Genomic DNA, 57,671 nt, shown 5'->3' on the forward strand with positions numbered 1-57,671 from the left:
ACCCCAGAAAGACTATCTGGTTGATAGGTCGAAGGTGTAAGTGCAGCAATGTATTTAGCTTATCGATACTAATAGGTCGAGGACTTGACCAATATTTATTTGATGTTCATTAATTAAAATATATATGTAGTTTTTAGAGTGTTAACTTTAAAAAACTAGTTTTACTAGTTATAAAAATTTAATGCGGGTGTAGCTCAATGGTAGAGTTCTGGCCTTCCAAGCCAGCTGTGAGGGTTCGATCCCCTTCACCCGCTCCAAAAGATTATGTGGTTACAATAGCAGAGAGGATACACCTGTTCCCATTCCGAACACAGAAGTTAAGCTCTCTAGCGCTGATGGTACTTGGTGGGAAACTGCCTGGGAGAGTAGGACGTAGCCACGTAATTTTTTTTTGCATAAAATTTTATAAAAATCTAATTATTATATGTTTTTATTTGTCTTTTATAGATTTTTTTGGCAATAAATGATATAGTGAATATAATTAAATATTTAAATATTTAATTTTTTTTGTTTTTTTGTAAGTTTATTTTTATAACTTTCTTTAAAATTTTTGGGAGATACACTTTGACATATGTTTTAAAAGTAATTTTAACAGTAAGTAGGATAAAAAATAAATAAAATAGAAATTTGTGTTAAATAAGGAGATTAATATGAAAAAAAATGCAAGATTGATAACAACAGGAATTCTTTCAATGGCAATTGTTGCACCTACAATGGCATTTGCTACTGAGTCTAATGCTATGGAAAATAATGCTAACTTAAATATAAATTTGGAGAAAAAAAGTATAGTTTTAGGAAGTACATCAAAAGTAAGTGTGAAGTTTAAAGAAAAGCCAGATGCTGATAGCATTACTTTAAAATATAAATGTTATGACATGCCACTAGATACAACTCTGAACTACAATCAATCAACTGGATTATATGAAGGAACAATCAACTACAATAAAGACCCAGAATATTTAAATGTATGGGAATTACAGGGTATAACAATAAATAGCACAACTAATCCTAAGACTTTAGATAAACAAGAATTAGAAGCTATGGGATTAAATTTAAAAGATTATGATGTAACACAGGAATGTATAATTGAAGACATAACTTCAAGAAAAGATGTAAGTAAATATATGAGAAAAACTTCTGCTCCTATAACAGAACTTACAGGAAGTGATAGATATGAAACAGCAGTTAAGATAAGTAAAGAAGGCTGGAAAAATGGTTCAGATAAAGTAATTATAATAAGTGGAGATGTAAGCATCGACGGTATTATATCAACTCCATTAGCTACTACATATAATGCACCAATACTTTTAGTTGAAAAAAACAGTGTACCAGCCAGTGTAAAAGCAGAATTAAAGCGTCTAAATCCTAAAGATATAATTATAATTGGAGATGATAATTCTATTTCTAAAACTACTGCTAATCAAATAAAATCAACTGTAAGTGCTAGTCAAACACGTTTGAATGGTTCTAATAGATATGAGACATCTTTATTGATAGCAAAAGAAATAGATAAAAATCATGATGTAGATAAAGTATATATAACAAATGCAAATGGTGGAGAAGTAGATGCACTTACTATTGCAGCAAAAGCAGGTCAAGATAAGCAACCAATTATATTAAGTGATAAAGACAGTCTTACAAATGATACATATAAGTGGCTACAAAGTGAGGATTTACAAAATGCTTACTTTATAGGTGGTCCTCAAATGTTATCAACAAATGTTATCAATAAAATAAATGATATAACTAAAGATAGTGTTACTAAAAATAGAGTATATGGAGCAGATAGACATGAAACAAATGCAAATGTAATAAAAACATTCTATACAGAGGATGAATTAGAAGCTGTTCTAGTTGCTAAGTCAGATGTACTTGTTGATGCTTTAGCAGCAGGGCCATTGGCTGCTAGTTTAAAATCTCCAATACTTATAACACCAAAAACATATGTATCTGCATATCATAAGGATAATTTAGAAGCTAAATCTGCTAATAAAGTGTATAAGATAGGAGGCGGATTAACTTCTAAGGTAATGAATTCTATAGCATCATCATTATCTAAGCATAATACAACACCGACAGACCCAGGAACTAGTAATGGAGCAAAGACAGTTATGATTGACCCAGGTCATGGTGGCTCGGATACTGGAACAACAGGTAAACCATTAGGTGGAATTAGAGAAAAAGATTATACTTTAAATACTTCACTTGCAACAACTGAATATTTACGTTCAAAAGGAATAAATGTAATTATGACAAGAGATACAGATAAGACTTTATCACTTGGAAATAGAACTGCCCTATCTAACTCTTTAAGACCAGATTTATTTACAAGTATACACTATAATGCATCTGATACAACTGGAAATGGAGTAGAAGTATTTTATAAACTTGCAGACAAAAATGGTGGAACTACTAAAACTGTAGCTACAAACATATTAAATAGAATTTTAGAGAAGTTTAATCTTAAAAATAGAGGTATAAAAACAAGAACACTATCAACTGACCCTACAAAGGATTACTTGTATGTTTTAAGAACTAATGATATGCCAGCTGTACTTGTAGAATGTGCATTTTTAGATAATGAGAAGGATATGAGTTTATTGAATTCATCATCAAAAGTAAAGGACATGGGTACACAAATAGGTAAAGGTATAGAAGAGTCATTAAAATAGTACATAATGAAAATACTTAAAAAACTCAGCATAAATTAATTTATGACTTTAGATTTAGTTTAAATCCATAAAATAAAAATATAATTCTGTTAGTAATAAAGACTATGTATAAGTTGTTGCAGATATAAGTGCAAATAGTGTATACATAGTCTTTTTGTGTTGAAGTTTTGGTTGCTAAGTCTCAGGTGTAATTATAGAGATGTATTTAACTTCTAGGTATTAATAGGTCGAGGACTTGAATAATATTTATATGATGTTTATTTATTAAAATATATATGTAACATTTAGAATTCAACTTTGAAAAATTAATTTTATTGACTTATAAAAATTTGATATAAAACTCTACAAAATATAATCATTATATGTTTTTATTTGTCATTTATAGATTTTTTTAGTAATAAATGATATAGTGGAAATGAGCAAATATATTTAATTATGTTTATTTTTTGTAATTGTTTATTTTTTGTAATTTAATTTTTAATAAATTTTTGCAAATTTAGATAAGCACACTTTGCTGTGTTTTAAAAAATTAAAAGATAAAAAAAGCAAGGTGAAAATCTATGTTAAGTAAGGAGATTAATATGAAAAAAAATACGAGATTAATAACAACAGGAGTTCTTTCAATGGCAATTGTTGCACCTACAATGGCATTTGCTACTGAGTCTAATGCTATGGAAAATAATGCTAACTTAAACATAAATTTGGAGAAAAAAAGTATAGTTTTAGGAAGTACATCAAAAGTAAGTATAAAATTTAAAGAAAAACCAGATGCTGATAGCATTACATTAAAATATAAATGTTATGATATGCCACTAGATACAACTCTGAACTACAATCAATCAACTGGGGTATATGAAGGAACTATAAATTATAATAAAGACCCAGAGTATCTAAATGTTTGGGAGTTACAAGGGATAACAATAAATAGCGCAACTAATCCTAAGACTTTAGACAGACAAGAATTAGAAGCTATGGGATTAAATCTAAAAGACTACAATGTAACACAGGAATGTATAATTGAAGATATAACTTCAAGAAAAGATGTAAATAAATATTTGAGAAAGACTTCTGCACCTATCACAGAACTTACAGGAAGTGATAGATATGAAACAGCTGTTAAAATAAGTAAAGAGGGATGGAAAAATGGTTCAGATAAAGTAGTTATAATAAATGGAGATGTAAGCATAGATGGTATTATATCAACTCCACTAGCAACTACATATAATGCACCAATACTTTTGGTTGAAAAAAATAATGTGTCTGATAGTGTAAAAGCAGAATTAAAGCGTCTAAATCCTAAAGATATAATTATAATTGGAGATGAGAATTCTATTTCTAAAACTACTGCTAATCAAATAAAATCAACTGTAAGTGCTAGTCAAACACGTTTGAATGGTTCTAATAGATATGAGACATCTTTATTGATAGCAAAAGAAATAGATAAAAATCATGATGTAGATAAAGTATATATAACAAATGCAAATGGTGGAGAAGTAGATGCACTTACTATTGCAGCAAAAGCAGGTCAAGATAAGCAACCAATTATATTAAGTGATAAAGACAGTCTTACAAACGATACGTATAAGTGGTTACAAAGTGAGGATTTACAAAATGCTTACTTTATAGGTGGTCCTCAAATGTTATCAACAAATGTTATCAATAAAATAAATGATATAACTAAAGATAGTGTTACTAAAAATAGAGTATATGGAGCAGATAGACATGAAACAAATGCAAATGTAATAAAAACATTCTATACAGAGGATGAATTAGAAGCTGTTCTAGTAGCTAAGTCAGATGTACTTGTTGATGCTTTAGCAGCAGGACCATTGGCTGCTAGTTTAAAATCTCCAATACTTATAACACCAAAAACATATGTATCTGCATATCATAAGGATAATTTAGAAGCTAAATCTGCTAATAAAGTGTATAAGATAGGAGGCGGATTAACTTCTAAGGTAATGAATTCTATAGCATCATCATTATCTAAGCATAATACAACACCGACAGACCCAGGAGCTAGTAATGGAGCAAAGACAGTTATGATTGACCCAGGACATGGTGGTTCAGCACCTGGAAATTCATTTGGAGGAATGATTGAAAAAGATTACAATTTAAATACTTCACTTGCAACTACTGAATATTTACGTTCAAAAGGAATAAATGTAATTATGACTAGAGATACAGATAAGACTTTATCACTTGGAAGTAGAACTGCTTTATCTAACTCACTTAAACCAGACTTATTTACAAGTATACATTACAATGGTGATAATAATAGAAAAGGTCATGGAGTAGAAGTGTTTTACAAGCTTAAAGATAAAAATGGAGGAACTTCTAAGACTGTGGCTACAAACATATTAAATCGAATTTTAGAGAAATTTGAACTTACAAATAGAGGTATAAAAACAAGAGTACTTACTAGTGACCCTACAAAAGATTATTTATACGTTTTAAGAACCAATGACATGCCAGCTGTACTTGTAGAATGTGCATTTTTGGATAATGAGAGTGATATGAAGTTAATAAATTCACCTGCAAAAGTAAAAGAAATGGGCACACAAATAGCTAAAGGAATAGAAGAATCATTAAAGTAATTAAAAATAGAGTGATTAAAGTTTAATATAAATTTATGATTGTGAGTTTATATTAAAGCTATAATTTGAAGTATGGGTGTGTAAATATATAAAGACTATATATACATTGTTGCATATACAAATGCATAACAGTGTATATATGGTCTTTTTTGTAGTTAAATGCAATAATTTGATTGTATTTTGAAAAATGCACAATATGATATAATTAGATAATATACACTTAATTTAATTAAGGAAGGTGATTATGTGGAATATTTATTAAAAAAAAGCAGTCTAAAAAAAGATGAAAATGAATCCTTAGGTAAATATAAGGAATTATTGAATAGAACTGAAAATAACTCAAGAAGTATTATTTTATTAGTACCAAATAACAATACTAGAATAAGATATGAGAGGTCATTAGAATTAGATTATAGTGAAGAATTAAAAATAACAACATATATAGGATTTGTAAAAAAAGAATTATTAAAATATTGGGCACTTATAATAGAGAAATGTGAAGGAATAAATAAAAAATCTATATCTCCAACATTTATATCAAATAGTTTAAGTGAATATTTAATAATTAAAAAAGTTAAGGAAAAAAGAGTGAAAGAAGGATATTTCGAAGATATCACAGGAACGAATAGATCAATCGCAAAAAGTATAATTACAAATATAAGTAAGTCCGCATTTAATTTAATTGACTTTGATTTTATTGGAGAAAAAATATATTCATCAAAGAAAAATAGAAATAGTATATATAGATTTTCATATACTCAGATGGATGAAATTATATCATATTATATAAATACACTGCTTTCAAATTCAATGTTAGATAATGCACTGAGTGTATATCTATATAATAATTACCTTCTTAATGATGAGTTTTATTTAAAAAATTTACTTAAAGAATTGAGATATATAGTAGTTGATAGTCTTGAAAATTCAAGTAATGCAGAAGTAGATTTTATTGAAAAGGTGTCAAGCAATGCATTAGAAAGCTATATATTCTTTGATTTTAGTAAAGATTATTCTGTATTTAATAATATTGACATGGGTTATATAAATGAAAAGATAATATCTAAAATTAAATTTAAAGAAGAAATTAACTTTGAAAAAAGTAATATAAAAATAGAAGATTTATATTTATTACCCTCAAGTATAGAATTAAATCAATCAAGTCAACTATATAATGAAATGTTAGATTTAGTGAGCGAAAAGGTTGTAACACTTATAGAAAGTGGAGTATCTCCAAAAGATATAGCAATTATATCACCTATAAACAATACAATATTGGAGTATCAAATTAGAGATTCTTTGAAAGAAAAAAATATAGATGTTTTTAACACTAAAAAAGATAAAAAAGCTATAGATTACCCATATGGAAATGCTTTAGTGGTTGCAACTTGCATATTTTATGGATATTTAGACTTTATAAAAGATGAAGAATATATAAGTTTTTTAGAGACTCTTTTAGACATAAACAGAATAAAAGCATTTAAGATTTTTAAAGAAACAAGGTATTTAGAAGTTGATAAAATAGGAGGATATAATCAATATCGTGATATTTTACAGTATATTGAAGAAAAAAAGAAAAGTGATATAAAAATACATGAATTTTTAATTCAATTTTATATAGATAAAATGTTAAATTTAAAAGATGGTAAAAAGAATGTTGGTCTATGTAAACAGATAATAACTGAAAGTGAATCATTTAGTGAAAGTGCAAACCTACTTGGATTGAAAGAAGAAAAGATTTTTATAGAAGCTTTAAAGACGACAATAAATGATTATTATTCTGTTATTGATATAGAAGAGTTAAAAAGCAAAGATAAAATAGTAATAACAACTCCTTATTCATATATATCATCAAATATAGATAGAAGTGTCCAGATATTGGTAGATATAGGAAGTAATTCTTGGAATATGAAAATAGAAAAAGATATAAGTAATTTAATTGTACTTAGAAAATCTTTTGAAGAGAAAAAAATTTATACAAATGAAATGGAAGAGTACTACAAGAAATATTATCTATATAATACAATATATAATTTATTGTTAAGTGCAAAGAAAGTTTATGCATATAAGAGTGAATACACAATTAATGGTTATATTCAAGAAAGTATGCTATATAGTATACTTTTGAAACTCTCACATAAAGGAGATAAAATTTATGATTAATATAAACTATAGAGAAGACCAAATACCAATAATAAATTATGAGGATGGAACTATGGCAGTTCCAGCAGTTCCTGGGGCTGGCAAGACATTTATAATAACCAATTTAGTAGCTAAACTACTCCTTGAACAGAAACATAAAGGTGGTAAAATATTAGTTCTTACATATATGAATAGTGCTGTAAATAATTTTAAAGGTAGAATAAAAAAAATACTTGAAGAAAACAAAATAGACGATATTAACTCATATGAAGTAATGACTATACATAGTCTAGCTGTAAAAATAATAAAGGAAAAACCCGAAATAGTAATGCTAAGTGAAGATTTTAATATAGCTGATGATTTACAAAAAAGTATTATATTAAATGAATGTATAAATAAATTTAGATTTGATGGAGGAGAAAGAGCATTTAGATGGTTTCTAAAGGAGCAAAAAGATGAGAGATGGAAAGAGATAACTCTTGAAGCTTGGGAGAGAGGTTTTTTTGAATTTGTAGGAAATGCTATAAGTGAACTTAAATACAAGGGAATTTCTCCAGATAAGCTTGAAGAGATACTATCAAGAGGGCACAAAGGCATGCTTAAAGTGATTTTGCCAATATACAAATTGTATGATAGAAAATTAAAGCAAAATGGCTTACTAGATTATGATGATATATTAATTCTAGCAGAAAAAACCTTATGCTTAGATGAAGGACTTAGAAAAAAATTCCAAACTAGATATAAATATATTTTTGAAGATGAATGTCAAGATTCAAATGAAATACAAGGGAATATAATAAAAATTATATCAAGTGAAAATAATAATTTAGTTAGAGTGGGAGATATAAATCAGAGTATAACAGGTACATTTTCATCATCAGACCCTAGGTTTTTTAAAGAATTTATAAAAAATGCAAAGTATTGTTATAGGATGGATATGTCAAATAGAAGTTCAAAAGATATACTAGATTTAGCAAATTCACTTGTAGAATATGTTACAAAAGAATTTAAACAAGAGGAATGCAGATATGCTCTTGAGGATATGCAAATAAAAACTGTTCCAACTGGAGTTGGATATAAAGAAAACCCTAAGCCAGAGCATTATAATATAAATGTAAAATGGTATAATAGTTGGAAAAATGAAATAGAACAAACTGCTAAATATGTTAAAGGTATAAAAAAGAAATATCCAGATAAGAGTATAGGAATACTAGTTCCATTTAATGAACAAGTTACACAAGTTGCTAAGGAACTTAGAGAGTATAGTCTAACCTTTGAAGAATTGGGTCCAAATTCTTTAAGTAAAAGAAAGGTTATAAATAGCATAGCTTCTATTATAGATTTTATGCTAAACTGCGATGATATAGAAAAGTTAATAATCGTACTTGATAAGGTTTTTATAAATACAGACAATGAGATAGAAGAAAAGAATTTTTTAGACAGATTAAAAAAATATACAACAGAAGAAATTATATATGATTTGAAATTTAATAAAGATAAATTTGAATCACTAGAAATTAATGAAGAAAGCGATATATATACAAGTTTTAAATATGGTATAGATATTATAAAACAGATATTAGAATACCCAATAATAAGGTTAGACCTGCTGATACTGTTCATTGGTAAAAAACTCAACTTAGAAAAAGAGGATAAAGCAGTATTAGATTATATATCTTTTTATATAAAGTATTTAGTTTCGGAAAATATATATATGGACTTAGAAGATGTTTACAATGTTCTATTTGATGTTAAAAATAAGGTGTTTAATCACATAATAGATGTAGTTTATGAGATAAATGGATATGAGCCAGAACCTGGTAGCATAACACTATGTAATTATCATAAATCAAAGGGGATGGAATGGGATTGTGTGTTTTTATTAGGTCTTGTTGAATATAATTTCCCTGACAATATTACTCAGAAATTTCAGAGTGATAAATGGTACTTAAAAGAAAAATACAAAAATCCAATGGCTATTATTAAGTCAGAAATTGAAGCTATATTAAAAGGTAGTATTTCAACTGATTACGCTTATCAAACTAAAATTGATTCTATAAATGAGAAGATTAGACTTTTATATGTAGGAATCACTAGGGCAAAGGAGATGTTAGTACTTTCAGGGAGTGCTTATAGAGATGAAAATGATATAGGTAATAAAAGAAAAGAACAGAATCCTTGTGTTTATTTAAGAAGGTTGAATCAATATATTATTGAGAAAAGGTCAAATTAACATATAGATGAGTTAAGTTGATATATTATTGAAAGAAATATAAGTTAATATATGATGAGTTTAGCTTATATACTATTAAAAGAATGCCAAATTAATATATAATAAATAGTTATTAAAAAATAAAGTTAAGAGAGAAGTGATATGATTGAATGATAAATTAAAATATTTTTCTTATAGTCAAAATTCAATTAACACATATAAATCGTGCCCACTAAAATTTAAATATAAGTATATTGATAAAATAAATTGGAAAAATGATGATATAGGTAGTAGAGAATATTATGATAGTTTAAAAACTGGAAGAGACTTTCATTTAATTTGTGAAAGATACTTTAGTAATATACCACTTGGAATCTATTTTAATGAAGATGATAAAAATAGTAAAAGATTTTCAAAATGGATTGAGAATATAAAAAAAATTGTTCCTATCGAAAAAGAAAAAATGTATTTACCAGAATATGAAGTAAGGATGAATTTAAATGGGGACATATTACAAGCAAAGTATGATTTAATTGTAGTTGGAAAAGGCAATATAGAGATATGGGACTGGAAAACTGAGTCTAAAAAGATTAACTATAAAAATGTGGAAAGTAGGATTCAAACAATAGTTTATATGTTTTTGGCAAAAGAAGTTATACCAAAAGTTTTAAAAATAGAAGTAAATGTTAAAGATATAAGTATGAAATATTACCAACCTGAATTTGATGATTTGCCAATTAATATCTCATATGATGAAGAAAAACATGAAGCAAATAGAAATAAGATTCAAAACTATATAAACATGATAAAAAGTACTAATTATGAAGAACATACATACGAACACAATCTATACAATGATATAGAAAAGGTATATAATAAAGAAGAACGTATGTGCTATAGAAATAAAAGTCATTGTAAGTATTGTGAGTTTAATAAATTATGCAATGACAAAGAAATAGATTATAGTATTTTGGAGGCGGAAATTTATGGGACTTAGGTTTATATTAGGTAGATGTGGAAGTGGAAAATCTACATATATATTAGATGAAATTAAAAAAGAATCTCAAAAAAATGAAATGACATCTGTTATACTTTTAGTTCCAGAACAGTATACATTTGAAGCTGAAAATAGAGTAAGCAAACTATTTTTAGGAAGAGAAAAGGACAAGTACTTAAGAGTTAGAGTGCTTAGTTTTAAAACACTGAGTAACATAGTTTTTTCTCAAACAGGAGGATTAACAGATGTAAATATAAATTCTAGTGGAAAAGCAATGATGGTGTATCGAGCGATAGAAGATGTAAGTGAAGAGTTAAATGTATTTTCAAAATCAAAGTCGCAATCTGGTTTTGTAAGTTCAATTACAGATATGATATCAGAAATGAAACAGTACAATATAAGTCCTGAAATGTTAGAAAATATATCTGGAGAATTAGAAAATGAGACATTAAGTTTAAAGTTAAAAGATATAAGTAAGATATATAATTCTTTTGAAGGAAAATTACATGAAAATTATATAGATGCTCAAGATATGTTGACTTCATTATCAGGCAAAATAGAATTGAGTAACTATTTAGAAGGAGCTTATGTTTATATAGATGAGTTTACAGGTTTTACACCAAATCAATACAATGTTATAAAAAGTATATTAAATAAAGCTAAAGATGTTAATATATCTTTGACTGTAGATAATGTTAATTATATTGGATATAGCAAAGCAGATGTATTTTCTAGAACTAAGTTTACTTATTCAAAATTAACTCAATTATGTAATGAAGAAGGAGTAAAAATATTACCACAAGTAAATTTAAATACAGGCACTATAAAAAGATTTGAAGGAATTCAAGAGTTACAACATTTAGAAAAGTTTTATAATGCTTATCCATATAAAACATATATAAATCCAACTAAAAATATAAAAATAAAAGAATTTAATAATCTATATTCAGAGGTAGAAGAAATAGCTAAAGAAATTGTACATTTGGTTAGAGACAAAAATGTTAGATATAGAGATATAACTCTTGCTACAAGAGACTTAAATAGATATGATTTTTTGGTACATTCTATATTTAATGAGTATAACATACCTAACTTTATAGATAAAAAGAGAGAAGCAAAAAGTAATCCAATAGTTATATTAATTATTTCGGCTCTAGAAATGAAAAACAGACGATATGGATATGAAACTATGTTTAGGTATTTAAAGAGTGGTCTTATAGGAATTGATAATGATGATATAAATTTACTAGAAAATTATGTACTAGCCAATGGGATTAAAGGTAAGAAATGGTTTGATGAAAAGTGGGATTATAGAATAACACAAAGTCTTACTAATGAAGAAAGTGAATTTGAGGTAGAATTAAAAGATAAAATAAATAAAATAAAAAATAGAGTATTAGAGCCAATAATAAATTTACAAGAAAAATTAAAGGGAAAAAACAGAGTAAAAGAAATTTGCAAGTATATATATGAGTTTTTACTAGATATAAATATGCCAGAAACTATAGAGAGTTTAATAGTAAATTTTAAGGATAAAGGAGAACTCGATGTTGCTAATCAGTATTCACAAGTTTGGGATATAGTAGTAGATGTTTTAGACCAAATGGTGGAACTTATGGGTGAAGAAATAATATCCTTAGAAAAATTTATAAAATTAATAACTCTTGGTTTTGATGAGTATGAGTTAGGGCTAGTTCCTCCTAGTATAGACCAAGTACTTGTAAGTAGTGTGGACAGAATGAAAAATCCAAATACAAAATACTTATACTTAATAGGAACTACAGATGGTGTATTTCCTTTAATTACAAAAGGTAGTGGAATATTAAGTGATAATGATAGGGAGAGTCTTGGAAATAAAGGTATTGAAGTTGACATAGATAGTAAAACTAGAAGTTTTGAAGAACAATTTTTAGTATATAAAGCCCTTACTTCAACATCTGAAAATCTAATTATAACATATCCTATATCTGACCATGAGGGTAAGACACTTAGACCTTCAATAATTATATCAAGATTGAAGAAAATATTCCCAAATGTAGAAAATAAAAGTTATTTGATAGAAGAAGATAAAAGAACTAATGAAGATATACTTAAAAAAATAACTGTAAAATCACCTACATTTAACGAGCTTATAAGTGTAATAAAAAACTACGATAGTGATGAGTATAGCAAAGAAGAAATGAATAGTATCTGGTTAGATATATATAGATACTATCTAAAGGATGAACTATATAGTTCTATAACAAAAAAAGTTATAAAAGGTCTTAGTTATACCAATCAAGTTCATAGGATTGAAGAGAAAAAAATAAGGTCATTATATAAAAGTAATTCTCTTAGTGTGTCTAGGCTTGAAAAATATGCAGAGTGTCCATTTGCTTATTTTATACAATATGGCCTTAAAGCCAGAAAGCGTAAAGAGTATTCATTTACACCACCAGATTTAGGAACCTTTGTTCATAATATTTTAGATAGATTTTCAAAAGAACTATCACAAGATAATTTATTGTGGAAAGATATTGATGAAGAATATATAGAATTAAAGGTAGGTATTATAGTTGATGAAATAATCTCAAAGATACCAGGATATATATTAAATAGTTCTGAAAGATATAAATATCTTGCGTATAGATTGAAGAATATGCTTACAACAGCTATAAATATAATTAGCCAACAGATAAAACAAGGTTCATTTGAACCTGTAGATTATGAAGTTAAATTTGGTAAAGACGGTAAATACCCTCCTATAAAAATAGTTTTGAATAATGGAGAAGAAGTAAATTTAATCGGTCAAATAGATAGAGTAGATGAGTTTGAAGAAGGTGAAAACAAATATATAAGAATAGTAGATTATAAATCAGGTAATAAAGCTATAAGTTTAACAGAGATATACTATGGCCTACAATTACAATTACTTGTATATCTTGATGCAATCCTTGAAAGTGTAAAAGAAGAAGAAGATATAAATTTAAATCCAGCAGCAATATTATATTGTAGAATAAATAACCCAATAGCAAAGTTTAATGAAGATAAAGATGACGCTGAAATTCAAGAAGCAATATTAAAAGAGCTTAGAATGAAAGGGCTTGTGGTAAAAGATTCTCATATAATAAAAGAGATGGATAAGTCATTGATAGATGGAAAAAGAAAAAATTCATTAGTAATACCAGTAGGTCTTACAAAGGATGGAAATGTAGGTAAAAGCACATCTACAGTAAGTTATGAAGATTTTAGGTTACTTAGAAAATATGTAAAACATTCGATAAAGGATTTATGTGAAGAAATGTTGAGTGGTGAAATAAAGATATCTCCATATAAACATAAAGAGGGAACATCATGTGATTTTTGTGATTATTCAGCTATATGTCAATTTGATTCAACTATGAAAGATAATAAATATAAAATTTTAAATAATAAGAGCAATGAAGAGATAATAAAAATGATGGAAGGAGATGTTGATTGATGAGTTCTCCTAAATGGACAAAAGAGCAAACAGAAGTTATAGAAAGTAGAGACTGTAACTTACTTGTTGCAGCTGCTGCTGGGTCGGGAAAAACAGCAGTACTGGTTGAACGTATAATTCAAATGATAACAAGTAGAGAAAATCCAATTGATATAGATAAATTATTAGTAGTTACATTTACTAATGCGGCTGCATCAGAAATGAGAGAGAGAATAGGTGATGCTATAGGAAAAGCATTAGATGAAAATCCAGAAAATAAACATTTACAAAATCAACTTGTCTTATTAAATAAGTCAAGTATTACAACAATACACTCATTTTGTTTAGATGTTATAAAATCAAACTTCCATAGAATAAACCTAGACCCTAATTTTAGAATAGGAGACCAAACTGAATGCGCTATTTTGAAACAAGAGGCAATAGAAGAAGTATTTGAAAAATTATATGAAGAAAGAGAAGAGGGTTTTTTAAATTTAGTTGAAAGTTATGCAGAAAGAGGCGGAGATAAAGAGGTTCAGGATATTATTTTAGGAATATATTCATTTGCAATGGCTTCTCCTGAGCCTAAAAAATGGCTTGTTGATTCAGCAGAGAGATTTAACATTGATGAGGACTTTGATTTTTCAGAATCTATTTGGGCTAGAGCTATATTAGACACTGTAAAAATAGAAATTGATGGAATTTGCTCAAATATGGAAAAGGCCTTAAAAGAAGTTAAGTCAATAGAAGAGCTAGAAACTTTTACAGAGAAGCTTTCGATTGAGTATAAGAGAGTGGTTGATATTTCAGAAGCATGTAATAAATCATGGAATGAGGCACATAAGAAGATGTCAAGTATGTCTTTTGAAAACTATGTAAAAGGTATAAAAAGGATACCAAAAGATGCTCCTTCATATATAAAAGAATCAAAAGAAAAAGCAAAAGCAATAAGAGATAAAATTAAAAAATCTTTAGAAAGTATAATAAATGCTACATTTAATAAAGATAGCGAATCTATTAAAGACGAAATTAAGTATCTTTATAATATAGTTAAACCAATATCCAATATTGTTCTAAGATTTGAAGAAGAATACAGCAATAAAAAAAGTGAAAAAGGAATAATAGATTTTAATGATATAGAGCATTTTGCCTTAAATATACTTACGAATATAGATGAGAATGGAAATATCGTACCTTCTGATATAGCTATGGGGTATAGAGATAATTTCTATGAAATATTTATAGATGAATATCAAGATAGCAATCTTGTACAAGAAGTACTGCTCAAAACTGTAGCAAACATAGATACTCCAAATAGATTTATGGTTGGTGACGTAAAGCAGAGTATCTATAGATTTAGACAAGCAAAACCAGAGTTGTTTTTACAAAAGTACAATAACTATAAAGATGAAAAAGGAAGTTCTCACAGAAAAATAATGCTTTATAAAAACTTTAGAAGTAGAGAAGAAGTTGTAGACTCTGTAAATTATATATTTGAAAATATAATGAATGAGAATATAGGAGAGATTGAATATACAGAAAAAGAAAGACTTAATTTGGGTGCAGATTTTAAATCAGATTTAGATGAGAACTCTATTGTTGGCGGAGCAACAGAAATACACCTTATACAAAAAAATACTAAACCTAGTAATGATATTATAAATAATAAAGATAATAATGTTAATAATGAAGAAAATGAAGTAGAAGAAGATGAAGAACTAGACAATATACAACTTGAAGCTAGAATGGTTGGAAAGATTATTAAGGATTTAATGAGAGCCAATGAAGATGGAAAGATTCAAAAAGTTTATGATAAAGGAATTGATGCCTATAGACCTGTGGAATTTAAGGATATAGTGATTCTTTTAAGAGCTACATCTGCATGGGCACCTGTGTTTGCAGATGAGTTGATGAATATGGATATACCTACTTATGCTGATGTTGGAGTTGGATATTTTGATACAATTGAAATAAAAACAATACTATCATTACTTCAGATAATAGATAATCCAATGCAAGATATACCACTTATAGCTGTGTTAAAGTCACCTATATTTGGATTTACACCAGAAGATTTAATTGATATTAGAATTCAAAATAAAGATAAAACTTTTTATGAAGTTTTAGAAAGTACATCAGAGTATGATGAATTTACAGAATCACAGAATGAAAATAAGTCGGATTTTGTACCAAGTGAAGAATGTATAAATAAAAGCAAAGACTTTCTGATTAAACTAAAAGAATTCAAAGAAAAATCAATGTACATGAGTACAGATGAATTTATATGGTATTTATATACAAAAACTGGATACTATGCTTATGTTGGAGCATTACCAGGTGGAAGTCAAAGACAAGCCAACTTGAAAGTACTTTTTGAGAGAGCAAAACAATTTGAAGAGACTAGCTTTAAGGGAATATTCAACTTTGTAAATTTTATAGAAAAATTAAAAAAATCTAGCTCTGATATGGGGAGTGCAAAAACACTTGGAGAAAATGCAAATGTTGTTAGAATAATGAGTATCCATAAGAGTAAAGGTCTAGAATTTCCAATAGTTATATGTTCTGCTATGGGAAAAAATTTCAATACTCAAGATTTTAAAAAGAGTATTTTATATCATCATAACTTAGGATATGGACCTCAGTTTGTGGATTATGAGAGACGAATTTCTTTTCCAAGTATAGCTAAAGAAGCACTAAAAAGCAAAATAAATATAGAAAATTTATCAGAAGAGATGAGAGTCTTATATGTTGCATTTACGAGGGCAAAAGAGAAACTGATTATAACAGGCTCTACTAGAAATGTACAAGATAGCATGAAAAAATGGTCCAATGGAATTGAAAATTTAGATACAATATCACAATATGAAATACTAAAAAGTAAGAATTTCTTAGATTGGATAATGCCTTGTGTATTAAAACATAAAGATTTATCTAATTTATTGGAAGATATGGGATTAGATGTGCCATTTAATGTTGAACATAATTCAAAATGGTATGGAAAGTTATGGAATAAGGATGATATTTTAATACAAAAGAAAAATGATGAAGAAAAAGAAAGTATTGAAAAAATTCTTGAAAAAATAGATGTAGATGAGCCTGATAGCGATTATTATGCTGAAATAGAAGAAAAGTTAAACTATATATATCCATATGAATTTAGTACAAAAAAACCTGCTAGTATATCAGTTACAGAAATAAAAAAGATACAAAATAATTATGAAGAAGAGTTGATAAATACTATATTCGAACAAAAAATAACCTTAAAAAAACCTCTATTTATTCAAAATGATGAAGAAAAAGAAAAAATAAATGGAGCAGAAAGAGGTACAATAATTCACTTAGTTATGGAAGTTTTAGATTTAAAGAAGGTAAACAACATAAGTGATATAAAGATGCAAATAAAAAGTTTTATTTCAAAGGGTATAATAACAGAAAAGCAAGCTAGTATAGTAAATCCTTATAAAATATATAAATTTTTTACATCTAATATAGGAAAAAGGATGTTAAATGCTGAACTTATAAATAGAGAAAAGTCAATTTATGCACAAGTAAATATGAAAGATATATATCTTTATGAAGAATTGATAAAAAATGATGATAAGAAAATTTATGACAAAGAAAGTGTCATGTTAAGAGGTATAGTTGATGCTTATTTTGAAGAAGATAATCAGATAGTTTTAGTAGATTATAAAACAGATTTTGTAAATGAAGAAAATATAAATCAGATAATAGAGAAATATAAGAGACAATTAGATTTATATGCAGATGTTATTGAAACTTTAACTGGAAAATCAGTAAAAGAAAAATGTATATATTTATTTGGAATTGATGAGGCTGTTTGTTATTAATTATTTTGATATAAATTAGACATAAATATAAATGGGGAGGGAAAAAATGAGATTCATTCATACATCAGATTGGCATTTAGGGAAATACCTAGAAGGCCACTCTAGAATTGAAGAGCAGGCAAAATTTTGTGAGGACTTCATACAAATAGTAGAATCAAATGAAGTTGATATGGTAATAATTGCTGGTGATATATATGATAATTCTAATCCACCAGCTCAAGCAGAAAAACTGTTTTATAGAACTGTTTCAAGACTTGCTAATAATGGACAAAGATGTGTAATAATAATTTCTGGGAATCATGATAATCCAGAGAGACTTTCTGCAATAACACCTTTAGCACATGAACAGGGTATACTTATATTTGGTTATCCATCAAGTTCTACAGAAAGAGCTAAGTATGAAAAGTTTGAAATAATAGAGGCTGTACAAGGATGCACAACACTAAATATAAATGGAGAAAGTATTGTAATTGCTACATTACCTTATCCAAGTGAAAAAAGATTAAATGAGGTTTTTTCAAGTGAAGATGATTTGGAAAAGCAAAAGACTTACTCTGAAAAAGTAGGTGATATATTTAGAAGTTTAGGAGAAAATTTTAGAAGCGATACTATAAATATAGCAGTATCACATATATTTGTAATAGGTGGAGAGAGTACAGAATCAGAGAGACCAATACAATTAGGGGGAAGCTTTCTGGTTGAAAAAAAAGACTTACCAGAAAAAGCTCAATATACTGCATTAGGACATTTGCACAAACAACAAAAAGCTTCTGAACGTTTAAATGCATATTATTCTGGTTCTCCGCTTCAATACAGCAAAGATGAAAGAGCATATACTAAAGGTGCGTATATAGTGGATATAAAAGCAGGAGAAAAACCAAATATCGAGGAAATTTATTTTAATAATTACAAGCCAATAGAAGTATTTAAATGTAATGGTATAGATGAAGCTTTAGATATATGTGAGAAAAATCAAGGTAGAGATATTTGGTCATACTTTGAAATAAATACTGATGAGATAATATCTCAAAGTGAAATTAAAAAAATGAAAGAATTATTAAAAGACATAATAGAGATAAAACCGATAATAACATCTTGTTATGAACAAGAAAGTGTAGATATAAAAGAAAAGTCTATGGCAGAATTATTCAAAGAATTTTATTCCTTTAGTAGAGGAGTAGAACCAAAAGGAGAACTTATGGATTTATTTCTAGATATAATAAGTGAAGAAGGTGAATCAACAGATGAGACCAATTAGATTAGAACTGACTGGACTTAATAGTTATATTGATAAACAAGTTATAGACTTTGAAAAGCTAATTGAAAGAGGTTTGTTTGGAATATTTGGGACTACTGGAAGTGGGAAATCTACAATTTTAGATGCCATAACCATTGCTATGTATGGAAATATATCTAGAAATACAAAAGAATATATAAACAGTGTATGTGACAAAGCAATTATATCATATGAATTTGAGATAGGAAGCAAAAATACAAGAAGAAGATACATTGTAGATAGAACTATTGTAAGAAGTAAAACAGGAACAAAAACTTCTGGCGCTAGATTAGTAGAGGTGTTAAATGATAATACAAAAAATGTTTTGGCTGATAAAGTTGTTGAAGTAAATGAAAAAGTGGCTCAAGTTGTAGGACTAACATCAAACGATTTTACGAGGTCAGTAGTTTTACCACAAGACAAATTCAATGAGTTTTTGAGATTATCACGTGCAGATAGAAGAGACATGTTAGAGAGAATTTTCAATCTTGAAAAGTATGGAAGAAGTCTTGGAGATAAGGTAAAAAAGAGAAAAAATTTACATTTGCAAAAGTTAAAAGACTTGAAATCAAAATTAAGTCAATACGATGGAATTACAGAAGAAGTGTATAATAATATCAATCAAGAACTAATAGAGTTAAAAAAACTAGAAAAAGATAAAAATAAAACTTTAGATTTAGCTCAAAAATCTTATGAAGAGAGTAAAGTAATATATGAGGAACAATTGAAACTAGAGAAAAATGAGCTTAGAAAAAATGAACTTAATCTAAAAAGCAATGAGATAAAAGAAAAAACTAATCTTGTAGAAAATGATAATAATGCAAGAAGAGTGGACCCATATATAGGCACAGTTCAAAATTTAGAAAAAAGAATAAAAGAGGACAGTTTCACAGTAGATAATTTAGATAAAAAATTAGTAATTTTAAATCAAGAACTTGAAGTTACAAAGCATAGATATGAAAAAATAAGTCGAATTAAAAATGAAGAAGTTCCTAAGTTAAGTGAGGAAAAAATAAAGTTACAACAAGCAATAAAACTAGAAGAAGAATTAGTTTTACTAGATAAGGAATTAAAAGAATTAAAAGAAAATGGCCTTGATTTAAGTAAAAACAAAATGGAGTTAGAAAAACTAAAAAAAGATTCTGAATCTAGAAAAGAAGCAGTTATTAAGTCTGTAAAAGAAGTTGAAGGAAAAATAGATAAAGTAAATATAAGTGCAGAATTAAAACAAAAAATATTTTTAGCATATGAATATGAGAAAGATTATAATAAAGTACTAGAAGAGAAAACTCAAAAAATAAATAAGCTAGGAGAAATATCTAAGGATACAGAAGATATAAATTTAAAAGTTAGATATATTGATAGAGATAAAAATGATATCAACCATAACCTAGAAAGTTTGTCTCTTCATTTAGATGTTCTTCTTAAGAAATGTCCTGGTAAAAGTGAAGATTTGCTTTTAAAATCTGAATATGTAACTGAATTAAGAAATAAGGCAAATAATACCAAAGAAAATGAAAGTAAGAAAAATAATATACAAGATGAATTAAAGGTAGTTTTAGAAAAGAAATTTAATATTGAGAGAGAGCTAAGTCTAGTAAATGAAAAGCTTGAGAATAATAGAAAAAATAGAGAAGACCTTGAGAAAGAGTTGGAAGAACTGAAATACTTGAATTTGGCTTCTGAACTTAGACGTGAATTAAAAGAAAATGTGCCATGCCCAGTTTGTGGTTCAAAGCACCATGAAAATCATAATATAACTAATTATGATGAAAATATAGTTTTTGTCAAAGACAAATTGGATAAATTGGAAAAAGAAAAAGTAAGCATAAGACACAATATTGAAGAATTAAATTCTAAAGTAAGTGGTTATGTGTCTGTAGAAAAAATGAAAACTAAAGAATTGGAAGATGTAAAAGGAAAGCTTGGGGAAATTCCATCAAGTCAATTATTTAAAAGACTTGATGATGAACAAAGAAAATTAGCTGTACTTAAGTCTAATATTCAAGAGTGGGAAAAAGAGAAGGAAAGCACCGAAAATAAAATAACATTGGCAAAAGAAGAAAAAAATAGAATTGAAAAAGAAGAATTAAAGATAAATGAAAGTCTGAATAACTATAAGAAATTAATAAAAGACTTAAATATCGAAATTGAAAACCTGGAACATAAATGTAAGAAATTAAAACAAGAGTATTTAGGATTAAAAACAATTACTAAAGTCTCAAATCTATCATCAAAAGTAGAAGAAATAAGAGAAAATGAAAAAAAATTAGAATTATTAAATACTGGATACTCAAACTTATTAAAAAACAGAGATTTATTAGATATTAAAATAAGAGAACAAGAAAGTAAGTTACATGAAATAGAATTAGAGTTAATAAAAGCTAGAGAGTTATATGTAGAAAAAAAAGTGCATAGAGACAGTAAGTATAAAGAAGTAATTAACATAACAAAAGGTGATTTAGCTGAAAATCTTTTACATAGTGTTGAAGAACGTATATGCAAGATACTAGAACAAGAAGAGTCTAGTAAAGTAAAGCTAGAAGAACAAAGGTCAGAATATGAAAAAAATCTTGCTGAAAAGCACAATATAGATGGAAGACTTAAAACTGCTAAAGAACAATATAAAGAACAAAAAATAATATTAAATAAACTGCTAGCAGAAAATAAGTTTGAAAGTATATACGCAGTAAAAAGAGCGTTATTAGAAAGTGAAGAAGTAAAAAAATTGATTGAAGAAATATTAGAATATGAAGAAGAACAAAAGTTATTATCATTTAAAATAAAATCATCAAAAGAAAAATTAAATGGAAGAATTATTAAAAAAGAATACTTTGAACAATTAAAAGATAATATTTATAATATGAAAGTAGAAATAGGAAATATATCCAAAGACATTGGAGCTAATCAAAATAGGTTGCTAACATTAAAAGATTCTTTAGATAAGATAAATGATTTTAATAAGGAACTTAGATTGGTTGAACATAAAGTAGATTTGTTAGAAGAATTAGATAAATGTATACAAGGAAATAAATTTGTAGAATATGTCTCTACAAATCAACTAAAGTATATAGCTTTAGAAGCATCAAAAAGACTAGAAGGAATAACTAAAGGAAGATATGCACTTGAAATTGACTCAACACTCAATTTTGTAATGAGAGATAATTTTAATGGAGGAGAAAGAAGAAGTATTGATACTCTATCTGGAGGAGAGACATTTTTAACTTCACTATCATTAGCACTTGCTCTTTCATCTCAAATACAATTAAAAGGAAGTGCACCGCTTGAATTCTTCTTCTTAGATGAAGGATTTGGTTCATTGGACAGTGAACTTTTGGAGATTGTTATAGAATCATTGGAAAGATTGCATAGTAATAATCTAAGTGTGGGTATAATAAGTCATGTCGAAGAACTTAAAAATAGGGTTCCTGTTAAGTTATTGGTTTCATCAAGTGAAGCTGGTGTAGGTTCAAAAGTAAAAATTGAATACAGTTAGAAACAATATGTTAATTGAATATATTATCTAACATTTCCAAAAAATATATAATTGTGATATAATTAAAACTAATATTAAATTTATTTATAATTAATGTCAATATAAAAAAACAAGTAAGTAGGAGTGTGGTAAGTGTTGGAATCGCCCAATAGTTTGGTCCAGATTATAATTTTAGTAGTATTACTTATGGGGTCTGCATTTTTCTCAGCATCAGAGACAGCTTTAATGTCTTTAAGTAAAATCAGAATAAGATATATGCAAGATGAAGGAGTCAAAGGAGCTAAGTTAGTAAGTTCATTAATAGAAAGCCCAAATAAACTTTTAAGTTCTATATTAGTTGGAAATAATGTTGTAAATATAGCAGCAACATCCATATCAACGTCACTGTTTATAGGGTTGATGGGAGAAAAAGGAGTAGCAATTGCTACAGCTGTTATGACAGTACTAGTGTTAATATTTGGTGAAATTACTCCAAAGACTATAGCAGCAAGTAACTCAGAAAAGGTTTCTCTTTTGGTATCTAAGCCTATAAGAGTAATTATATTTGTATTAAGACCAGTAGTATGGGTATTTAATATAATTACGAATGTTATATTTAAATTGTTTGGTATAACACATAAAGGAGCCAAGTCATTTATAACTGAAGAGGAATTAAAAACTATGGTAAATGTAAGCCATGAAGAAGGCGTCCTTGAAATGGAAGAAAGAGAAATCATAAATAATGTATTTGAATTTGGAGATATGCAAGCTAAAAATGCAATGATACAGAGAATAGATATGGTAGCTATAGATATGGAAGATAGTTACGATGAAATCATACAAGTATTTAAAGAAGAAAAACTAAGTAGAATGCCTGTATATGAAGAAACTGTAGATGATATTATAGGAATACTTAATATAAAAGATATTATATTTTTATCAGATGAGGAAATAGAGTCATTTGATATTAAAAATTATATGAGAGAACCATTTTTCACATATGAGTTTAAAAAGATAACACAGCTTCTTGAAGAGATGAAACTTGAAAAAAGTCAAATGGCTATAGTCGTAGATGAATATGGTGGGACATCTGGGCTTTTGACTATAGAAGATTTAGTAGAAGTAATTGTTGGTGATATAGAAGATGAATATGATGAAGAAGAAGATGAAATACAAGTTATAAAAGAAGATGAGTATATTGTAGATGGAAGTACTAAAATTGGTGATGTCAATGAACTTATAGGTGTAAACTTAGAATCTGAAGAATTTGATTCTATAGGTGGGTTTATAATTGGACATTTAAGCAGACTGCCAGAAGAAAATGAAGTAATTGAAGTTGATAATATAAGATTTTGTATAGAAAGTATAGAAAAAAACAGAATAAAAAAAATAAGAATATATACATGATGTAATAATGTTCTTAAATTTATTATAAGTGCATTGAATGTAGAATTTAAATTCTATATTTAATGCACTTATTTTTATTTTATATTCAAATAAAACTAGTATTAAATGGACAAAATAGAAATATAAATTAGAAGGAAGGAGATTTTTAAGATGAATATATTAGAAAATGATTTTTTATACAAATTAAAAAATAACACTATCTTTTTTTGTATATACACATTGTTGTTTATTTTTATTTATAAAGCGTTTCCATACATAGCTCCATTTTTTTTAGGTGGAATAATAGCTCTTATGATTAATCCTATATCCCAAAAATTAGAAAATAAGTTTAGCATCAATAAGGGTGTATCTACATTAGTTTTGAGTTTTCTTGCAGTAGCAGTAGTAAGTACAGTTACTACAATAATAGCAATAAATTCAGTGAAAGAATTAATGAGATTCCTAAATAATATATCTGCTAACCCTGAAGATATAAGCAATACAATTATGTATTTTTTAAATAAAGTAAATAACTATATGAAATCATTTCAAGAAATAGCTAACTTTGATATAGAACAATTAGTAAGTAAGTTTAGTAATGAAGTAATGCATATTACAAAAAATCTCCTTACAAGTATAATTGGACTGGCTACTTCTATTCCATATATTATAATATTTATAATTACTTTGTTTATTGCTACATATTTTATAGCAAAAGATTTAGATAAAATTGAAAATAATTTTTATAATATGTTTACTAGTGATGTAAGAAAAAAGGTAAAGAATGTAAAGAAGGAAGCAGGTCTTTCTCTTGTAGGGTATATAAGAGCTTATACAATACTTATGGCTATAACTTTTTTTACTATATGGGGAAGTTTTGCTATATTTGGATTGAAATATGGTCTTATAGTAGCTTTTGTAGGAGCTTTAATGGACTTAATTCCATTTTTAGGAATAATAACAATATACCTTCCAATAATCGTGTACTATTTTCTTATAAAAAATTATTTTATAGCTGTAAGTATGACTATAATATTTTTTGTTTTGTCTCTGATAAGAGAAATACTTGAACCTAAATTAGTATCAGTAAATGTTGGGTTAAATCCATTAGCAACACTGGCTGCAATTTTTATTGGAATTCAGGTAAAGGGAATAATAGGAGTAATTTTTTGTTTGGGTTTGGTATGTATGCATGATATACTTAAGAAGGTGGATATCTTTTAACTATAAATAATTAATATATTTTTGTAGTAAAATTTTATTCACTAATAAATAAAAATTCCATTAATATTGTAAGAAAGAAGGTATATGCATGAAGCAAAAAGTAGTAGAAAGATTTTTAAAGTATGTATCATTTGATACAACATCGAATTCTCAATGTGAAAATTGTCCATCTTCAGAAGGTCAAAGAGTTTTAGCTGAATATATAGTTGAAGAGTTAAAATCAATTGGTATTGATGAAGTAAGTTTAGATGAAAACAGTTATGTAATGGCTACTTTAAAAGGAAATGTTGAAGGTGTAGATACTATAGGGTTTATATCACACTTGGATACAATTGAAGATATAAGTGGAAAAGATATTAAACCAAGAATAATAAAAAATTATGATGGAAAAGATATAGTTTTAAATGAAGAATTAAATGTTGTTACCTATATAAAAGATTCTCCAGAATTAGTAGAATTTAAAGGAGATGATTTAATAGTTACTGATGGAACAACTTTGCTTGGTTCTGATGATAAAGCTGGAATAGCCGAAATAGTAACTGCAATAGAATACTTAATCAATCATCCTGAAATTAAGCATGGAGATATAAAAATAGGATTTACACCTGATGAGGAAATTGGAAGAGGTGCAAATCTATTTGATGTTAAAAAATTTGGAGCAAAATATGCATATACTTTAGACGGAGGAGTAGTTGGAGAACTTGAATGTGAAAACTTCAATGCAGCAAATGCAACTATTACTATACATGGTAGAAACGTTCATCCAGGTTCAGCTAAGAATAAAATGGTCAATGCTATACATATAGCAGCTGAAATATCAGAAATGTTCCCAGCGGATGAAAGACCAGAAACAACAGAAGGTTATGAAGGCTTTTGGCATCTAAATACTATAAATGGAAATGTTGAAACTGTAAGCATGGCTTATATTATTAGAGACCATTGTAGAGAAAAATTTGAACAAAGAAAATCTATATTGATAGAAAATATAGAAAAAATAAATAAGAAATATGATAATAGAGTGGAACTAGACTTAAAAGATTCTTATTATAATATGAAAGAAAAGATTGAGCCAGTTATGTTCATCGTTGATATAGCCAAAGAGGCAATGGAAGAAGTAGGCATAAAGCCACGTTTAGTTCCTGTAAGAGGTGGTACTGATGGTGCAAGACTATCATTTGAAGGACTACCTTGTCCAAATATATTTACGGGAGGATTAAACTTCCATGGTAAAAATGAATGTATTCCAGTTAGTTCTATGGAGAAAGCTACTAAATTAATTATAAGAATAGCTGAAAAATATGCTGAAAGAGTTTAGTTAAAAAGTATTCAAAAATTAAGAGTTTAAAGTTATAATAGCTATATCATTCTTTATGAAACAAATGGATTATAAGTTTGTTTTGTATTTAAGATGATGTAGCTATTTTATAATTATCTTGATAAAAGGTAATTATATTTACTTTGGGGTATAAATAAGTATTGCAGAGTGTCTATAAGTATTAATATTTTAAATAAGGGGGAATTATATTGAAAATTAAATCTAAAAAAATAATGGTATTTGCACTTGTATTAGGGCTTGTAATGCCTAGCTGTGTATATGCAGATACAACTAGCAAGAATCAAAATTCGCAGGAAAATATGAATAGCTATATTCAAAACAGAAAATCTCCAAAGGGAGAAAAGTTAATTGGGGAAGATAGATTTGATACAGCTATAAAAATATCTCAAAGTGGATGGAATAATGGCTCAGAGAGGGTTTTTCTAGTAAATTCAAATTCATTACCAGATGCACTAGCTTCAACTCCTTTGGCAAGCAAATTGGATGCTCCAATACTACTTACTAATAAAAATAATGTACCAGAAAATGTAGCAGATGAGATAACAAGACTTAATCCTGAAGAAATTATTTTAATTGGAAGTGAAGGAGCAATTTCATCAAATGTAAAAAAATATCTTGAAGATACAGGTGTTTTAGTAAGCAGAATTGGAGGAGCAGATAGAGAAGAAACTTCTTTGCTTCTTACTAAACAATTGGATGATACAGGAGATTTAGGCGTTTCAAAAATAGCAGTAGTTAATGGCTATAATGGTCTAGCAGATGCAACTTCTATATCAAGTCCAGCTGCAAGTGATAATATGGCTATAATATATGCAAGTAAAGATAGTATACGAAGTGAGGCTAAAAGTTTTATAACACAAAATTCAAATGAGACATACATAATAGGTGGAGAATATAATATAAGCAAAAAACTTGAGGGACAACTAGTAAATTCAGAAAGACTAGCTGGAACAGATAGAAAAGACACAAATGCTAAAGTTTTAGAAAAATTTTATGGAAAATTAAGTAAGGTTAGTAATATGTATTTTGCAAAGGATGGAAGTGGTAGAGAAGCTGATTTAGTTGATGGGCTTGCTGCTGGAGTATTGGCAGCAAAAACAAAATCGCCTGTCATTCTTGCAAGTGGAAGTTTAAGTAATGGGCAACAAAGTTTTATAAAGAAAGTAAAAGCAAATAAGTTTGTACAAGTTGGTGGAGGAAAAAATAGTAATCCTTATACAGAAGCATTAGGATTACAGTAGTTTTATCAATTAGCAATATTATATAATAGAGACAAGTAAACTAAGTTATGTTTAATTAGAAGTTTGAATTAATGTATTTGAAATTCTAATTAAGTTGCAAATAGCCTAGTTTACTTGTTTTTGTGCAAATATACACTTTATAATATTGTAGGTTATACAGATGAAGTTATTTAAAACATAATTAGTAGAAATTTTGTGATACTTTACAATATCGTATGTTGTTATACAGTTTTATGATGATATAGAATAGAAAAGACACTTTAGTGTAAAGTGTCTTTTTATAATATATTTTACTTTTGTAATTAAATTTACTCTATATGTTTTAAGTATTAGCCTTTAACGTTTTTAATACATTCTTATGGAATACTACATTTAGTTAATGTTGATTATATTTCCAGTATTAATATCGATTAAATTGATATCAAGTTCAAGTTCATCTTCATCATCAGTTTTTATAATATCTATAATTGCTACAGAATGGCTTCCATCTTTGGGGATAGAAGTACTTCCAGGGTTTATAACTATTAAATTGTCATCCATATATAGTTTCTTTACATGAGTATGTCCTAAAACTAATATGTCAGCACCCATTTTCTTTGATTTATCAATAATTTCTTCTTCTGTTTCTGTATAACCATGATTTAATATAATCCTAATTTCTCCAAATTGGCTCATGACATAAGGACTTTGAATAGGATGTTCTATTACCATCTGGTCGACATCTGCATCACAGTTACCTTTAACAATTATAATATTTTCTAATTTGTTTAATACTTCAATAAATTTTTTAGGGTTATATCCTTCTGGAATATCATTTCTAGGACCATGATATAATACATCTCCTCCATGTAAAAGAATATCACAATCAGATAATACATTTAATGCTTTTTCAAAGTAAAGTAAACTACCATGAGTATCACTCATTATTCCTATTTTCATATTAAAATCCTCCTAAGTGCAGTCTATAAAAATTTTTCAGATACTCTATGCCAAAATTCGTAATTTGACATCCTAAGTAATTTTATTTTTGCATCAGACATGCTAACTTTTATATTTTCAATTTGTCTAAATCTGTGTTCAACACCATCAACAACAATCAATAATGAATCTTCAAATCTGTATTCTGGTGCAATTTTTATAACAGATTCATTTGAACATATTATACTTGATGTAAAACATCTATATGCATTAGTGTTTATTGGATGTAAAGGTGTAATCTGCATAAGTTCAAGTTTTATATCAACAATACTACCACCAGCAGAATAGTTGTAGGCGGTTGAACCTGTGGAAGTAGAAATAATCATACCATCTCCACTAAAATTTTGTATATGTTTATCATCAAGGCTTAGATTAAGATGTATAGTTCTAGACTTGTCTCCTCTTATAACAACTTCATTTACAGCAAGCATGTTAGAGCCGCTAGTAGTTGTATATACTTCAGCATTAAGAAGTGACATTTCTTGAATAATATAATCCTTTTTTATATAAGCTTCAATAAAGCTATCAATCTTATCTGGTAAAATATCAGGAAAAAATCCCAGATGTCCTGTATTTATACCCATTATGGGAATTTCAGGAAAATCGAAATCTCTAACTGTTCTTAAAAAAGAGCCATCACCGCCAATTGATATAATAAGTTCTGTATCTGGATAAATATCTGAATACACCTCAAAGCCAGCGTTGACAAGTTTTCTAGTTAAGAGTTCTTTAGTCTCAAGGGACTTATTTAATTGGTTTGCATTTATAGTTATAATTCTTTTCATATATTCACCTCTTCATACTTTGTATTATAACATAGTTTTATAACTCTTAATTTATAAATTTATAAATGACCTAGCTTGTTGTGAATGTGTTAAAATATGTATAGGGGGTATAAAAAATTACATAAGAGGTGAAGACGTGTTTAAGGTAAAAAATATCACAAAAAAATTAGGTAAATTTAAATTAAATAATATAAACTTGGAATTAAAAGAAGGAGAGATTATTGGAGTTATAGGACCAAATGGTTCTGGAAAGACAACTTTAATAAAAATTATAATGGGGATTATTGATGCTGATGAAGGTGAAATTGAACTTTGTAATGAAACAATTGACAACTCTCCAGTAAGTTTTAAAAACAATATTGGTTTTGTATATGATTCTTTACAATTTTATCCGCATTTGAAGGTGAAAGAGTTTAGAAGAATAGTATCTTTATTTTATAGTAATTTTGATAGAGAAAGATTTGATGAATATCTTGAAAAATTTGAAATAGAAGAAAATATACATATTAAGAATTTATCCAAAGGACAATCTGAGAAGCTTATGCTAGCAAATGCACTTAGCCATAATGCAAAACTACTTATTTTGGATGAACCAACCGCTGGAATAGACCCAATTGTAAGAAAAGAAATAATGCAGTATCTAAAAGATTTTGTGAAAAATGGAAGTAGTAGTGTAATAATTTCAACTCACAATACTGATAATTTAATTAGGATTGCGGATTATCTTATTTTTGTAAATAAAGGAAATCAAATTTTTACAATAAAGAAAGATATGATAGAGCAGGAATATAAAATAATTAGGGCAAATAAAGCAGAATTAGACGAAATTAAAGAAAATATAGTGGGTGTAAAAGAGTATAAATATTATAGTGAAGCACTACTAAAAGTTGGAGATAGCTTAAAAGTAAAAAGCTTATTGATAGAAATTGATAAACATAAAGTTAAAAATCCTACTATAGAAGAACTAATGTATTATTATGTAAATGAGGTGAAATAATGTTCAATTTGATAAGAAAAGATTTAATAGTAGGAGTTAGTTCAGATGGGATTCGTAATTTGAAGTACATATTGCTATTTTTTATTTTTTATTTTTTCCTTAATTCAATTTCGTATTATACTGTAAGTGTTGTCATAAGTTATTTGATTTTTGTAAATACATTTGAATGTGATTATGAAAGTGATTCAAGAATATTTATAAGAAGTATGCCAGTTAGTATTGAAGATATAGTGTATTCAAAGTATTTATTAGGTGTGGGATTAATAATTTTTATAACAACAATTGCATCTTTAATAAGTAAATTGACATCATTAGTGTTTTTTAGAAGCATGGTTTTAAATGATGTGTTCTTTTCTATAAATATATTTTTAGCAATTTTATCAATAGTACTTCCTTTATTTTTTAAATTTGGATATGGCAAAATGAAAATTTGTGGATTAATAATAAGTATTTTAGTTTATTTTGTATATGGGAGTATTTTAAGAATGGTTAGTATGATAGTATATCAAGTAAAGCATGTTAATTATAGTAAGGTAGGAGGCGTATACCTTTCAAATTATATTACTGATATGACTAATACTAGATATATAAATCTATATAGTATTACATTTTTGACTATAATGATTTTTATAATATCTATGTATTTTTCTATTAAGATTTCAAAAAAAAATAAGTTTAATTATAAAAGTTTTTAATTAATATTATAGCGTAAAATATAAGGAGATTAGAAATGAATAAGTTTATAAAAGTTTCAATTTTTATTTTGGGAGTTTTTACACTATTCATAGCTATAAATAAATTAGCATATAGAGATATGGTAAGTGTCAAAGATTATGAAATAAATCATTTAGAGGAAATTGTTTTTGATTTTGATAGCAGAAGAAGCGAAGAAATTGGTACTGTTATAAGATTCAAAATAAGTAATAATAGTAAATACAGATATAGATTAAACAGTGCAAAAATGAGATTTGAGAATTGTATTGAGAGTAAAAAAGGAGAGAATAAATGCTCTTATTATGTAAATATAGATTTGTTTAATGAAAAAAATTCTATAACTGAAAAAACCTTAAACTATGGGATAAAGTCGAATAATCAAGGTTATGTCGATTTTGTGATTCCAAAGGGGTTAAACTTTGACTACAGGTATTTTAATGACTCTGGTATGAGTGTAGAATATAAGGGCGAATTTACTGTGGAAATGCCTATCGCAAAAGGTTTATATCTAGTAGTTAGAAAAAATAATGATGTATGGAATTCTAATGTTATGGAGTAATTTGAAAAAATTGAAAAATAAAGTTATTGCATATATAATTAAAATAGTATGAAATTTATAAATATTCAGGCTAGGAGGGTGTTCAATGTCAATAAGCAATGTAAGAGAGTATTTTAAAGAATTTGGAAGGGAAGATAGCATACTAGAGTTTGAACAATCTAGTGCTACTGTAGAACTTGCGGCAGAAGCAGCAGGAGTTATTCCAGCTAGAATCGCTAAGACTCTTTCATTTAAAATAGGAGAGGATGCAATTTTAATTGTTACAGCTGGAGATGCTAAGATTGATAATAAAAAATACAAGGATGAGTTTAGTTGTAAAGCTAAAATGTTAGCACCAGAAGAAGTTCTAGATTTTACTGGACATGCTATTGGTGGTGTTTGTCCATTTGGTTTAAAAAATCCTTTAAAAGTATATCTAGATGATTCAATGAAGAGATTTGATACAGTATTTCCTGCATGTGGTAGCAGTAATTCAGCAATAGAACTTACATGTGATGAAATGGAGAAATTTTCTAAGTGTGAGAAATGGGTAGATGTTTGTAAAAATTGGTAAAAAATATAATGAAAATTAGTAAAAAAATATCCCTGTATACAGTCTGTGTGGGGATATTTTTATGTGGAAAATATTTATAAATCTAAGAGAAAAATCTAATTTAAACTAATAATCCAAAAAAAAGTTAAAAAATTCTGATTTTTCTTCAAAATAATAAAAAAATGACAAAAAAATGGAAAAAATGTAGTAAATATTGTTAAAAAAATAATTAGAAATTATTGAAAAATTATCCTTTGAGTGATACTATTATAAATGTAAGATATTTAAAAAACAAAAATAATCACGAAAAAATATGATTATTTAGCTCTATTAAAATAATTTTGATATGATAGAAAAAATTTATATATGGGTTGAAATACTAATATACATAACATTTACTATTGATATACCCTAGAATGAACATCATAAACAAATTATTTTATCTATAACCATTGTGAGAGAAGTCTTATTCTAGCTTGAAATTTCACAAAATTCCAAAAAGCGAGATTTTTTTTAAGAACAGTTGACTTTAAATTAACAATTTATAATTAAATTAATGTCATAATCGGTTAATATAATTGCATATAAATATAGGGCGGACTTTAATTAAGGTTATAAATTTCTCGACGTATACTCAAATACTTTATTATAGATGTTGCCGAGATTTTAATTAATAAATGAAAATAAAATATTTATAAAATACTGAGGAGGCTATTATGGATTTAAATTCTAAAAAATATCAGATGCTTAAAGAGTTATATGTAAGCTTCGCTGAAAATGAAGTTAAACCTTTAGCAACAGAGCTTGATGAAGAAGAAAGATTTCCTTATGAAACAGTGGAAAAAATGGCAAAGGCAGGAATGATGGGTATACCGTATCCAAAAGAGTATGGTGGAGAAGGTGGAGACACTGTAGGTTATATAATGGCTGTTGAAGAATTGTCTAGAGTTTGTGGAACTACAGGAGTTATATTATCAGCTCATACATCTCTTGGTTCATGGCCTATATATCAATATGGTAATGAAGAACAAAAACAAAAATTCTTAAGACCATTAGCAAGTGGTGAAAAATTAGGAGCATTTGGTCTTACTGAACCTAATGCTGGTACAGATGCGTCTGGACAACAAACTACTGCTGTTTTAGATGGAGATGAATACATACTTAATGGCTCAAAAATATTTATAACAAATGCAATAGCTGGTGACATATATGTAGTAATGGCAATGACTGATAAATCTAAAGGTAATAGAGGAATTTCAGCATTTATAGTTGAAAAAGGAACTCCTGGATTTAGCTTTGGTGTTAAAGAAAAGAAAATGGGTATAAGAGGTTCAGCTACTAGTGAATTAATATTTGAAGATTGTAGAATACCTAAAGAAAATTTACTTGGAAAAGAAGGCCAAGGATTTAAGATAGCAATGTCTACTCTTGATGGTGGTAGAATTGGTATTGCAGCACAAGCTTTAGGTTTAGCACAAGGTGCTCTTGATGAAACAGTTAAATATGTAAAAGAAAGAGTACAGTTTGGTAGACCACTATCAAAATTCCAAAATACACAATTCCAATTAGCTGATATGGAAGTTAGAATACAAGCGGCTAGACATCTTGTATATCAAGCAGCTATAAATAAAGACTTAGGAAAACCTTATGGAGTAGAAGCAGCAATGGCAAAATTATTTGCAGCAGAAACAGCAATGGAAGTTACTACAAAAGCTGTACAACTTCATGGTGGATATGGATACACTCGTGATTATCCAGTAGAAAGAATGATGAGAGATGCTAAGATAACTGAAATATATGAAGGAACTAGTGAAGTTCAAAGAATGGTTATTTCAGGAAAATTATTAAAATAGAGATATTAAAATATACACAATAGGTCGATATTAAAATAGATATGGAGGAAGGATTTATGAAGATAGTCGTTTGTATAAAACAAGTTCCAGATACAACAGAAGTTAAACTAGATCCTAATACAGGTACTTTAATTAGAGATGGAGTACCAAGTATAATAAACCCTGATGATAAAGCAGGTTTAGAAGAAGCGATAAGATTAAAAGAAGAAATGGGAGCTCATGTAACTGTAATAACAATGGGACCTCCTCAAGCAGATATGGCTTTAAAAGAAGCTTTAGCAATGGGTGCAGATAGAGGAATATTATTAACAGATAGAGCCTTTGCAGGTGCTGATACTTGGGCAACTTCATCAGCATTAGCAGGAGCATTAAAAAATATAGATTTTGATATTATAATAGCTGGAAGACAGGCTATAGATGGTGATACTGCACAAGTTGGACCTCAAATAGCTGAACATTTAAAACTTCCATCAATAACATATGCTGAAGAAATAAAAACTGAAGGCGAATATGTTTTAGTAAAAAGACAATTTGAAGATTGTTGTCATGACTTAAAAGTTAAAATGCCATGCCTTATAACAACTCTTAAAGATATGAACACACCAAGATACATGAAGGTTGGAAGAATATATGATTCTTTTGAAAATGATGTAGTAGAAACTTGGACTGTAAAAGATATAGAAGTTGACCCTTCTAACTTAGGTCTAAAAGGTTCTCCAACTAGCGTATTTAAATCATTTACGAAATCAGTTAAACCAGCTGGTACAATATACAACGAAGATGCAAAAGCATCTGCTGGAATTATTATAGATAAATTAAAAGAAAAATATATCATATAATTAAGGGGGGATAAAGAATGGGTAATGTTTTAGTAGTAATAGAACAAAGAGAAAATGTAATTCAAACTGTTTCTTTAGAATTATTAGGAAAGGCAACAGAAATAGCCAAAGATTATGATACAAAAGTTTCTGCATTACTTTTAGGTAGTAAGGTAGAAGATTTAATAGATACATTAGCACATTATGGAGCTGATGAAGTAATAGTAGTAGATGATGAAGCTTTAGCAGTGTATACAACTGAACCATATACAAAGGCTGCATATGAAGCAATAAAAGCAGCGGACCCAATAGTTGTATTATTTGGAGCAACTTCAATAGGTAGAGATTTAGCACCTAGAGTATCTGCTAGAGTACATACAGGACTTACTGCTGACTGTACAGGACTTGCAGTAGCTGAAGATACAAAATTATTGTTAATGACAAGACCTGCTTTTGGTGGAAATATAATGGCAACAATAGTTTGTAAAGATTTCAGACCTCAAATGTCTACAGTTAGACCAGGCGTTATGAAGAAAAATGAAGTTGATGAAACTAGAGAAGCTGTAATTAATCGTTTTAAAGTAGAATTTACTGAGGCTGACAAATTAGTTCAAGTTGTAGAAATAATAAAAGAAGCTAAAAAACAAGTTAAAATAGAAGATGCTAAAATATTAGTTTCTGCTGGACGTGGAATGGGCGGAAAAGAAAATTTAGATATACTTTATGAATTAGCTGAAGTTATAGGTGGAGAAGTTTCTGGTTCTCGTGCAACTATAGATGCAGGATGGTTAGATAAAGCAAGACAAGTTGGTCAAACTGGTAAAACTGTAAGACCAGACCTTTATATAGCATGTGGTATATCTGGAGCAATACAACATATAGCTGGTATGGAAGATGCTGAGTTTATAGTTGCTATAAACAAAAATCCAGAAGCTCCAATATTTAAATATGCTGATGTTGGTATAGTTGGAGATGTTCACAAAGTACTTCCAGAACTTATAAGTCAATTAAGTGTTGCAAAAGAAAAAGGTGAAGTTTTAGCTAACTAATTTCTTGGGGAGGGTATTATGAGTACAAGCGATGTTAAAGTTTATGAGAATATAGCTGTTGAAGTAAATGAAAATATATGTACAGTGAAAATGAATAGACCTAAAGCCCTTAATGCAATAAATTCAAAAACTTTAGAAGAACTTTATGAAGTATTTGCTGATATTAATAATGATGAAACTATTGATGTAGTAATACTGACAGGGGAAGGAAAAGCATTTGTAGCTGGAGCAGATATTGCATATATGAAAGATTTAGATGCTGTAGCTGCTAAAGATTTTAGTCTTCTAGGAGCTAAAGCTTTTAGAGAAATAGAAGATAGTAAAAAAGTAATAATAGCAGCTGTAAATGGATTTGCTTTAGGTGGAGGATGCGAACTAGCAATGGCTTGTGATATAAGAATTGCATCTGCTAAAGCTAAATTTGGGCAACCAGAAGTAACTCTTGGAATAACTCCAGGGTATGGAGGAACTCAAAGACTTACAAGACTGGTTGGACTGGCAAAAGCAAAAGAATTAATCTTTACAGGTCAAGTTATAAAAGCTGATGAAGCTGAAAAAATAGGGCTAGTAAATAAAGTTGTCGAGCCAGAAGCTTTAATGGAAGAAGTTGAAAAACTAGCTAAAACAATAGCTAAAAATGCTCAACTTGCAGTTAGATACTCTAAAGAAGCTATACAACTTGGTGCTCAAACTGATATAGATACTGGAATAGATATAGAATCTAATTTCTTTGGACTTTGTTTTTCAACTAAAGACCAAAAAGAAGGAATGTCAGCTTTTATTGAAAAAAGAGAAGCTAACTTTATAAAAGGATAAACCAATCTAATTAAAAATATATTTGCTGTTAACTAGATTGAATAAATACTTTAATCTAGTTAACAGAATATAAATACTAAAATAACAGGAGGTTATAACTATGAAATTAGCTGTAATAGGTAGTGGAACTATGGGAAGTGGTATTGTACAAACTTTTGCAAGTTGTGGTCATGATGTATGTTTAAAGAGTAGAACTCAAGGTGCTATAGATAAATGTTTAGGCTTATTAGATAAAAATTTAACTAAATTGGTTACTAAAGGAAAAATGGACGAAGCTACAAAAGCAGAAATATTAAGTCATGTTAGTTCAACTACTAACTATGAAGATTTGAAAGACATGGACTTAATAATAGAAGCATCTGTAGAAGATATGAACATAAAGAAAGATGTTTTTAAATTATTAGATGAGTTATGTAAAGACGATACTATTTTAGCAACAAATACTTCATCATTATCTATAACAGAAATAGCTTCTTCTACTAATAGAGCAGATAAAGTTATAGGAATGCATTTCTTCAATCCAGTTCCTATGATGAAATTAGTTGAAGTTATAAGCGGTCAATTAACATCAAAAGTTACTTTTGATACAGTATTTGAATTATCTAAGAGTATCAATAAAGTACCAGTAGATGTATCTGAATCTCCTGGATTTGTAGTAAACAGAATACTTATACCTATGATAAATGAAGCTGTTGGTATATATGCAGATGGCGTTGCAAGTAAAGAAGAAATAGATGAAGCTATGAAACTAGGTGCAAACCATCCAATGGGACCTTTAGCATTAGGTGATTTAATAGGATTAGATGTTGTTTTAGCTATAATGAATGTTTTATACACTGAATTTGGAGACACTAAATATAGACCTCATCCACTTTTAGCTAAAATGGTTAGAGCTAATCAATTAGGAAGAAAAACTAAAATAGGATTCTATGATTATAATAAATAAGAACTGAAATCTAAAAAATTTAACTGATATTGTCTAAAAAAAAACAATCTCAAAAATCTGATAAAAATCTAATTTAATGGGGGTAATGAATATGAGAGAAGTAGTAATTGCCAGTGCAGCTAGAACAGCAGTAGGAAGTTTTGGAGGAGCATTTAAATCAGTTTCAGCAGTAGACTTAGGTATAACAGCAGCTAAAGAAGCTATAAAAAGAGCTAATATAACTCCAGATATGATAGATGAATCACTTTTAGGAGGAGTACTTACAGCAGGTCTTGGTCAAAATATAGCAAGACAAATAGCATTAGGTGCAGGAATACCAGTAGAAAAACCAGCTATGACTATAAATATAGTTTGTGGTTCTGGATTAAGATCTGTTTCAATGGCATCTCAACTTATAGCATTAGGGGACGCTGATATAATGCTAGTTGGTGGAGCTGAAAACATGAGTATGTCTCCTTATTTAGTACCAAGTGCTAGATATGGTGCAAGAATGGGTGATACTGCTTTTGTTGATTCAATGATAAAAGATGGATTATCAGACATATTCAATAACTATCACATGGGTATAACTGCTGAAAATATAGCAGAGCAATGGAATATAACTAGAGAAGAACAAGATGAATTAGCCCTTGCAAGTCAAAATAAAGCTGAAAAAGCTCAAGCTGAAGGAAAATTTGACGAAGAAATAGTTCCAGTGGTTATAAAAGGAAGAAAAGGTGACACTGTAGTAGACAAAGATGAGTATATTAAACCTGGTACTACAATAGAAAAACTTGCTAAATTAAGACCTGCATTTAAAAAAGATGGAACAGTTACTGCTGGTAATGCATCAGGAATCAATGATGGTGCTGCTATGTTAGTAGTAATGGCTAAAGAAAAAGCTGAAGAATTAGGAATAGAACCTCTTGCAACTATAGTTTCTTATGGAACAGCTGGTGTTGACCCTACAATAATGGGTTATGGACCAGTTCCAGCAACTAAAAAAGCTTTAGAAGCTGCTAATATGACTATTGAAGATATAGATTTAGTTGAAGCTAATGAAGCATTTGCTGCTCAATCTATAGCCGTAGTAAAAGATTTAAACATAGATATGGCTAAAGTTAATGTTAACGGTGGAGCAATAGCTATAGGACATCCAATAGGATGCTCAGGAGCAAGAATACTTACTACACTTTTATATGAAATGAAGAGAAGAGATGCTAAAACTGGTTTAGCTACACTTTGTATAGGTGGTGGAATGGGAACTACTTTAATAGTTAAAAGATAGTTTTAGATTATAATTTTTAAAAATTAAACATTTAACCATGAACTTAACCTGTAAGAGTAACTATTTGTTATTCTTACAGGTTTTTATGGTTAAAAAATAATTATTATCTATTAAACAAAAATAGTGTAAAATATATAATATCATGGTTTTGAAGATATAAAAGAAAGTAGGTAAAAGTTTGTTTAAAAAAGAAAATCAAAAATATAATCTTATATCCTATACAAATGAAGAAGAAATGACTCTAAAAGAAGTTTTGCTGGACAAGCTAAATTTTTCGGTTAGGTCACTATCAAAAATGAAAAGAGAAAAAAGTGTATTAGTAAATGGTGTATATAAAAAGCCAAGTTTAAAAGTGTCTCGTGGGGATTTAATAGAGGTAAAAATAGAAGAAGAAAAAGCAAATTTTGAGCCACAAGATTTAAATTTACAAATAATATATGATGATTTTGATATAATTATGGTAAATAAGCCACCATTTATGGTAGTTCATCCAACTAAAAGTCACTATGATAATACAATAGCAAATGGTATTAGTTATTATATAGAGAAGCATAAAGAAAATGTAAAAATACGATTTGTAAATAGACTTGATATGAACACTTCAGGACTTGTTATAGTAGCAAAAAATGCTTATGCCCACCATACTTTGTCTACATCAATGAGTGAAAACAAAGTTGAAAAAACATATATAACAGTAGTGAATGGGATTATAGATGAAGATGAGGGAACTATAAATGAACCAATTTATAGACCTGAAGAGGATTCAATAAAGAGAGTAATAGATGAAAGAGGGCAAGCATCTGTTACTCATTATAAAGTAGTAGAAAGATTAAAAAATGCAACTGTACTAGAAGTAAAGCTAGAAACTGGTAGAACACATCAAATAAGGGTTCATATGGATCATATAGGTCATGGAATAATAGGTGATGAGTTATATGGTTATATAGATGGAAATCTTATAAATAGGCAAGCTCTTCATGCATATAGCTTAGAGTTTGAACAACCAAGAACAAAAGAAATTTTAAAATTTAAAACAGATGTACCAAAGGATATGCAAGAGTTAATATCGAAATTAAGATAGATGGGGTGATATATATGATAATACATAAATTTATAATACATGTTTTGGATAAGAATAGTGATGTTCCAATATTAAATGATTTTGAAGGTAAAGTTAATCAAGAAGTAGATGGATTTTTTCAAAAAGCAATAAAGAGAATTTCAAAGGATGAAGATTTAAGAAAAGGGATTTTTAAAGATTATAATGACAATTTAATTAAAAATTGTTGTGAACAAATAATATATGATGAAAGTTCATTTTTAAAAAACTCTAAAGAAATAGCATCTTATCTGTTTGATGTTATGAAGATTAATGCAGCATTAGAATCTTGTGATTTGGCAATTTGCTTGTATACTGTAAAAGATGAAAAGAGTGTTGCTATATTGAAATTAGATTATAAAAAATTGTATACTCATTCAATTGAGTTTGTAGATGATAAATTTAATATTCAAATGGTATCAAATGAAATTGGTATTCCAGAAACTTTAAGACAAAAACAAGGAGCTTTAATTGGATTAAGTGGAATGAATGATGAGTTTCATCTAAGACTCTTAGACAAAGATGCAGAAAAAGAGGGTTCAGAATCAAAGTTTGTAACAGAATTTTTGCATGCTAAAAAAATAGATGATGATAAGTATAAGACAAAAGTATTTAAAAATACAGCCGAAAATTGGATAACTAATGCTCTTAGTAATGATATAAAACAAGCAGAAGATGTAAGAAGTATATTAAATTATACATTAAAAGAAAAACATGAAATTGATATAAATGATTTTGTTGATAATTCAATTAAGGATGAAGAATTAAAAGGTAGTTTTAAAGAGCATATGGAAGAAAAAGGTCTTGATGAAGGTTTTAGCATAGATAAAAAATGGGTTGAGAAAAAGCTCAAAAAGAGAAGTATAAAAACTGATAATGGCTTTGATATAAAAGGGAACCTAACTGATTTTGAAGACCCAATGAAATATACTGTAAAGCAAAATCAAGATGGAACTATAGATATAGTAATAAAGAATGTAACATTTTATGAAGAAAAGTAATCTTAATTTGAGTAATTTATAGGATTGGATATAAATTAAGTTAGAAGAAATGTATAGTTAATATAGTTATAAATAAAATGTAGATTAGTCTGTGTAAACTTCTAATAGAAATATTAAGTAGAAGTAGACACAGACTATTTATATTTGTAGACAAAATGATGTTATTTATTTTCTTCGATATATTTACATATATCACCAATACATTTAAAGTTTTCAGCTTCCTCATCTGGTATTTCTATACCAAATTCATCTTCAAGAGCCATTATAATCTCAACAGCATCTAATGAATCAGCTTCTAAATCTTCCATTAAAGATGCTTCCATAGTTATTTCATCTAAATTGTCTAACCCTAATTGTTCTGCTATTATTTCTTTTATTTTTTCAAACATTTTAAGCCTCCTACAGCAGTTTTAATTAATTTTAATGTTAGTTTAATATAATATCAAAAATTTTTCAATATGCAATTAGTAAAAAAAAATAAAATTTTATAAAGGTAGTAATAAAGTCTTATTTGATGAATAAACTTTATTGATAACAAATATAACTTAGGAGGAAATGCTATGAAATATGTAGGCTTATTACTAACATCTGTAGGAATATTTTTACTTATAGCAGTAAATTTTTATTATAATTCAATAACTTTAGATATGCAACGAATAGAGGACTATGTAATGGAAACCAATTTAATTCTTGAAGATGTAGCAGAGAAGGAAAGCTATGTATCTAATGAAAAGGACGATTATATATCAAGATTAATGCATGTAAAGAAAGGCATAGAAAATTCAAAAACATCCTTCTTGATAGAAAGATATAAAGAATACAAAGTAAAATCAATAGAAAGTTTAATTTATACTATATCAGAAGAAAAAAAGGATTATTTAGATGAAGTTGATAGATATAATAAACTGGGAGAAAAAGAAATAAATAAATTAATCAATAAAAACTTTTTAGAAGTAACTTATCTGTCTATTACTACATATATTTAATTAAAGAGACAAAAGTTAGTCTCTTAATGATTCAAGGAGGATTAGTTATGACAAAATTAGAAGACAATATGGAACGTTTCTTTGGAGGATGCGAAGGATTTTTTAGTAATAAAATGTTGATAATAATAGTTATAGTATTCTTATTATTATGTACAGACATTTTAGAAGACTTATTATGCGATGACAATATATGGATATGGGTTATATTAATAGTATTGTTGTTATTTAACTTCGATGATGGTTGTTGTTGCTAAAAAATATTGATTATTAAATAGGCAGAGCCAGTAACTTATACAAGTTATGGTTTTGCCTTTTTTAGTTAAGATAAAAAAATTTTAAAAAAATAATAAAAATACATTAGCAAAATGGAAACCAAATGCATAGTATATGTTAGGAGCGAAAAGCTCAACAAAATATCAACAGGAGGTAACGTGGAATGTTAGATAGATTCTTTGGAGAAGATGGATGTTTTGGTGGAGGAGGATGGTGGATAATCGTACTATTCTTCCTATTTTTAGCTTTTGGAGAGAGCTGGGCAGAATTTGACATAATGGCATGGATTCCATTCCTAATAGTTTTATTAATACTTTGCTGCTGTAGTGGATGCTTAGAATAAGAGTAGTAATTATTAAAAAAGGAGGAGTTTATTATGTTAGATAGATTTTTTGGAAACGATGGATGTTTTGGTGGGGGAGGATGGTGGATAATCGTATTATTCTTCCTATTCTTAGCTTTTGAAGATTGTTGGAGAGATATCGATATAATGTCATGGATACCATTCTTAATACTATTATTAATAACTTGTTCATGTGGTGGATTCTTTGATGGTGATGATGGTTGTGGCTGCGGCTGCTAAAACTAAACTGTTAAAGTGAAAAAATGCTGGTATGTTTTATACCAGCATTTTTTTATTTTATTTTTTAATGTAATTTAAATTAAGAATGAATATTATTAAAATTGTTGAATATAGGGTATAATATAAAATATAATGTATTTAAATGTACTTGCTTTTATGGTAAAATAAGAACTTATATAAATATAGTTAAAATAAGAACCTGTATAAATTTGGTTCAGATTTAGATAAATTTAGCAAAATTAGGAGGATGAAAATGAAAAGTAATATAACGATAAAAGATGTTGCTAAACAAGCAGGCGTGTCAATATCTACAGTATCTAGAGTTATAAATGATTCAAAACCTGTGACTGATGAAGTCAAACAAAAAGTTTTAGAGGTTATAAAAGAAACTGGATATATCCCAAATCCACTTGCAAGAAGCTTAGTAACTAAAAAGAGTCAATTAATAGGGGTAATAGTTCCAGAAGTTTCAGATTCTTTTGTTAATGAGATATTAAATGGAATAGAAGAAGTTGCTAAAATGTATGATTATGATATTCTTTTAGCTAATACATACTCTGATAAAGAACAAGAGTTAAAGAGTATAAATCTATTAAGAGCAAAACAAGTAGAAGGTATAGTTATGATTTCATGGGTAGTTGAACAAGAGCATATCAACTATATACAAAATTGTGGTATACCAGCAACATATATAAGTAAAACTGCTAGAAATTATGATATATACACAGTGAGCACTAGTAATAAAGAAGCTACTTTTGATATGACAGAACATCTTATAAAGAAAGGTCATGAAAAGATAGCTTTTATAATGACAAGTAAAGATGATACTGTTTTAGAAATGGAAAGACTTTCAGGCTACGAAGAAGCACTTTCAAGTAATAATATAGAGTTGGACAAGAGTTTAATCAAATATGGTGGAACTGATTATGAAAGTGGATACCATAGTATGAAAGAATTATTAGATGAAGAAATAATACCTCATGCAGCCTTTGTTACGGGTGATGAGGCTGCTATAGGAGCTATAAATGCTATCTGTGATGCTGGATATAAGGTTCCAGAAGACATATCAGTTGCAGGATTTAATGATGTTAAGATAGCTAAGATGTATAGGCCTAAGCTTACTACAGTTTATCAGCCTTTATATGATATGGGAGCAGTAGCAATAAGAATGGTTATTAAATTAATCAATAAAGAATTAATTGAAAACAAGAAAATAGAATTACCTTATCAAATTGTTGATAGAGAAAGTGTTATAGAGAGAAAGAAATAAAGTTATTAAAGTCAATCAGGTAGTGTTTAAAACACTACCTGATTTTTAGTTTAAATAATATGCAATTAAAATATTTTAGTTAAAAATAATAACTTTAAGCCTTAAAAGTAGTTTATTTTTGTTTATTCATGAGGGTTGGATTTTTTAGTTTTCTTAAATATACTCTTAGATTTTTTTTGTTGATTATTTGGTGTATTTTTTGGTGCAGGTGTATTTGATTTACCTTTAGTTGGTTGCTTAGTCTTTTTAGTTTTAGCAGGTTTAGTATCTCTTTGAGTCTCTGCATCTGATATTTTATCCATTATAGTATCTAATTTTTTACGTTGATTGTCATCTAAAAATGCTTTGAATTTTGATACTACTTCCTCTCTTCCATCTAGGTTCTTACCTATCTTTATAAGTTCCTCCATAAGTTCACTTTCTGATTTCCCTTTGTAATTATCAGCAATCTTTTCTATCTTATCCTTGTCAATATTTTTTTGCTTAGCCATCTTTTCTAATGAATCTGTATCTATTTTTTTCATAAAAAAACCCCTTTCTATAAATATATATTGAATTATATTCATACTATTTATATATAGAAATAATATTGAAGTGGTGAATTGTGAGTGATATATAATATAAATAAAAATTCTTATAGATAATATATATGCACTGAGCTTTAAAAATGGAACATTAAAATATGAAAAACATACTTTAATATAGGGCAATTATATAATATAAGGGGGAATTGTCTTGAATAACTTACTATTTTTGATTGGAGTGATTGCATTGAGTAATGGTAATATCTCTATATTTGATGATAAAGATAAATCAAAGAAAAATAATAGAGCCAGAAAAAACAAAAAAAATTCAAATGAGAAATTATCAAAAGCTATACATGAAACTTTAAGGTTTGATGCAAATGATATAAAAAGAGGTCTAAGACTTATGGATTTGAGTGAAGAAGACCTAGAAATGGGAATGGAAATAATAACAAGAACTAAAAAATACATGTCAAGAGATGAAAGGAAAATACTAGTAAAAATAGAAAGTATTTTAGACTTAGTTAGAGGCATAAAGAAACTTAACAATATAGATGTGGTAGATGTTGAAGAGGAAACAGATTTTTTTAGAAAAATGGATAGTGAAGACAAAAAAAATATGATGATAAAAGAAATTATAGATGTATTTCCAGAAAAGAGAAAAAATTCTGTTGAAAAGGCTATAGGAATGAAAAAAAAGATAGATTTATTTGCAGAATTGTTTTTGCCTGATGATTTTGGTGAAGGTGGATTTAGTTTAAGTTCTTTGGCAAATATAAATAATCTAGGTAGCATGAATAATCTTAAACTGCTAGGAAATCTTTTAAGAGGTGATGATAGTAATAATGATGATGAGGATGAATATGAAGATAGTAATGAAGAAGATGAAGAGTCAACATATGAAGATGAAGAATTAAATTATGAAGATGAGATAGATGATAATGAAGAAGAATTAACAGAAGATGAAGAAACAGACCATGAGTATGCAGAAAATGATGAAAATATAGTATATGATGAAGAATTGTATGATGTTAATGAACAAAAGCATGAACATAATCGTAATGAAAAAAATACTAGAAGTAAAGCTAAGAGAAAGTAATAATTAACTAAATACATAAAGAGAAAAGGAAGAAAAAGTAATACTAGAATAAGATTATCTTAATTACTATATAAAACCACTTTAAAAAATTCAAAATTTATTATATAATAATAATATGAAATCCTGAAACATACGATAAGGCTTTTTTAAATTCAACCTACAAATGAAATACGGGAGACCGTGTCTAGTAAATTATAACATGCCTGTTTAGTTTGGACGTTAAAGGTTACTGGCAAGTCACCCACCTGGGAGTGCCTAGGGTGTGAATTTACTTAGCCACCGGTGTTTCGGGACAAAAAAAGTGCTACTATTTTAAATAGTAGTACTTTTTTTTATTAAAATGCATTTTTCTACCAAATATACCTAATTATTGAGAAATTTAAAAAGCTAAGTAACAATTAGGATTATAAGTGCATAGTATTAATTAGGCTATAAAAAGCCGAAGACTTAATAAGAATCGCTTACAGGGAGGGCAATGAAAAATGCAAGATTACAAAAAAAATAAAAGAAGAATGCTAAATCAGCCAATGTCTACAATGAATGAAGAAGAAGTGTATACAGATGAAATAAGTTCAGATGAGATGAGAGGATTCAAAAAATCACATCATCATAATGGATGTAACAATGATAATAATTGTGATTGTCATGATGATTGTAAACCTAATCCATGCAATCCATGTAAACCTAATCCATGCAAACCTAATCCATGTGATGACAATTGTGGATGCCATGATAATTGTAAATGTGATTGTGAACCATGCCAAATGGATTCAGATGAATGTTTTGAAAACAAATGTGGACCAAACTGCTGTAATCCTATATCTCCAAGAAACTTTTCTGTAGCAAATGCAGTTCCATTTGCAATAGAAGCTAATAGAATTTTTGATACTATGCAATTCCAAACATTTACAGATGCAACTGGACCAAATGGAGAACCATTAACTTTTGAAACAGAAGTAGTAGAAGTATTTGGTTCAGTTCCAAGTGCAGGTAGAGCAAGTGTAACTATAGATAAAATATGCTTAAGTAATGATGGAATAGTTATAGACACAGGAATGACAACTTTAGAAGATTTCGATTTAGATCCATTAGGAGATATAATAGGAAGAAACTGTGAAACAACTTTTGAATATGCAGTATGTGGAGAAAGAAACGCTGAATGTTGTAGACAAGGAAAAGGCAAATCAGTAGCTTATAAACAAAGAGGCTTAACTGTAGCAGTTCGTAATCTAGTATTAGAACTAAGAGGTAGATGTGGATGTACAGAATTCGTTGCATTAGCTTTCCCAGCAGTTAGAGCAGGAGGTGGATGTAAGAGAAGAGTTGATTTTGTAGAATTTACTTTTAACACACTTTCAGCACCAATATGCTTGCCAGCTGACGGAAGAGCTGTCACTTTAAGACAAGAATACCAAACTAACTTAACTGTAGATTGTATAGGAAAATCTATATTAAAATTAGAATGTAATGAATGTTGTGAACCTATGTATGAATTAATTATACCAAATGATATAGATTTAGTACTTTGCTTACAAGAAACAGTTAGCACATTAATAAGTGAACAAATAGTAGTTTTAGCATCACCAAACCCAATCCAACCAAGACTTGTTGATACTTTCTCTAAAGTATGTGATTTTTCGCAATGTGGACCTAATCATGGAAGTGGAAATTCAGGTTGCCACAGATAGATAGGTAGATATATAGACAGTTTAAATTATAAATAAAAATCATTTAAGGAAGGCTACCAATAGTAGATGATTTACATTGGTAGCCTTCACGTTATTTATAACTAATGTATAGATTTTATAGATTTAAAAAGTACTATAGTATGTAATAAACAAGTAAATATTGATACTATTGTCATTGTGTATATGTATGCATAAATATTAAGTCCTGGAATAGGAAGAAATACATATAGAGCTACTAGCTGAATTAACATACCAATGATAGTGTTTATACTTGAAGCTAATTCTTTTCTTATTGAATGTAAAATACCAGATAGCGTTTGATTTAGTGACATAAATAGTGGTACTAAAAACATAGCTTTTAAATATTCTCCAGCAAGTTTATTTTTAAATACTAGTATACATAAATCTTTTCCAAAGAAATAAAAAAACACTGATGATAGTATACCTACAAATAAAGTTAGGATTACAGAATACTTTATTTTTTTTAGGACACTTTTACGTTTTCTTAAGGCCATTTCTTGTGATATAGTAGGTATCAAATTTACAATAAGTGCTGAGCCAACAGTAAATGGTAAAAATATAAATGGCATTACCATCCCGCTGACGACACCATACATACTTAATGATTGTTGATAAGTCATGCCTGATAATGCTAATCTTGATGGTATCATCATAGAGCTAATAGATTGTAAAAGTATATTTGACATTCTATTGCAAGTTATAGGTATGGACATTTTCAATGTTTCCATAGAGGAAGTATAAAAATCTTTTATACTTATAATATATTTATTGTCAAATGAAGAATCTCGACATAAACATATGAGCATAAATATGATATTACTCAATTCACCAATAGATATACCTAAAAGAGCAATATAACAATTCATAGACTTATCATTTACATACATAACGAGTAAAAAAACAAATAGAATTTTACCCATCTGTTCAATAATTTGTCCAATAGCAGGAACTTTTACGTTCTTTATGCCGTAGTAATACCCCCTAAGTACATTTGAAAGTGTTATTATAACTATGGCAGGACAAACTGCTAGTATAAATAAGTTCAATTTAGGGTCTTTTAGAAACTTAAGTGATAAAAAAGAACTATTGAAAGATGCAACTATAGATATAATTAATGCTACAAAAAATGATATGTATAAAGTTGATATAAACAAAGCATTAGTGTTGTGCTTATCATTTAAAGCTTTTCTTTTTGCAACTAGACAACTAAGTGCAGTAGGTATTCCAGTTGTTGTAACAGCTAAACAAATCATTAAAAAGTTAAAAATCATATGATATATACCTAGACCTGTTTCGCCTAAAGCTCTTGATAAGAATATTTTATATAAAAATCCAAATATTCTTACGACAAAGTTAGACATAAATAAAATAACTGTTGATAGTACTAAATAAGGTACTTTCAAAAAAAATCACCTCCTTATCTTTTAAATATATTCATAAGGAGGTGTAAAAATTTATAATTTTATAAATTCTGGTTTCATTTTATTAAATTTAGATACATACTTAAATCCCATGTTTTTTAGTAATGAATATATGTAATCAAATTCATATGCAACTTGACTTACATGATGTGAATCTGAGCCTGTAGTTATGATTTCTCCTCCTAAATCTTTATACATCTGAAGGATATATCTAGATGGAGTTAAATCTGGCAGGTTGTATCTGTAGCAAGATGTGTTTATTTCGATACCTTTACCATCATAGATAGCTTGCTTGAGAGTTTCTTCAATTATATCTGAAAATAGTCTGTCATCTAGGATGGTATCATAAGGTGCATATCTTTTAATTAAATCTAAATGACCTAAAACAGAGTAATCCTTGTAGTTTTTAACAATATTATACAAATAAAGGTAGTAGTTCTCATAGACCTCATGTTGAGTCTTACCTTCAAAATAGCTACCAAGGTATAAATCCATTGTATCTATAGCATGAATAGAGCATATTATAAAATCTAATGGATATTGATGAGCTTCTTTTCTATATGTATCTATTAATTGAGTTTGAACTCCAAATTCAATCCCTTTTTTTATTGATATTTTATCTTTATATCTATTTTTAAGAGTTTCTAGACTTTTAAAATAATCTTCGTAAACAATCGAAAAAGAATCATCCGCATAAACATCATAATCGACATGGTCTGTGAAACAAATTTTATTTATACCAAGGTCTATAGATTTTTTTATCATTTCTTCCATTGTAGATTTTCCATCAGTAGAGAAACTTGAGTGCATGTGATAGTCGTAAAACATAAATATTTCCCCTTTTTATAAAAATTTTGGTATTATATATACATACTAAATAATATCAAATATATGCTAAGGCATCAATAAAATATAAAAACAATAAGCGGTGATAAATGTGGAAAAATACAAAATAGATTTAAGTGAAAGGAAGTCAACTAAATATATACAAATATTTAATCATATAAAGCAGTTAATAATAAACAAAGAACTAGTTGAGCATGAAAAACTTCCACCAATAAGAAAGTTATCAGATTATTTACATGTAAATAATACTACTATAGTTAAAGTATATGAGCTTTTGGAAAATGAAGGATATGTATATAAAATTATAGGAAGTGGAACTTTTGTATCAAATTCAAATTCTTATAAAAATGGTATAGATAAAGGGAAAAACAAGAATATTAGACAAAGAGATGATTTAATTCATTTCGATAATGGAAATCCATCTAATGATATGTTTCCTATAGATTCATTTAAAAATGCTGTAAACATGGCATTATCTAAAGATGGAAGTTCAATATTTGATTACGATGAAGGGCTAGGCTCTGAGGAGTTAAGAGAAAAGATGGTAGAGTATTTAAGTGATGAAAATATAAATACTACTAAAGAAAACATTCAAATAATCTCAGGAGCACAGCAAGGTATAGATATAGTTTGTAAAGGGCTTATAAGTTATTCTGATGTTGTTTTTATGGAAGAACCCTCTTACAATGGAGCAATTGAAGTATTTAAAAGTAGAGGTGCAAAAATAATATCTATACCTATGTTAGATGATGGAATTGATATAGGTATTTTAAAATTAAAATTGGAAAAAATAAAACCAAGACTTATATATATTATGCCTAATTTTCAAAATCCAACAGGTATATCTTATTCTACATATAAAAAAAAGAAGCTAATAGAATTGGCAGAAGAGCATGATTTTTATATAATTGAAGATGATTTTATCAGTGATTTTATATTTGATTCAGAGGATAATAGGACAGTCAGGAGCTATGATGATAAAAATAGGGTAGTATATATAAAGAGTTTTTCAAAAATACTTATGCCAGGCTTAAGAATAGGAATTGTAGAAATGCCAAATGAATTATTAAAAAAAGTTTTGTGGGCTAAATATTCATCAGACATATCAACACCAGGTCTTATTCAAAAATCAATGTATTACTATATGGAGAATTTCAATTGGAAGAATTATCTAAGTCATATAGAGAAGATATATACTGATAAGTACAAGTTAGCAAAAAACTTGATTAATGATAAATTGAGTGGTAAATTAAAAGTTAGAAAATCTTGTGGAGGTATAAACTTTTTTTTAGAATTGCCAAGAGGGTATACATCACAAAGCTTTACAAGTTTTATGTTAAATAAAGGAGTATCCATGCTTCCAGGGACTTATTTTTTTGATAATCTAGTGGATGATAGATTTTTTAGAATAAATATAGCTCGTCCAAGTATGGAAGAGTTAGAAAAGGGAATATCTATAATAAGTGATAATATAGAAGAGTTTTTCTGTGAATATAAAAATAAGTTAGATATAAAAAGTAATAAATTATTTTATTAATAAATAGAAGTTTTTTAGGAGGAAAAAATGTTTGACAAGAAGAAATTAGATAGGATTAATGAATTAGCAAAGAAAAATAAAGAGGGAGCTCTTTCTGATGATGAAATCAAAGAAAGGGAGATTTTAAGAAAGGAATATTTAGAAAATTTTAGAGCTCATTTTAAATCAAGACTTGATAGTGTTAAAGTAGTCTCACCAGAAGAATATGAACAATATATGAAAAATAATAAAAATTAAAACTTAATAGGAGGAAAACATGGACTTAAAGCATAAATTTAAGAATGCATGGGAAATTGAAAAAAAAGAGAATGCTATTAAACAGGTTATGGAATATGCTCGCAATTATATGGATTTTTTAAGTAAATCAAAAACTGAAAGACTTTCAGTAAAAGAAATTATAAAATTGGCTAAAGAAAATGGTTATATTTCAATAGATGAAGCTATGGAAAATGGAAGTGTAAGTCATGGGGACAAGATTTATGCTATAAATAAAGAAAAAGCAGTGGCACTTTTTGTAATAGGTAAAAACTATATAGAAAAAGGTATGAAGATTATAGGTAGTCATATAGATTCTCCAAGATTAGATTTAAAACCAAACCCATTGTATCAAGAAGCTAATCTAGGTTTTTTTAAGACTCACTACTATGGAGGAATTAAAAAATATCAATGGACAGCTATTCCTCTTGCTTTACATGGAGTAGTTATATTAAATGATGGTACAAAGGTGGATGTATCTATTGGTGAAGAAGACAGTGACCCAGTGTTTTGTGTAACTGACCTATTAGTTCATTTAGCTGGAAACCAAATGCAAAAGAAATTGTCAGAAGGAATCAGTGGTGAAGCTTTAAATGTATTAATTGGAAATATGCCTTTGGATGGCGAAGAAAAAGAACCTATAACAGCAAATATATTAAAAATTTTAAATGAAAAATATAGTATAGTTGAAGAAGATTTATTAAGCGCTGAGATTGAAGTAGTTCCAGCTGGGAAGGCAAGAGATTTGGGGTTTGATAGGTCAATGGTATTAGGATATGGTCATGATGATAGAGTATGTTCATATGCTGCTGTAAAAGCTATACTAGAGACTAGACAACCAGAATTTACTTCAGTTACATTATGTGTAGACAAAGAAGAAGTTGGCTCCCAAGGAAATACAGGTATGCATTCAAAGTTTTTTGAAAATACTGTGGCTGAGTTAATAGCTTTAGAAGGCGATTACTGTGATATTAAGGTAAGAAGAGCTTTAGCAAATAGTAAAGTATTATCAGCTGATGTTGCAGCTGGATATGACCCAAATTTTGATGAGGCATATGAAAAAAGAAACTCTGCATATATGGGAAATGGAATAGTTTTAAATAAGTATACTGGTTCGAGAGGTAAGAGTGGATGTAATGATGCTAATGCTGAGTTTATATCAGAAGTAAAAAGAATTTTTAACGAGGGTAATGTAGTATGGCAAACTGCTGAACTTGGTAAAGTGGACCAAGGTGGAGGTGGAACAATAGCCTATATCTTAGCAAATCAAGGTGCAGAGGTTATAGATTGTGGTGTTGGTGTTTTAAATATGCATGCACCGCATGAGATTGTTTCTAAAGTAGATATATATGAAATGTACAAAGGATATAAATCGTTTTTTAATATAAATTTATAAGTTTAATATACAATAGTATAAGTAATAAGTAATAAGTAATAAGTAATAAGTAATAAGTAATAAGCAAATAGAGTAGTATTATACTATGCTCATTAATTAAATGAACATAGTATAATACTACTCTATTTATTATTTAACAGCTTATAATTTAAATTTGAGTGTCGTGTATTAAAATTATTATATTATGATTTCAAAGTACTCACATAGTCTGTTTAGAAATTTATCTTCCAATGGAGAAAAAGTTTTCTTTTTAGAATAAATAAAGAAAAATTTTCTTGTAAAATCAACATCTTTTACTTTGTAGCATTTTATTTTGCCTGCATTTAGATAATCAATAGCTGAAATATATGATATAAAAGATACACCAAGGCCTAATCTAACCATTTCTTTAATGGCTTCATTTGATTCTACATGAGCTATTACATTTAATTTGTTTACCGGAAAGTTATTTTTGCTAAGGGTGTTTAGTATTAAGTTTCTAGTACCAGAGCCTTCTTTTCTCATAATAAAATTGACAGAAGCCAATTCTTCTATATCAATGTAATTGTTATTGTTATCAATTTTAAAATCTGAAGAAGTAATAAGTACAAGTTCATCATCTAATAAGTCTAGATATTCGATTTGAGGATTGTTAATTTTAGAACCAACTAATCCAAAGCTTATCCGTTCATTTAAAATTTCTGATATAGCATATTGAGAATCATAATGGCTTATGGAAAATTTTACATCTGGATAACTCATAGAAAAATTCTTCATAAAATCAGGTAGAATATAAGTTTCAGGTATAGAACTACATGCTATATCTATAATACCTTCTATTTTACCTGAATATTCTTTTATATCATAAATTGCACGCTTGCAGTTATTTAATATATATATGGCATGCTCATAAAGAATTTCACCAGATTTTGTGAGTGTAATAACTTTGTTGCTTCTGTTTATAAGTACAGTTTCTAACTCTCTTTCTAAATTTTGTATGTGTGCACTTACAGTAGGTTGAGTTAAAAAAAGTTCTCTTGCAGCTTTTGAAAAACTTTGATGTTTTGCAACAGCAACAAATACTTCAAGTTGTTTAAAATCCATTATTTAATCCTCCTTAAATTATCTAAAACTATTATAACATATTTGATAAATTAATAGTTAAAGGTGATTTTTTGAAATAGAAAACCTTAAAATGTTTATGGAGTTTTTGATTGTTTAGGAATAATTTGGTATAATGTTATAAGGATATTTACCACAAGTATCTTGTAAATTGAATTTTCAAAATTCAACTTTAAAATGTGTTTTGTTACAAAAAAATTACAGATAGCTTCTTAATCTTATTAAATTTAAATAAATATTATATAATTATTTTATAAAATAATAAACGTAATTATTGAAAAAAAAGATAATCACACAATGAGATATAGATAAATATTATAAAATTTAAGAAAGGAGGATTGATTTATGAAGTTAAAAAGGTCATTAGTTTGTGTAACTATTTTAGGGATTGTACTTGTTGGATGTCATAAAGAAACTACTAAAGAGAAAAATCAAGTAGCAAGTAAAGCAACACAGCAAAAAACTATGACAAAAGTTCAAAATGATGTTAATGAAATGATGGATAAAGATTATAAATATGTTATAAAAAATATGGGAATACCTTATAACACAATTTATTATATAAAAAATAAGAATTTAAAAAAATCAAATACAATGCAAGATATAAATACATCAAGTTATATGACATTAGTTTACCCTAAATATACTGGAAACAATGAATTAGATGGAAGTGCTTTATACATTAACATTAATAAAAATAAAGTTGTTAATGTTGAAACAAATTCCTTTTCATCACAAAGTATAACAGCTATAGATGAAAGTTATGGTATTATGATTGAAACAAATGATAATGAAAAATCAGCTGTATCCTTGGAGGAATATAAAAACATTGACTTGGGAGAGTATATTGGAGTTGAAGAATCTAGGATAAATGAAATCGTGGGTAATGCCAATTATAATTTAACAGCATATAACCATGAAGGAAATAGGGTAGTGAAGAGTTATAGATTAAAAGAAGATAATAAATTATTAGACAAAGAAATACTTACAATAAGTATAGTAGATAATAAAATAAAGTCTATAAAAACTATTGAGAGTGATAAAGTTGTAAAAATAATAAAAGGAGCTTTATTAGAATAATGAATTTTAAAGCATACAAGTCTGTTTTAAGGTAGAAGTAAATTTCTAACTTGAAGCAGTTTTTTTTTATAAAATGTATAAAATTGAAATTAATACAATTAATGATAATTTTATAAGATTTATTAAATTTAAACTGCAATTATAGATAACAATTAGTTATAATTAAATATAAGCTAAAATGATTTATTGCAATTTACAATTATACTACATTAAGAATGTTTTTAAATAAAAAATATATTGGGGTGTATTTAAAATGATAGGATTAGCAGATGCCATAAAAATTATTGAAGAAAATGTTATACCAATAAGTAGGATTAAGAGAGTTAATCTTATAGAAGCAGTAAATAAAGTGGTTGCAGAAGATATATATTCAACAATTGATAGTCCTCCATTTGACAGGTCACCATATGATGGTTATGTATATGATGCAAATTCTGAAAATAAAAATTTAAAGGTTATAGGAACATTATATGCAGGAGAAGTGTTTGATGGTATATTAAATAAAAATGAAGCAGTGAAGATAATGACTGGTGGAAAAATTCCAAAGGGAGCAAACTGTGTAGTAAAGAAAGAAGATGTGACAACTAGAGAAGACATGATAACTTTAAATATAAAACTAAAGGAATATGACAATTATATATTTAAAGGTGAGGATATAAAAAAAGGTCAATTAATTATTAGTAAAAATCAAAATATAGGGTATGATGGTATAGGAGTATTAGCGAGTCTTGGAATATCTAAATTAACTGTATATGATGATTTAAAAGTTGGTATTTTAAATACAGGAACAGAATTACAAGATATAAATGAAACTTTGGAGGATGGCAAAATATATGATAGCAATAGATATACATTATATTCAAAGCTTTTAAAGCTTGGAATACAAGCAGATACAATATGTAATTGTACTGATGATATACAAGAATTAGAAAAAAAAGTAAAGGATATGCTAGAAACTGTAGATTTTTTAATTACTACAGGTGGTGTATCTGTTGGAGATAAAGATTTAATACCAGATGTATTTAGAAACATAGGAGCAAAAGAATTGTTTTGGAAGATAAATATTAAACCTGGAGGAGCTTGTTATGTAGCTACATTGGGAGAAAAAATATTGTTTGGGCTTTCTGGCAATCCACATGCGGCAATTGTGGTATTTGATAATGTAGTTGTTCCTGTGATTGAGTATTTAACATATAAAGACAGCAATCATTATATAAAAGCTATATTTAAAGGAGAATTTAACAAAGTCTCAAATAACGATAGATTTGTAAGTGGAAAATTATATACAGATGAAGGTAAATTATATGTTACATTAAATGATAAAAAAGATGCCAAGGCTAGATTATCTGCAACATTGAGAAGCAATTGCATGATTAAGATAAAAAAGAGAGAAATAATAAAAGAAAATCAATTAGTAGATGTTGTTGTTATATAGTTTTATGAAGGGGATATGGTTTTATGTATAATGTATTATCAATTGTCTCTTATTCAGGAGTAGGTAAAACTACGTTGATTGAAGGTATAGTAAGAGAATTAAGTAAAGAAGGGTATAATGTTGGAGTTATCAAACACACATGCCATGATTTTGAGATAGATGAGGAAGGGAAAGATACTTATAAACATAGAAAATCAGGTGCGAGGAAAGTTTGTATAATATCAAATAAGAGGTTAGCATATATTGAAGAATTAAAAGATAAAAATCCACTATATAAAATGATTAAGTTTTATGAAGATATGGACTTGATTATTATAGAAGGATATAAAAATTATAGATTTAAAAGATTAGAGGTAACTAGAAAGGATAAGTATAAGGATATTTTATCAAATAAATCTGATTTGATAGGTATTATAAGTGACATAGAATATGATTTAAATATTAAGCAGTTTAGTTTGAATGACTATAAAAATGTATCAAAGTACATAGAATATTGTATAAAAAATAATACTTTAAAATTAAATGATAGTGAAATAAAAAACATATTAAAAGAATAATTTTAAGATATTATTTTGATATAAAATGGTATAATTATTTATATATAAACAAAGATATGAGAAATTTATTTAATTATAAAAATCGTATTTTGAATTATAAAATATTATAGAAATCGTAGGAGGATAATATGAAAAAAATATTAGTAGCATGTGGAGCAGGAATTGCAACATCAACAGTAGTTTGCGACAAAGTAGAAAGATTGGTTAAAGAAAATAACATACAAGCAGAAGTTATACAATGTAAAATTGCTGAATGTGCAACAAAACAAGAAGGTGCTGATTTGATAGTATCTACTACTATATTGCCAACAACTTATGATATACCTGCAATAAAAGCAAC

46 protein-coding genes, 1 tRNA gene, 2 rRNA genes and 1 other RNA gene (1 of these 50 running past the window's edge) are annotated in these 57,671 nt (G+C 27.7%); 43 read left to right on the forward strand and 7 right to left on the reverse strand.

All coding sequences use genetic code 11. The features are described from left to right. The 16 genes from IC218_RS00005 to IC218_RS00080 all read left to right on the forward strand — a co-directional run. Positions 1–92: ribosomal RNA gene (locus IC218_RS00005) — 23S ribosomal RNA — on the forward strand; the annotation flags it as partial. A 91-nt stretch (positions 93–183) separates the two neighbouring features. Then, a tRNA-Gly gene (locus tag IC218_RS00010) sits at positions 184–257 on the forward strand. 8 nt (positions 258–265) lie between these two features. Beyond that, positions 266–382, forward strand: a 5S ribosomal RNA gene (rrf, locus tag IC218_RS00015). Between the two features lie 268 nt (positions 383–650). Continuing rightward, a complete protein-coding gene (locus IC218_RS00020) occupies positions 651–2,672 on the forward strand; it encodes an N-acetylmuramoyl-L-alanine amidase (protein ID WP_227823609.1) in 2,022 nt (673 codons plus the stop codon). 581 nt (positions 2,673–3,253) lie between these two features. Then, positions 3,254–5,269 (forward strand): N-acetylmuramoyl-L-alanine amidase, encoded by a 2,016-nt coding sequence (locus IC218_RS00025; protein ID WP_227823610.1) that lies wholly within the window; start codon positions 3,254–3,256, stop codon positions 5,267–5,269. Positions 5,270–5,515: 246 nt separating this feature from the next. Then, on the forward strand, positions 5,516–7,432 hold the full coding sequence (locus tag IC218_RS00030) for a hypothetical protein (RefSeq protein ID WP_227823611.1): 1,917 nt from the start codon (positions 5,516–5,518) through the stop codon (positions 7,430–7,432). Beyond that, positions 7,425–9,644 carry an ATP-dependent helicase gene (locus tag IC218_RS00035; RefSeq protein ID WP_227823612.1) on the forward strand — a complete coding sequence of 740 codons (2,220 nt, stop codon included), beginning with the start codon at positions 7,425–7,427 and terminating at the stop codon, positions 9,642–9,644. The genes IC218_RS00030 and IC218_RS00035 overlap by 8 nt, the downstream gene beginning before the upstream one ends. A 145-nt stretch (positions 9,645–9,789) precedes the next feature. Continuing rightward, positions 9,790–10,620: a PD-(D/E)XK nuclease family protein gene (locus IC218_RS00040; RefSeq protein ID WP_227434002.1), complete on the forward strand. Its 831-nt coding sequence runs from the start codon at positions 9,790–9,792 to the stop codon at positions 10,618–10,620. Beyond that, positions 10,610–14,080 (forward strand): helicase-exonuclease AddAB subunit AddB, encoded by a 3,471-nt coding sequence (gene addB / locus IC218_RS00045; protein WP_227823613.1) that lies wholly within the window; start codon positions 10,610–10,612, stop codon positions 14,078–14,080. Before IC218_RS00040 ends, addB begins: the two co-directional genes overlap by 11 nt. After that, positions 14,080–17,907: a helicase-exonuclease AddAB subunit AddA gene (gene addA, locus IC218_RS00050; protein WP_227823614.1), complete on the forward strand. Its 3,828-nt coding sequence runs from the start codon at positions 14,080–14,082 to the stop codon at positions 17,905–17,907. The genes addB and addA overlap by 1 nt, the downstream gene beginning before the upstream one ends. A gap of 46 nt (positions 17,908–17,953) precedes the next feature. After that, the gene (locus tag IC218_RS00055; RefSeq protein WP_227434005.1) at positions 17,954–19,165 is read left to right on the forward strand and encodes an exonuclease SbcCD subunit D; all 1,212 of its coding nucleotides are present in this window, start codon (positions 17,954–17,956) and stop codon (positions 19,163–19,165) included. Beyond that, the gene (locus IC218_RS00060) at positions 19,152–22,679 is read left to right on the forward strand and encodes an AAA family ATPase (protein WP_227482157.1); all 3,528 of its coding nucleotides are present in this window, start codon (positions 19,152–19,154) and stop codon (positions 22,677–22,679) included. The genes IC218_RS00055 and IC218_RS00060 overlap by 14 nt, the downstream gene beginning before the upstream one ends. 132 nt (positions 22,680–22,811) lie before the next feature. After that, entirely contained in the window at positions 22,812–24,065 is a 1,254-nt protein-coding gene (locus IC218_RS00065) for an HlyC/CorC family transporter (RefSeq protein WP_227482158.1), read from the forward strand. A 150-nt stretch (positions 24,066–24,215) separates the two neighbouring features. Further along, positions 24,216–25,268, forward strand: coding sequence for a sporulation integral membrane protein YtvI (ytvI, locus tag IC218_RS00070; protein WP_227434008.1), 1,053 nt, complete (start codon positions 24,216–24,218; stop codon positions 25,266–25,268). Positions 25,269–25,356: 88 nt separating this feature from the next. Continuing rightward, positions 25,357–26,583 carry a peptidase T gene (gene pepT, locus IC218_RS00075; protein ID WP_227434009.1) on the forward strand — a complete coding sequence of 409 codons (1,227 nt, stop codon included), beginning with the start codon at positions 25,357–25,359 and terminating at the stop codon, positions 26,581–26,583. 209 nt (positions 26,584–26,792) lie between these two features. Beyond that, positions 26,793–27,845 (forward strand): cell wall-binding repeat-containing protein, encoded by a 1,053-nt coding sequence (locus IC218_RS00080; protein ID WP_227482159.1) that lies wholly within the window; start codon positions 26,793–26,795, stop codon positions 27,843–27,845. Between the two features lie 372 nt (positions 27,846–28,217). Here the strand turns inward: IC218_RS00080 and yfcE are convergent, their stop codons facing one another. Next, the gene (gene yfcE / locus IC218_RS00085) at positions 28,218–28,784 is read right to left on the reverse strand and encodes a phosphodiesterase (protein WP_227434011.1); all 567 of its coding nucleotides are present in this window, start codon (positions 28,782–28,784) and stop codon (positions 28,218–28,220) included. Between the two features lie 23 nt (positions 28,785–28,807). Further along, a complete protein-coding gene (locus IC218_RS00090) occupies positions 28,808–29,608 on the reverse strand; it encodes an NAD(+)/NADH kinase (RefSeq protein WP_227434012.1) in 801 nt (266 codons plus the stop codon). Between the two features lie 136 nt (positions 29,609–29,744). Between IC218_RS00090 and IC218_RS00095 the strand changes: the two genes are divergently transcribed. The 12 genes from IC218_RS00095 to IC218_RS00150 all read left to right on the forward strand — a co-directional run bounded on the left by IC218_RS00095 (position 29,745) and on the right by IC218_RS00150 (position 41,259). Then, positions 29,745–30,605, forward strand: a complete 861-nt coding sequence (locus IC218_RS00095; protein ID WP_227434013.1) for an ABC transporter ATP-binding protein — start codon at positions 29,745–29,747, stop codon at positions 30,603–30,605. Continuing rightward, the gene (locus tag IC218_RS00100; protein ID WP_227434014.1) at positions 30,605–31,300 is read left to right on the forward strand and encodes an ABC-2 transporter permease; all 696 of its coding nucleotides are present in this window, start codon (positions 30,605–30,607) and stop codon (positions 31,298–31,300) included. Before IC218_RS00095 ends, IC218_RS00100 begins: the two co-directional genes overlap by 1 nt. 35 nt (positions 31,301–31,335) lie before the next feature. Then, a complete protein-coding gene (locus IC218_RS00105; RefSeq protein WP_227434015.1) occupies positions 31,336–31,878 on the forward strand; it encodes a hypothetical protein in 543 nt (180 codons plus the stop codon). A gap of 85 nt (positions 31,879–31,963) precedes the next feature. Then, positions 31,964–32,431 carry a YbaK/EbsC family protein gene (locus tag IC218_RS00110; RefSeq protein WP_227434016.1) on the forward strand — a complete coding sequence of 156 codons (468 nt, stop codon included), beginning with the start codon at positions 31,964–31,966 and terminating at the stop codon, positions 32,429–32,431. A gap of 695 nt (positions 32,432–33,126) precedes the next feature. Then, positions 33,127–34,263, forward strand: coding sequence for an acyl-CoA dehydrogenase (locus IC218_RS00115; protein WP_227434017.1), 1,137 nt, complete (start codon positions 33,127–33,129; stop codon positions 34,261–34,263). A gap of 56 nt (positions 34,264–34,319) precedes the next feature. Further along, positions 34,320–35,102 carry an electron transfer flavoprotein subunit beta/FixA family protein gene (locus IC218_RS00120; protein WP_227434018.1) on the forward strand — a complete coding sequence of 261 codons (783 nt, stop codon included), beginning with the start codon at positions 34,320–34,322 and terminating at the stop codon, positions 35,100–35,102. Positions 35,103–35,119: 17 nt separating this feature from the next. Then, on the forward strand, positions 35,120–36,130 hold the full coding sequence (locus IC218_RS00125) for an electron transfer flavoprotein subunit alpha/FixB family protein (protein ID WP_227434019.1): 1,011 nt from the start codon (positions 35,120–35,122) through the stop codon (positions 36,128–36,130). An 18-nt stretch (positions 36,131–36,148) separates the two neighbouring features. Continuing rightward, positions 36,149–36,946 carry an enoyl-CoA hydratase-related protein gene (locus IC218_RS00130; protein WP_227434020.1) on the forward strand — a complete coding sequence of 266 codons (798 nt, stop codon included), beginning with the start codon at positions 36,149–36,151 and terminating at the stop codon, positions 36,944–36,946. 100 nt (positions 36,947–37,046) lie between these two features. Beyond that, positions 37,047–37,892 (forward strand): 3-hydroxybutyryl-CoA dehydrogenase, encoded by an 846-nt coding sequence (locus tag IC218_RS00135; protein ID WP_227482163.1) that lies wholly within the window; start codon positions 37,047–37,049, stop codon positions 37,890–37,892. Positions 37,893–37,983: 91 nt separating this feature from the next. Beyond that, complete coding sequence (locus tag IC218_RS00140; protein ID WP_227434022.1) at positions 37,984–39,159, forward strand: acetyl-CoA C-acetyltransferase; 1,176 nt, start codon at positions 37,984–37,986, stop codon at positions 39,157–39,159. 178 nt (positions 39,160–39,337) lie between these two features. Further along, positions 39,338–40,240, forward strand: a complete 903-nt coding sequence (locus IC218_RS00145; protein ID WP_227823615.1) for an RluA family pseudouridine synthase — start codon at positions 39,338–39,340, stop codon at positions 40,238–40,240. 14 nt (positions 40,241–40,254) lie between these two features. Then, positions 40,255–41,259 (forward strand): nucleoid-associated protein, encoded by a 1,005-nt coding sequence (locus IC218_RS00150; protein ID WP_227434024.1) that lies wholly within the window; start codon positions 40,255–40,257, stop codon positions 41,257–41,259. A 161-nt stretch (positions 41,260–41,420) separates the two neighbouring features. Here the strand turns inward: IC218_RS00150 and acpP are convergent, their stop codons facing one another. Then, the gene (gene acpP, locus IC218_RS00155; RefSeq protein WP_227434025.1) at positions 41,421–41,648 is read right to left on the reverse strand and encodes an acyl carrier protein; all 228 of its coding nucleotides are present in this window, start codon (positions 41,646–41,648) and stop codon (positions 41,421–41,423) included. 171 nt (positions 41,649–41,819) lie between these two features. On the opposite strand from acpP, the gene IC218_RS00160 reads away from it, so the two are divergent. The 5 genes from IC218_RS00160 to ccpA all read left to right on the forward strand — a co-directional run bounded on the left by IC218_RS00160 (position 41,820) and on the right by ccpA (position 44,371). Then, positions 41,820–42,245: a hypothetical protein gene (locus tag IC218_RS00160; protein WP_227434026.1), complete on the forward strand. Its 426-nt coding sequence runs from the start codon at positions 41,820–41,822 to the stop codon at positions 42,243–42,245. 47 nt (positions 42,246–42,292) lie between these two features. Continuing rightward, complete coding sequence (locus IC218_RS00165; RefSeq protein ID WP_227434027.1) at positions 42,293–42,499, forward strand: hypothetical protein; 207 nt, start codon at positions 42,293–42,295, stop codon at positions 42,497–42,499. Positions 42,500–42,681: 182 nt separating this feature from the next. Next, entirely contained in the window at positions 42,682–42,861 is a 180-nt protein-coding gene (locus IC218_RS00170; RefSeq protein WP_227434028.1) for a hypothetical protein, read from the forward strand. 33 nt (positions 42,862–42,894) lie between these two features. Beyond that, a complete protein-coding gene (locus IC218_RS00175) occupies positions 42,895–43,101 on the forward strand; it encodes a hypothetical protein (RefSeq protein WP_227434029.1) in 207 nt (68 codons plus the stop codon). 247 nt (positions 43,102–43,348) lie between these two features. After that, on the forward strand, positions 43,349–44,371 hold the full coding sequence (gene ccpA, locus IC218_RS00180; RefSeq protein ID WP_413927175.1) for a LacI family transcriptional regulator CcpA: 1,023 nt from the start codon (positions 43,349–43,351) through the stop codon (positions 44,369–44,371). A gap of 122 nt (positions 44,372–44,493) precedes the next feature. Here the strand turns inward: ccpA and IC218_RS00185 are convergent, their stop codons facing one another. Further along, the gene (locus IC218_RS00185) at positions 44,494–44,895 is read right to left on the reverse strand and encodes a hypothetical protein (protein ID WP_227434031.1); all 402 of its coding nucleotides are present in this window, start codon (positions 44,893–44,895) and stop codon (positions 44,494–44,496) included. A 211-nt stretch (positions 44,896–45,106) separates the two neighbouring features. Between IC218_RS00185 and IC218_RS00190 the strand changes: the two genes are divergently transcribed. The 3 genes from IC218_RS00190 to IC218_RS00200 all read left to right on the forward strand — a co-directional run bounded on the left by IC218_RS00190 (position 45,107) and on the right by IC218_RS00200 (position 47,682). Beyond that, positions 45,107–45,994, forward strand: coding sequence for a hypothetical protein (locus IC218_RS00190; RefSeq protein WP_227823616.1), 888 nt, complete (start codon positions 45,107–45,109; stop codon positions 45,992–45,994). 117 nt (positions 45,995–46,111) lie between these two features. Continuing rightward, positions 46,112–46,292: non-coding RNA, 6S RNA (gene ssrS, locus IC218_RS00195), on the forward strand. A gap of 184 nt (positions 46,293–46,476) precedes the next feature. Further along, entirely contained in the window at positions 46,477–47,682 is a 1,206-nt protein-coding gene (locus IC218_RS00200; protein ID WP_227482168.1) for a hypothetical protein, read from the forward strand. 101 nt (positions 47,683–47,783) lie between these two features. On the opposite strand, the gene IC218_RS00205 is transcribed toward IC218_RS00200, so the two are convergent. Continuing rightward, positions 47,784–49,106 carry a polysaccharide biosynthesis protein gene (locus IC218_RS00205; RefSeq protein WP_227823617.1) on the reverse strand — a complete coding sequence of 441 codons (1,323 nt, stop codon included), beginning with the start codon at positions 49,104–49,106 and terminating at the stop codon, positions 47,784–47,786. A gap of 51 nt (positions 49,107–49,157) precedes the next feature. Then, positions 49,158–49,952: a histidinol-phosphatase HisJ family protein gene (locus tag IC218_RS00210; RefSeq protein WP_227823618.1), complete on the reverse strand. Its 795-nt coding sequence runs from the start codon at positions 49,950–49,952 to the stop codon at positions 49,158–49,160. Between the two features lie 109 nt (positions 49,953–50,061). Between IC218_RS00210 and IC218_RS00215 the strand changes: the two genes are divergently transcribed. The 3 genes from IC218_RS00215 to IC218_RS00225 are packed head-to-tail and all read left to right on the forward strand — an operon-like array spanning position 50,062 to position 53,158. Continuing rightward, complete coding sequence (locus tag IC218_RS00215; RefSeq protein WP_227434036.1) at positions 50,062–51,507, forward strand: PLP-dependent aminotransferase family protein; 1,446 nt, start codon at positions 50,062–50,064, stop codon at positions 51,505–51,507. A 27-nt stretch (positions 51,508–51,534) separates the two neighbouring features. Continuing rightward, the gene (locus IC218_RS00220; RefSeq protein ID WP_227482170.1) at positions 51,535–51,744 is read left to right on the forward strand and encodes a DUF896 domain-containing protein; all 210 of its coding nucleotides are present in this window, start codon (positions 51,535–51,537) and stop codon (positions 51,742–51,744) included. 19 nt (positions 51,745–51,763) lie between these two features. Continuing rightward, positions 51,764–53,158 carry an aminopeptidase gene (locus IC218_RS00225; RefSeq protein ID WP_227823619.1) on the forward strand — a complete coding sequence of 465 codons (1,395 nt, stop codon included), beginning with the start codon at positions 51,764–51,766 and terminating at the stop codon, positions 53,156–53,158. A gap of 177 nt (positions 53,159–53,335) precedes the next feature. On the opposite strand, the gene IC218_RS00230 is transcribed toward IC218_RS00225, so the two are convergent. Further along, complete coding sequence (locus tag IC218_RS00230) at positions 53,336–54,241, reverse strand: selenium metabolism-associated LysR family transcriptional regulator (protein ID WP_227823620.1); 906 nt, start codon at positions 54,239–54,241, stop codon at positions 53,336–53,338. 363 nt (positions 54,242–54,604) lie between these two features. Here IC218_RS00230 and IC218_RS00235 point away from each other — a divergent pair, with 363 nt between their 5' ends. The 4 genes from IC218_RS00235 to IC218_RS00250 form a co-directional block, all read left to right on the forward strand. After that, positions 54,605–55,339, forward strand: a complete 735-nt coding sequence (locus IC218_RS00235; protein WP_227434039.1) for a hypothetical protein — start codon at positions 54,605–54,607, stop codon at positions 55,337–55,339. 253 nt (positions 55,340–55,592) lie between these two features. Then, the gene (locus tag IC218_RS00240) at positions 55,593–56,774 is read left to right on the forward strand and encodes a molybdopterin molybdotransferase MoeA (RefSeq protein ID WP_227823621.1); all 1,182 of its coding nucleotides are present in this window, start codon (positions 55,593–55,595) and stop codon (positions 56,772–56,774) included. Between the two features lie 23 nt (positions 56,775–56,797). Further along, positions 56,798–57,331 (forward strand): molybdopterin-guanine dinucleotide biosynthesis protein B, encoded by a 534-nt coding sequence (gene mobB, locus IC218_RS00245; protein ID WP_227434041.1) that lies wholly within the window; start codon positions 56,798–56,800, stop codon positions 57,329–57,331. Between the two features lie 128 nt (positions 57,332–57,459). After that, positions 57,460–57,671, forward strand: partial view of a PTS sugar transporter subunit IIB gene (locus IC218_RS00250; RefSeq protein WP_227434042.1) — the 5' portion only. The gene runs 64 nt beyond the window's last position; 212 of the gene's 276 nt are visible here — the first part of the coding sequence; the start codon lies at positions 57,460–57,462; its stop codon lies beyond the right edge, outside the window.

Origin of the sequence: Clostridioides sp. ES-S-0005-03, from assembly GCF_020658455.1 — a bacterium.
Classification (GTDB): domain Bacteria; phylum Bacillota; class Clostridia; order Peptostreptococcales; family Peptostreptococcaceae; genus Clostridioides.

Coding starts and splice junctions, on each gene's coding strand:
- IC218_RS00200 (WP_227482168.1), top strand. CDS start 46,477: ATGCAAGATTACAAAAAAAATAAAAGAAGAATGCTAAATCAGCCAATG.
- addB (WP_227823613.1), top strand. CDS start 10,610: ATGGGACTTAGGTTTATATTAGGTAGATGTGGAAGTGGAAAATCTACA.
- IC218_RS00090 (WP_227434012.1), bottom strand. CDS start 29,608: ATGAAAAGAATTATAACTATAAATGCAAACCAATTAAATAAGTCCCTT.
- IC218_RS00185 (WP_227434031.1), bottom strand. CDS start 44,895: ATGAAAAAAATAGATACAGATTCATTAGAAAAGATGGCTAAGCAAAAA.
- IC218_RS00125 (WP_227434019.1), top strand. CDS start 35,120: ATGGGTAATGTTTTAGTAGTAATAGAACAAAGAGAAAATGTAATTCAA.
- IC218_RS00150 (WP_227434024.1), top strand. CDS start 40,255: ATGATAATACATAAATTTATAATACATGTTTTGGATAAGAATAGTGAT.
- addA (WP_227823614.1), top strand. CDS start 14,080: ATGAGTTCTCCTAAATGGACAAAAGAGCAAACAGAAGTTATAGAAAGT.
- IC218_RS00170 (WP_227434028.1), top strand. CDS start 42,682: ATGTTAGATAGATTCTTTGGAGAAGATGGATGTTTTGGTGGAGGAGGA.
- IC218_RS00160 (WP_227434026.1), top strand. CDS start 41,820: ATGAAATATGTAGGCTTATTACTAACATCTGTAGGAATATTTTTACTT.
- IC218_RS00225 (WP_227823619.1), top strand. CDS start 51,764: ATGGACTTAAAGCATAAATTTAAGAATGCATGGGAAATTGAAAAAAAA.
- IC218_RS00220 (WP_227482170.1), top strand. CDS start 51,535: ATGTTTGACAAGAAGAAATTAGATAGGATTAATGAATTAGCAAAGAAA.
- yfcE (WP_227434011.1), bottom strand. CDS start 28,784: ATGAAAATAGGAATAATGAGTGATACTCATGGTAGTTTACTTTACTTT.
- IC218_RS00230 (WP_227823620.1), bottom strand. CDS start 54,241: ATGGATTTTAAACAACTTGAAGTATTTGTTGCTGTTGCAAAACATCAA.
- IC218_RS00140 (WP_227434022.1), top strand. CDS start 37,984: ATGAGAGAAGTAGTAATTGCCAGTGCAGCTAGAACAGCAGTAGGAAGT.
- IC218_RS00235 (WP_227434039.1), top strand. CDS start 54,605: ATGAAGTTAAAAAGGTCATTAGTTTGTGTAACTATTTTAGGGATTGTA.
- acpP (WP_227434025.1), bottom strand. CDS start 41,648: ATGTTTGAAAAAATAAAAGAAATAATAGCAGAACAATTAGGGTTAGAC.
- IC218_RS00025 (WP_227823610.1), top strand. CDS start 3,254: ATGAAAAAAAATACGAGATTAATAACAACAGGAGTTCTTTCAATGGCA.
- IC218_RS00175 (WP_227434029.1), top strand. CDS start 42,895: ATGTTAGATAGATTTTTTGGAAACGATGGATGTTTTGGTGGGGGAGGA.
- ccpA (WP_413927175.1), top strand. CDS start 43,349: ATGAAAATGAAAAGTAATATAACGATAAAAGATGTTGCTAAACAAGCA.
- IC218_RS00060 (WP_227482157.1), top strand. CDS start 19,152: ATGAGACCAATTAGATTAGAACTGACTGGACTTAATAGTTATATTGAT.
- IC218_RS00100 (WP_227434014.1), top strand. CDS start 30,605: ATGTTCAATTTGATAAGAAAAGATTTAATAGTAGGAGTTAGTTCAGAT.
- IC218_RS00035 (WP_227823612.1), top strand. CDS start 7,425: ATGATTAATATAAACTATAGAGAAGACCAAATACCAATAATAAATTAT.
- IC218_RS00135 (WP_227482163.1), top strand. CDS start 37,047: ATGAAATTAGCTGTAATAGGTAGTGGAACTATGGGAAGTGGTATTGTA.
- IC218_RS00115 (WP_227434017.1), top strand. CDS start 33,127: ATGGATTTAAATTCTAAAAAATATCAGATGCTTAAAGAGTTATATGTA.
- IC218_RS00120 (WP_227434018.1), top strand. CDS start 34,320: ATGAAGATAGTCGTTTGTATAAAACAAGTTCCAGATACAACAGAAGTT.
- IC218_RS00110 (WP_227434016.1), top strand. CDS start 31,964: ATGTCAATAAGCAATGTAAGAGAGTATTTTAAAGAATTTGGAAGGGAA.
- IC218_RS00210 (WP_227823618.1), bottom strand. CDS start 49,952: ATGTTTTACGACTATCACATGCACTCAAGTTTCTCTACTGATGGAAAA.
- ytvI (WP_227434008.1), top strand. CDS start 24,216: ATGAATATATTAGAAAATGATTTTTTATACAAATTAAAAAATAACACT.
- IC218_RS00165 (WP_227434027.1), top strand. CDS start 42,293: ATGACAAAATTAGAAGACAATATGGAACGTTTCTTTGGAGGATGCGAA.
- IC218_RS00020 (WP_227823609.1), top strand. CDS start 651: ATGAAAAAAAATGCAAGATTGATAACAACAGGAATTCTTTCAATGGCA.
- mobB (WP_227434041.1), top strand. CDS start 56,798: ATGTATAATGTATTATCAATTGTCTCTTATTCAGGAGTAGGTAAAACT.
- IC218_RS00130 (WP_227434020.1), top strand. CDS start 36,149: ATGAGTACAAGCGATGTTAAAGTTTATGAGAATATAGCTGTTGAAGTA.
- pepT (WP_227434009.1), top strand. CDS start 25,357: ATGAAGCAAAAAGTAGTAGAAAGATTTTTAAAGTATGTATCATTTGAT.
- IC218_RS00055 (WP_227434005.1), top strand. CDS start 17,954: ATGAGATTCATTCATACATCAGATTGGCATTTAGGGAAATACCTAGAA.
- IC218_RS00105 (WP_227434015.1), top strand. CDS start 31,336: ATGAATAAGTTTATAAAAGTTTCAATTTTTATTTTGGGAGTTTTTACA.
- IC218_RS00240 (WP_227823621.1), top strand. CDS start 55,593: ATGATAGGATTAGCAGATGCCATAAAAATTATTGAAGAAAATGTTATA.